The sequence below is a fragment of the Rossellomorea sp. RS05 genome (assembly GCF_039822645.1).
Taxonomy (GTDB): Bacteria; Bacillota; Bacilli; order Bacillales; family Bacillaceae_B; genus Rossellomorea; species Rossellomorea marisflavi_B.
Genome location: NZ_JBDKWY010000002.1, coordinates 281,145 through 338,150, shown reverse-complemented (window position 1 = coordinate 338,150; position 57,006 = coordinate 281,145). Strand labels below are relative to the sequence as shown.

Annotated in this window: 57 protein-coding genes, 2 riboswitches and 1 other annotated feature (2 of these 60 running past the window's edge); of the genes, 26 read left to right on the top strand and 31 right to left on the bottom strand. The window is 48.7% G+C overall.

Annotated elements, in window-relative coordinates; translation table 11 throughout:
* Positions 1–928, top strand: the 3' portion of a protein-coding gene (locus ABJ225_RS09450; RefSeq protein ID WP_347319822.1) for a glycoside hydrolase family 10-like protein. Its footprint begins 608 nt before the window's first position; only the last 928 of its 1,536 coding nucleotides appear in the window; its start codon lies beyond the left edge, outside the window; its stop codon occupies positions 926–928.
* Between the two features lie 63 nt (positions 929–991).
* Here ABJ225_RS09450 and metE read toward each other — a convergent pair whose 3' ends face one another.
* The 6 genes from metE to ABJ225_RS09420 all read right to left on the bottom strand — a co-directional run bounded on the left by metE (position 992) and on the right by ABJ225_RS09420 (position 8,100).
* The gene (metE, locus tag ABJ225_RS09445) at positions 992–3,265 is read right to left on the bottom strand and encodes a 5-methyltetrahydropteroyltriglutamate--homocysteine S-methyltransferase (protein WP_347319820.1); all 2,274 of its coding nucleotides are present in this window, start codon (positions 3,263–3,265) and stop codon (positions 992–994) included.
* 139 nt (positions 3,266–3,404) lie between these two features.
* Positions 3,405–3,589: riboswitch (cobalamin riboswitch) on the bottom strand.
* A 61-nt stretch (positions 3,590–3,650) separates the two neighbouring features.
* Positions 3,651–3,759: riboswitch (SAM riboswitch) on the bottom strand.
* Between the two features lie 153 nt (positions 3,760–3,912).
* Positions 3,913–5,244: a 6-phospho-beta-glucosidase gene (locus ABJ225_RS09440; protein ID WP_347319818.1), complete on the bottom strand. Its 1,332-nt coding sequence runs from the start codon at positions 5,242–5,244 to the stop codon at positions 3,913–3,915.
* 19 nt (positions 5,245–5,263) lie between these two features.
* The gene (locus ABJ225_RS09435; RefSeq protein ID WP_218246921.1) at positions 5,264–5,455 is read right to left on the bottom strand and encodes a hypothetical protein; all 192 of its coding nucleotides are present in this window, start codon (positions 5,453–5,455) and stop codon (positions 5,264–5,266) included.
* 167 nt (positions 5,456–5,622) lie between these two features.
* Positions 5,623–6,903 (bottom strand): PTS sugar transporter subunit IIC, encoded by a 1,281-nt coding sequence (locus ABJ225_RS09430; protein WP_048012549.1) that lies wholly within the window; start codon positions 6,901–6,903, stop codon positions 5,623–5,625.
* A gap of 25 nt (positions 6,904–6,928) precedes the next feature.
* Positions 6,929–7,234, bottom strand: a complete 306-nt coding sequence (locus ABJ225_RS09425; protein ID WP_048005030.1) for a PTS sugar transporter subunit IIB — start codon at positions 7,232–7,234, stop codon at positions 6,929–6,931.
* Positions 7,234–8,100, bottom strand: coding sequence for a MurR/RpiR family transcriptional regulator (locus ABJ225_RS09420; protein ID WP_347319815.1), 867 nt, complete (start codon positions 8,098–8,100; stop codon positions 7,234–7,236). Before ABJ225_RS09420 ends, ABJ225_RS09425 begins: the two co-directional genes overlap by 1 nt.
* 161 nt (positions 8,101–8,261) lie before the next feature.
* Here ABJ225_RS09420 and ABJ225_RS09415 point away from each other — a divergent pair, with 161 nt between their 5' ends.
* Genes ABJ225_RS09415 through ABJ225_RS09390 form a run of 6 tightly spaced genes read left to right on the top strand, consistent with a single transcriptional unit; the run spans position 8,262 to position 14,525 of the window.
* The gene (locus ABJ225_RS09415; RefSeq protein ID WP_048005032.1) at positions 8,262–8,588 is read left to right on the top strand and encodes a PTS lactose/cellobiose transporter subunit IIA; all 327 of its coding nucleotides are present in this window, start codon (positions 8,262–8,264) and stop codon (positions 8,586–8,588) included.
* A gap of 13 nt (positions 8,589–8,601) precedes the next feature.
* Entirely contained in the window at positions 8,602–9,693 is a 1,092-nt protein-coding gene (locus ABJ225_RS09410) for a DUF871 domain-containing protein (RefSeq protein ID WP_347319813.1), read from the top strand.
* Between the two features lie 3 nt (positions 9,694–9,696).
* Positions 9,697–10,587 carry a BadF/BadG/BcrA/BcrD ATPase family protein gene (locus ABJ225_RS09405; RefSeq protein WP_347319811.1) on the top strand — a complete coding sequence of 297 codons (891 nt, stop codon included), beginning with the start codon at positions 9,697–9,699 and terminating at the stop codon, positions 10,585–10,587.
* Positions 10,588–11,757, top strand: coding sequence for an anhydro-N-acetylmuramic acid kinase AnmK (gene anmK / locus ABJ225_RS09400; RefSeq protein ID WP_347319809.1), 1,170 nt, complete (start codon positions 10,588–10,590; stop codon positions 11,755–11,757).
* Between the two features lie 33 nt (positions 11,758–11,790).
* Positions 11,791–13,203 carry an FAD-linked oxidase C-terminal domain-containing protein gene (locus ABJ225_RS09395; RefSeq protein ID WP_347319807.1) on the top strand — a complete coding sequence of 471 codons (1,413 nt, stop codon included), beginning with the start codon at positions 11,791–11,793 and terminating at the stop codon, positions 13,201–13,203.
* Positions 13,200–14,525 (top strand): (Fe-S)-binding protein, encoded by a 1,326-nt coding sequence (locus ABJ225_RS09390; RefSeq protein WP_347319805.1) that lies wholly within the window; start codon positions 13,200–13,202, stop codon positions 14,523–14,525. The genes ABJ225_RS09395 and ABJ225_RS09390 overlap by 4 nt, the downstream gene beginning before the upstream one ends.
* Before the next feature lie 37 nt (positions 14,526–14,562).
* On the opposite strand, the gene ABJ225_RS09385 is transcribed toward ABJ225_RS09390, so the two are convergent.
* Positions 14,563–14,724: a hypothetical protein gene (locus ABJ225_RS09385; protein ID WP_156450607.1), complete on the bottom strand. Its 162-nt coding sequence runs from the start codon at positions 14,722–14,724 to the stop codon at positions 14,563–14,565.
* A 95-nt stretch (positions 14,725–14,819) separates the two neighbouring features.
* Positions 14,820–15,437, bottom strand: coding sequence for a class I SAM-dependent methyltransferase (locus ABJ225_RS09380; protein ID WP_347319803.1), 618 nt, complete (start codon positions 15,435–15,437; stop codon positions 14,820–14,822).
* A 165-nt stretch (positions 15,438–15,602) separates the two neighbouring features.
* Here ABJ225_RS09380 and ABJ225_RS09375 point away from each other — a divergent pair, with 165 nt between their 5' ends.
* On the top strand, positions 15,603–16,277 hold the full coding sequence (locus ABJ225_RS09375) for an NAD(P)H-dependent oxidoreductase (RefSeq protein ID WP_056534503.1): 675 nt from the start codon (positions 15,603–15,605) through the stop codon (positions 16,275–16,277).
* A gap of 36 nt (positions 16,278–16,313) precedes the next feature.
* On the opposite strand, the gene ABJ225_RS09370 is transcribed toward ABJ225_RS09375, so the two are convergent.
* The 7 genes from ABJ225_RS09370 to ABJ225_RS09340 form a co-directional block, all read right to left on the bottom strand.
* Positions 16,314–17,540 (bottom strand): ATP-binding protein, encoded by a 1,227-nt coding sequence (locus tag ABJ225_RS09370; protein ID WP_179125755.1) that lies wholly within the window; start codon positions 17,538–17,540, stop codon positions 16,314–16,316.
* 40 nt (positions 17,541–17,580) lie between these two features.
* Positions 17,581–18,138, bottom strand: coding sequence for a helix-turn-helix transcriptional regulator (locus tag ABJ225_RS09365; protein WP_347319801.1), 558 nt, complete (start codon positions 18,136–18,138; stop codon positions 17,581–17,583).
* 246 nt (positions 18,139–18,384) lie between these two features.
* A complete protein-coding gene (locus ABJ225_RS09360) occupies positions 18,385–19,443 on the bottom strand; it encodes a C45 family autoproteolytic acyltransferase/hydrolase (protein ID WP_347319799.1) in 1,059 nt (352 codons plus the stop codon).
* Positions 19,444–19,555: 112 nt separating this feature from the next.
* The gene (gene clpP, locus ABJ225_RS09355; RefSeq protein ID WP_347319797.1) at positions 19,556–20,134 is read right to left on the bottom strand and encodes an ATP-dependent Clp endopeptidase proteolytic subunit ClpP; all 579 of its coding nucleotides are present in this window, start codon (positions 20,132–20,134) and stop codon (positions 19,556–19,558) included.
* A 16-nt stretch (positions 20,135–20,150) separates the two neighbouring features.
* On the bottom strand, positions 20,151–20,786 hold the full coding sequence (locus tag ABJ225_RS09350) for a sigma factor-like helix-turn-helix DNA-binding protein (RefSeq protein WP_218246931.1): 636 nt from the start codon (positions 20,784–20,786) through the stop codon (positions 20,151–20,153).
* Positions 20,787–20,848: 62 nt separating this feature from the next.
* Positions 20,849–21,838 (bottom strand): hypothetical protein, encoded by a 990-nt coding sequence (locus tag ABJ225_RS09345; protein WP_347319795.1) that lies wholly within the window; start codon positions 21,836–21,838, stop codon positions 20,849–20,851.
* Positions 21,839–21,988: 150 nt separating this feature from the next.
* Positions 21,989–22,837: an effector binding domain-containing protein gene (locus ABJ225_RS09340; protein WP_347319793.1), complete on the bottom strand. Its 849-nt coding sequence runs from the start codon at positions 22,835–22,837 to the stop codon at positions 21,989–21,991.
* A 326-nt stretch (positions 22,838–23,163) separates the two neighbouring features.
* Here ABJ225_RS09340 and ABJ225_RS09335 point away from each other — a divergent pair, with 326 nt between their 5' ends.
* From ABJ225_RS09335 to ABJ225_RS09325, 3 genes are read left to right on the top strand one after another with little or no spacing between them, the layout of a single operon-like run.
* On the top strand, positions 23,164–24,126 hold the full coding sequence (locus ABJ225_RS09335) for a DUF4003 family protein (RefSeq protein WP_347319791.1): 963 nt from the start codon (positions 23,164–23,166) through the stop codon (positions 24,124–24,126).
* Entirely contained in the window at positions 24,126–24,341 is a 216-nt protein-coding gene (locus ABJ225_RS09330; RefSeq protein WP_481900615.1) for a DUF3951 domain-containing protein, read from the top strand. Before ABJ225_RS09335 ends, ABJ225_RS09330 begins: the two co-directional genes overlap by 1 nt.
* Positions 24,338–24,997, top strand: coding sequence for a hypothetical protein (locus ABJ225_RS09325; RefSeq protein ID WP_218246936.1), 660 nt, complete (start codon positions 24,338–24,340; stop codon positions 24,995–24,997). The genes ABJ225_RS09330 and ABJ225_RS09325 overlap by 4 nt, the downstream gene beginning before the upstream one ends.
* Positions 24,998–25,098: 101 nt before the next feature.
* Here the strand turns inward: ABJ225_RS09325 and ABJ225_RS09320 are convergent, their stop codons facing one another.
* Entirely contained in the window at positions 25,099–26,028 is a 930-nt protein-coding gene (locus tag ABJ225_RS09320; RefSeq protein ID WP_347319788.1) for an NADP-dependent oxidoreductase, read from the bottom strand.
* Positions 26,029–26,216: 188 nt separating this feature from the next.
* Between ABJ225_RS09320 and ABJ225_RS09315 the strand changes: the two genes are divergently transcribed.
* The 3 genes from ABJ225_RS09315 to brnQ all read left to right on the top strand — a co-directional run bounded on the left by ABJ225_RS09315 (position 26,217) and on the right by brnQ (position 30,065).
* Entirely contained in the window at positions 26,217–27,635 is a 1,419-nt protein-coding gene (locus tag ABJ225_RS09315; RefSeq protein WP_347319786.1) for an NAD-dependent succinate-semialdehyde dehydrogenase, read from the top strand.
* Between the two features lie 315 nt (positions 27,636–27,950).
* Positions 27,951–28,355, top strand: coding sequence for a VOC family protein (locus ABJ225_RS09310; protein WP_218246939.1), 405 nt, complete (start codon positions 27,951–27,953; stop codon positions 28,353–28,355).
* Positions 28,356–28,451: 96 nt separating this feature from the next.
* Positions 28,452–28,689, top strand: a binding site (T-box leader).
* A gap of 53 nt (positions 28,690–28,742) precedes the next feature.
* Positions 28,743–30,065 carry a branched-chain amino acid transport system II carrier protein gene (gene brnQ / locus ABJ225_RS09305; RefSeq protein ID WP_347319784.1) on the top strand — a complete coding sequence of 441 codons (1,323 nt, stop codon included), beginning with the start codon at positions 28,743–28,745 and terminating at the stop codon, positions 30,063–30,065.
* A 35-nt stretch (positions 30,066–30,100) separates the two neighbouring features.
* Here brnQ and ABJ225_RS09300 read toward each other — a convergent pair whose 3' ends face one another.
* Positions 30,101–31,018 (bottom strand): ABC transporter ATP-binding protein, encoded by a 918-nt coding sequence (locus ABJ225_RS09300; protein WP_347319782.1) that lies wholly within the window; start codon positions 31,016–31,018, stop codon positions 30,101–30,103.
* Positions 31,012–31,701, bottom strand: coding sequence for an ABC transporter permease (locus ABJ225_RS09295; RefSeq protein WP_218246942.1), 690 nt, complete (start codon positions 31,699–31,701; stop codon positions 31,012–31,014). Before ABJ225_RS09295 ends, ABJ225_RS09300 begins: the two co-directional genes overlap by 7 nt.
* 155 nt (positions 31,702–31,856) lie before the next feature.
* Here ABJ225_RS09295 and ABJ225_RS09290 point away from each other — a divergent pair, with 155 nt between their 5' ends.
* The gene (locus ABJ225_RS09290) at positions 31,857–32,564 is read left to right on the top strand and encodes a response regulator transcription factor (protein WP_056534471.1); all 708 of its coding nucleotides are present in this window, start codon (positions 31,857–31,859) and stop codon (positions 32,562–32,564) included.
* A complete protein-coding gene (locus ABJ225_RS09285; RefSeq protein WP_347319779.1) occupies positions 32,561–34,240 on the top strand; it encodes a sensor histidine kinase in 1,680 nt (559 codons plus the stop codon). The genes ABJ225_RS09290 and ABJ225_RS09285 overlap by 4 nt, the downstream gene beginning before the upstream one ends.
* Positions 34,241–34,375: 135 nt before the next feature.
* Here ABJ225_RS09285 and ABJ225_RS09280 read toward each other — a convergent pair whose 3' ends face one another.
* Complete coding sequence (locus ABJ225_RS09280; protein ID WP_056534467.1) at positions 34,376–34,870, bottom strand: lactoylglutathione lyase family protein; 495 nt, start codon at positions 34,868–34,870, stop codon at positions 34,376–34,378.
* A 112-nt stretch (positions 34,871–34,982) separates the two neighbouring features.
* On the opposite strand from ABJ225_RS09280, the gene ABJ225_RS09275 reads away from it, so the two are divergent.
* From ABJ225_RS09275 to ABJ225_RS09260, 4 genes are all read left to right on the top strand, one after another.
* Positions 34,983–35,357, top strand: coding sequence for a winged helix-turn-helix transcriptional regulator (locus tag ABJ225_RS09275; protein ID WP_142130209.1), 375 nt, complete (start codon positions 34,983–34,985; stop codon positions 35,355–35,357).
* 10 nt (positions 35,358–35,367) lie between these two features.
* Positions 35,368–35,685: an ArsR/SmtB family transcription factor gene (locus ABJ225_RS09270; RefSeq protein WP_218246946.1), complete on the top strand. Its 318-nt coding sequence runs from the start codon at positions 35,368–35,370 to the stop codon at positions 35,683–35,685.
* A gap of 64 nt (positions 35,686–35,749) precedes the next feature.
* On the top strand, positions 35,750–36,178 hold the full coding sequence (locus ABJ225_RS09265; RefSeq protein ID WP_053428085.1) for a DMT family transporter: 429 nt from the start codon (positions 35,750–35,752) through the stop codon (positions 36,176–36,178).
* 12 nt (positions 36,179–36,190) lie between these two features.
* Positions 36,191–36,652 (top strand): DMT family transporter, encoded by a 462-nt coding sequence (locus ABJ225_RS09260; protein WP_048005061.1) that lies wholly within the window; start codon positions 36,191–36,193, stop codon positions 36,650–36,652.
* A gap of 82 nt (positions 36,653–36,734) precedes the next feature.
* Here the strand turns inward: ABJ225_RS09260 and ABJ225_RS09255 are convergent, their stop codons facing one another.
* From ABJ225_RS09255 to ABJ225_RS09245, 3 genes are all read right to left on the bottom strand, one after another.
* Positions 36,735–37,991 (bottom strand): DUF4179 domain-containing protein, encoded by a 1,257-nt coding sequence (locus ABJ225_RS09255; protein WP_347319776.1) that lies wholly within the window; start codon positions 37,989–37,991, stop codon positions 36,735–36,737.
* Positions 37,984–38,508 carry an RNA polymerase sigma factor gene (locus tag ABJ225_RS09250; protein WP_347319774.1) on the bottom strand — a complete coding sequence of 175 codons (525 nt, stop codon included), beginning with the start codon at positions 38,506–38,508 and terminating at the stop codon, positions 37,984–37,986. Before ABJ225_RS09250 ends, ABJ225_RS09255 begins: the two co-directional genes overlap by 8 nt.
* Before the next feature lie 130 nt (positions 38,509–38,638).
* The gene (locus ABJ225_RS09245; protein ID WP_347319772.1) at positions 38,639–41,572 is read right to left on the bottom strand and encodes a hypothetical protein; all 2,934 of its coding nucleotides are present in this window, start codon (positions 41,570–41,572) and stop codon (positions 38,639–38,641) included.
* Positions 41,573–41,907: 335 nt separating this feature from the next.
* Between ABJ225_RS09245 and ABJ225_RS09240 the strand changes: the two genes are divergently transcribed.
* From ABJ225_RS09240 to ABJ225_RS09230, 3 genes are all read left to right on the top strand, one after another.
* On the top strand, positions 41,908–42,531 hold the full coding sequence (locus ABJ225_RS09240) for a TVP38/TMEM64 family protein (RefSeq protein ID WP_347319770.1): 624 nt from the start codon (positions 41,908–41,910) through the stop codon (positions 42,529–42,531).
* 103 nt (positions 42,532–42,634) lie between these two features.
* Positions 42,635–43,012, top strand: a complete 378-nt coding sequence (locus tag ABJ225_RS09235) for a GntR family transcriptional regulator (RefSeq protein ID WP_347319768.1) — start codon at positions 42,635–42,637, stop codon at positions 43,010–43,012.
* A gap of 3 nt (positions 43,013–43,015) precedes the next feature.
* On the top strand, positions 43,016–44,119 hold the full coding sequence (locus tag ABJ225_RS09230) for a DUF1648 domain-containing protein (RefSeq protein WP_347319766.1): 1,104 nt from the start codon (positions 43,016–43,018) through the stop codon (positions 44,117–44,119).
* 135 nt (positions 44,120–44,254) lie between these two features.
* Here the strand turns inward: ABJ225_RS09230 and ABJ225_RS09225 are convergent, their stop codons facing one another.
* The 3 genes from ABJ225_RS09225 to ABJ225_RS09215 form a co-directional block, all read right to left on the bottom strand.
* On the bottom strand, positions 44,255–45,067 hold the full coding sequence (locus ABJ225_RS09225) for an SDR family oxidoreductase (RefSeq protein WP_347319764.1): 813 nt from the start codon (positions 45,065–45,067) through the stop codon (positions 44,255–44,257).
* A gap of 229 nt (positions 45,068–45,296) precedes the next feature.
* The gene (ald, locus tag ABJ225_RS09220; protein ID WP_218246953.1) at positions 45,297–46,421 is read right to left on the bottom strand and encodes an alanine dehydrogenase; all 1,125 of its coding nucleotides are present in this window, start codon (positions 46,419–46,421) and stop codon (positions 45,297–45,299) included.
* A gap of 120 nt (positions 46,422–46,541) precedes the next feature.
* Positions 46,542–47,780, bottom strand: a complete 1,239-nt coding sequence (locus tag ABJ225_RS09215) for a PucR family transcriptional regulator (protein WP_179125751.1) — start codon at positions 47,778–47,780, stop codon at positions 46,542–46,544.
* Between the two features lie 280 nt (positions 47,781–48,060).
* Between ABJ225_RS09215 and ABJ225_RS09210 the strand changes: the two genes are divergently transcribed.
* The gene (locus ABJ225_RS09210; protein WP_056534444.1) at positions 48,061–49,464 is read left to right on the top strand and encodes an alanine/glycine:cation symporter family protein; all 1,404 of its coding nucleotides are present in this window, start codon (positions 48,061–48,063) and stop codon (positions 49,462–49,464) included.
* Positions 49,465–49,503: 39 nt separating this feature from the next.
* On the opposite strand, the gene hflX is transcribed toward ABJ225_RS09210, so the two are convergent.
* The 4 genes from hflX to ABJ225_RS09190 all read right to left on the bottom strand — a co-directional run bounded on the left by hflX (position 49,504) and on the right by ABJ225_RS09190 (position 53,244).
* On the bottom strand, positions 49,504–50,769 hold the full coding sequence (gene hflX, locus ABJ225_RS09205) for a GTPase HflX (protein WP_056534442.1): 1,266 nt from the start codon (positions 50,767–50,769) through the stop codon (positions 49,504–49,506).
* A gap of 374 nt (positions 50,770–51,143) precedes the next feature.
* Positions 51,144–51,908, bottom strand: coding sequence for an HAAS domain-containing protein (locus ABJ225_RS09200; protein ID WP_347319761.1), 765 nt, complete (start codon positions 51,906–51,908; stop codon positions 51,144–51,146).
* Entirely contained in the window at positions 51,905–52,234 is a 330-nt protein-coding gene (locus tag ABJ225_RS09195) for a PadR family transcriptional regulator (RefSeq protein ID WP_218246957.1), read from the bottom strand. The genes ABJ225_RS09200 and ABJ225_RS09195 overlap by 4 nt, the downstream gene beginning before the upstream one ends.
* Positions 52,235–52,419: 185 nt before the next feature.
* Entirely contained in the window at positions 52,420–53,244 is an 825-nt protein-coding gene (locus ABJ225_RS09190) for an SDR family oxidoreductase (protein ID WP_347319759.1), read from the bottom strand.
* A 163-nt stretch (positions 53,245–53,407) separates the two neighbouring features.
* On the opposite strand from ABJ225_RS09190, the gene ABJ225_RS09185 reads away from it, so the two are divergent.
* Entirely contained in the window at positions 53,408–53,992 is a 585-nt protein-coding gene (locus ABJ225_RS09185; RefSeq protein WP_347319757.1) for a hypothetical protein, read from the top strand.
* Between the two features lie 258 nt (positions 53,993–54,250).
* Here ABJ225_RS09185 and ABJ225_RS09180 read toward each other — a convergent pair whose 3' ends face one another.
* Positions 54,251–55,408, bottom strand: coding sequence for an ABC transporter permease (locus tag ABJ225_RS09180; protein ID WP_347319755.1), 1,158 nt, complete (start codon positions 55,406–55,408; stop codon positions 54,251–54,253).
* Complete coding sequence (locus ABJ225_RS09175) at positions 55,398–56,150, bottom strand: ABC transporter ATP-binding protein (RefSeq protein WP_347319753.1); 753 nt, start codon at positions 56,148–56,150, stop codon at positions 55,398–55,400. Before ABJ225_RS09175 ends, ABJ225_RS09180 begins: the two co-directional genes overlap by 11 nt.
* Before the next feature lie 161 nt (positions 56,151–56,311).
* Between ABJ225_RS09175 and ABJ225_RS09170 the strand changes: the two genes are divergently transcribed.
* Positions 56,312–57,006 carry the 5' portion of a LytR/AlgR family response regulator transcription factor gene (locus tag ABJ225_RS09170; RefSeq protein WP_347319751.1) on the top strand. It continues 4 nt past the right edge of the window, so 695 of the gene's 699 nt are visible here — the first part of the coding sequence; it begins with the start codon at positions 56,312–56,314; its stop codon lies beyond the right edge, outside the window.

The window sequence follows — 57,006 nt, the reverse complement described above, 5'->3', positions numbered from 1 at the left end:
GTACAAGATTGCCGGACAAGACTTCCCTGACCAAGCTACATACGAGAAATACGGCAAGGACTTTGATTCGATCGAAGACTGGCGCAGGAATAATGTCGATGTCCTCGTCAAAGATATCAATACTTCCATCAAGGATATGAAGGAATGGGTCCAGTTCGGTATCTCTCCATTTGGCGTCTGGAGGAATATTGCCAAGGACCCAACTGGAAGTGATACGACGGCAGGCCAGACGAATTACGATGATCTTTACGCCGATACGCGTCAGTGGATCAAAGACGGCAGCATCGACTACATCACTCCGCAGATCTACTGGTCCCGGGACTTTGCCGCTGCAAACTATTCCATCCTCCTCGATTGGTGGAGCAATGAAGTGACCGAGTACGCCTATGAGCACCCCGTTCATCTCTATATCGGGACGGCTGACTACAAGGTTGGTGACAACTTCGATCAGCAGTGGTACGACCAGTATGAACTACCGGAACAGATACTGGATAACCGTGAAAACGGCACGGCAAAAGGACAGATGCATTTCTCCCTTCAGCAGCTCTATAACAATCGCCTGGGATATGCGGATATCCTGAAGAATGAAATCTATACAGAAACAGCCTTGACGCCGCCTACTCCTTGGAATAACAGGGAACTGCCGAAAAAACCGACCAAAGTAAAAGGGAAATCCAAACATGGCAGTGTCAAACTTGAGATTGAAGATAAGAAACACACTGCAAGAAAGTTTGTCATCTACCGGTTTGACGGTCCTCGTGTAGGCGATTATAATGATCCTGCCAACATCATCGATGTCGTCTACGCAGATGAAGATTCCTACACAGACGTTCTTCCTGGTAAGGGACTCTACACGTATGGAGTTACATCTGTATCCGATACCGGTCTTGAAAGCCGCGACGCCAAAACGGTACGTGTTAAACATTAGGTCAAAGCAAAGTGCGGACAGCCCGGCCCTCAGACGGGTGCTGTCCGCACTTTTTATGTTCGTTCACTGTTGGGCTGCAAGAACGGTTTCCCTCATCTTCTTCGCTGCCTCCACCATCACAACGAGTGCTTCGATGGTTTCGTCGGTTCCGCGTGTTTTCAAACCACAGTCAGGATTGATCCAGAAAAGTTGCGGATCGAGGACGCGAATGGCCCGTTCAATGTTCCGAGTCATCTCCTCGAGCGTCGGAACCCTTGGGCTGTGTATGTCATAGACGCCGAGACCGATACCTTGACTATAGGTGTTTTCCTCAAAGGAATGAATGAGATTCCCATGACTCCTTGACGTTTCGATCGATATGACGTCCGCATCGAGCGCTTTGATACTCTCGATGATTTCCCCAAACTCCGAATAGCACATATGGGTGTGGATTTGCGTACTGCTTTTCACAGATGACGTCGCAAGTTTGAAAGCGTGGACGGCAGCTTTTAGATATCCTGCCCTCTTTTCTTTCTGCAGGGGCATCCCCTCCCTGAGGGCCGGTTCATCGACTTGGATCATGCGGATTCCATTCTCCTCGAGGGCTTCGACTTCTTTTCTCAAGGCCAGGGCAATCTGATTGGCCACATCATAACGCGGAATGTCTGTCCGGACAAATGACCAGTTCACGATTGTGATTGGACCAGTCAGCATGCCCTTTACAGGTTTTTCAGTCAGCGATTGCGCAAAGACCGTTTCATCCACTGTCATCGGTTCTTGGAAGCTGACGTCCCCGTGAATGATCGGAGGCTTTACACAACGCGATCCGTAGGACTGCACCCAGCCATTCTTCGTGAAGGCAAATCCCCCAAGCTTTTCACCGAAGTATTCCACCATATCCGTCCGTTCAAATTCTCCGTGCACCAGTACGTCCAAACCGATTTTTTCCTGGATGTCGATCCACTTCTCAATCTCTTCCTGGATGAACGTCCGGTAGTCCTGATCGCTTACGTCTCCCCTCCTCCACTTAAGCCGTTCTTTCCGCACCTCTTTAGTCTGAGGAAAGCTTCCAATCGTAGTGGTGGGGAAGAGGGGAAGACCGAGCTCTGACTCCTGAACGACCCGCCTCTCAGAGAATGGAGCACGTTGAAGGACTTCATTTCCGACCAGTTGCTCACTGTCTCTGAGTGTTCGGGATGGTTCGATATTGTCGAGACCGTCAGAGCTTTCCTTCAACTCATTTGAGATAGAAGGACGCCCTTCCTTGACCGCCTCCGTAACCGTGACGATTTCCTGCAGCTTTTCATCTGCAAAAGAAAGTGTGCGTTTGAGGTGTTCCCTCAGCCCTTCCTCTACTTTGACCGTGACGGGCACATGGAGCAGGCTCGATGACGGCTGAATGATTAACCGATCCTTTGAAACAATGCCCTCCAATTGCTTAAGCGAGGAGAGAGTCCGATCAAGATCTGCTTTCCAAATATTCCTTCCATCAATGAGTCCAGCAGCCAAGACCTTATCTTCTGGGAATCCATGGGTGTTCAGTGCCTGACGATTCCCTCCACCATCGTGTACAAAATCCAATCCGATCCCATGTACCGGCAGCCTGACCACCCTCTCATAGCGACTGACGCGATCAAAGTAGGTTTGAAGAATGACCTTGATTCCAGGTGCTGCCTTGATCAACGTGTCATAGACCTGCTCAAGCACCGTCCACTCATCCTCTGTCAGGTCGGTACAAAGCACGGGTTCATCGATCTGAACCCATTCGGCACCAGCCTCTTCAAGCTCCTTGAGAATGGAACCATACAACGGTACGAACCCATCGACCACGCTATCAAACTCTTCGAGGTCATATCCTTTGGACAGCTTAACGAACGTAACTGGTCCAAGGAGCACCGGCTTTCCAATGATGCCAAGCTGCTCCTTCGCCTCCTTGAAGTAGCGAAGCGGGGAATTATCGGCCAAAGAAGGCGTAGCTCCTTCCAGTTCGGGAACGATGTAATGGTAATTCGTGTTGAACCACTTCGTCATCGTGGATGCCACCGCATCCCCCGTCCCCCTTGCCATACCGTAATACGTTTGCAGCGAGACCTTCCCTCCCTCATGACCAAACCGCTTCGGGACCACCCCGAACATGGCGGCCGTATCCAATACATGATCATATAGGCTGAAGTCCCCGACGGGAATCAGGTCGATTCCTGCATCCGACTGCTTTTTAAGATGACGAAGGCGGATTTCATCTGTCTTCTCCACAAATTCTTCTTCCTTTAGCTTTCCTTCCCAAAATTGTTCCAGTGCTTTCTTCCACTCTCGTTTCTCACCGATCCTCGGGTAACCGAGATTTGAACTTTTCACCATATTGCTCACTCCTTCTCATTTTCTCTCCAATAAAAAAATCTCCCTTTCAGAGAAAGAGAGATTTTGCGCGCAATGAATAAACGTCGACATTCCTATGATGTCAACACGCGTTCCTCACTCCCCTCTATGACCCGTAGAGCTTAAGTGCACACAACAGGCAGGTCTCCTGACTCAGGTTCATCACGCCTTATCCCTTCCCATTCCCTTTAGAAACAGTGGATGTGATAAGTTGCTTCCCTTTACAGTGGCGGGACCGTACCGGACTTTCACCGGTTTCCCTTTTCAGCCATGCTTCCACACGGCACCTGTCGCATCTTCCTATTCAGTTCTCACCTCAACGAAAAAAGCCTCTCCACGATAGAGAGGCCCGGTAAAGGGATGTCCTCTCTTATTTTCCAAAGCATGACGCTTTGCAGGAATTAGCACCTTTTCAACAAGTGTTGAATGGTTGCCGGGTTTCACAGGGCCAGTCCCTCCACCGCTCTTCATAAGAGTATCGATCATATATTTGTCCGTTGAATAGGGTAATACTAGCATGCCAGCTTTTACTTTGTCAAAATATTTCTAACATTCGTCCGAAGGTCCTATTTGCCGTAGGGGTCACTCCAGCAAAACTCGTTGCCATAAAGAATGCCCCCTCTGGCACTTCAGAGGAGGGTCGACTTTGCATGGAACGCAGGAAGAAATTCGCGGTGGACGTCCAGCAGTTCATCCAATAATGGTTTTGCTCTTGAATCACTCGTAACCAGTGGATTGATTGCCATGGCGAGGAGGGCTTTTTCGTAGGAGCCTGACACGGCTGCTTCTGCCGCGGTCCGCTCAAAGGATTTGATCTGTTGAACAAGTCCGCTGACGGCTACAGGCAGTTCACCTATATGGATCGGTTTAGGCCCTTCTTTGGTCACGACACAGTTCAATTCCACGGCGGACTCATCAGGGATGCCCGTGATACTGCCATCATTTCTGACGTTCAGGGTCTGTACATCCCCTTTATCATTGAAGATTGAAGAAATCACATTGCAGGCGGCATCGCTGTAGTAGGCTCCTCCGCGCTCTTGAAGCTGCGGGGGCTTCACATCAAGGTCTTCGTTTTTATACAGCTCGAACAATTCATCTTCCAATCGTTGGACCACCTCGGCACGGGTTGTCCCCGTTTTGAATTCTTCCAGCTGCTTCTCGAGGATCTCACTGGTTTTGTAAAAATACCGGTGGTACGGACAAGGTATGACTCCGAGAGCCTTCAAGAAGACAGGATCCCATGGCAGTGGGGCGATATTTTTCATGCTGAGCTGCTTATCCTCATCACCCATCAGTTCCAGTACCTCATCAAGAGCGGACACCCCATCGACGGTGACATCCAGTCCGTACACCATATGATTCAAGCCGGCAAAACGGATATCGACGGAAGCGACCTCTACACCAAGGAGCCTGGCAATGGTCATCTTCGTATTGATCGGCAGGTTGCATACGCCCACGACTTTGGAATGCTTGCTGTATCGGAGCAACGCCTCCGTCACCATCCCAGCAGGGTTTGTGAAATTGATCAGCCATGCATCAGGGCAAAGACGCTGCATATCCTCTGCAATCTCAAGAAGAACTGGAATGGTGCGGAGGCCTTTGAATAGTCCACCTGCCCCGTTCGTTTCCTGCCCGATCATCCCGTACTTGATCGGCAGCCTTTCATCCTGAATCCTTGCCTTCAGCTGACCGACCCGCATCTGGGTTGTAACAAAATCCGCATCCTTCAGTGCTTCCTCCCTGTCCAAAGCCAGGTGAATGGTCATGGGGACACCGGCCATAGACACCATCCTCCGCGCAAGACTCCCGACAATTTCGAGCTTTTCTTTTCCAGCAGGGATATCCACTAGCCACAGCTCTCGGACAGGCAGCTCATCATATCGATTGATCAACCCTTCCACAAACTCCGGCGTGTAGCTTGAGCCACCGCCGATGGTCACGATTTTTAAGCCTTTATTCATGAACGCTCCTCCTCCTGTATTACTTTACAACGAATGCCATGACAAAACTGATGGCGAGGCTGACAATGATTCCAACCAATAACCTTTTCTTCCTGATTGACGAATTCGTCACCGGCCCTTCGATTTTCAGAAGGACAAGACTCAGGCCCAATGACGTGGAAATGCCAGTTGCAAGGAAGATACTCCACTCCTTGGGCATTCCGGCACTCATGAAAGGTTTTGATAAGAGTAAGAGACCTATGGATACAGTAAGTATCAGAACCAGTACGCTTTTGAAACCTATTCTTCTTGGTATAACAGTTTCAATCATTTTGTTCACGCTCCTTGTGATACATAGTGAAGAAGCGGGATCATGAGATTCCCGCTTCTCGCCTTCGCTTATGCTGCTTGTTGCTCGTTTTCTTCCACTTTGACCATTTTCTTATCATACATCTTGAAGAACGGGAAGTAGATGGCGAACGAGATCGCGATATTGATGAAGACCATCACCACTGCCCTCCAGTCTCCACCGGTTGCCAAGAACGCGCCGATCGGTGCGGGCAGGGTCCACGGAGGCATGATATAGGTCGGTGAAATCATTCCTGTAGCCGTTGCCACATATGCAATGGTTGCCGTAACGAGCGGTGTGATGACGAACGGGATGATCAGGACAGGATTCAGTACAATCGGTGCCCCGAAAATAATAGGCTCATTAATATTGAACGTGACCGGGACAATACTAGTGCGTCCCAATGCTTTCAAATACTTGGATCTTGAGAAGAATACCATAGCCAGTGCGAGACCGAGTGTGGCACCAGACCCACCGATCCAGATGAACCATTGGTAGAATGTTTCAGGTGCAATATGCGGGATTACCTGACCGTGTGCGACGGCTTCGGCATTGTTCCCAAGGAACATTTCCCAGAGCGGACGGGCGACCGTACCAACGACCGATACCCCATGAATTCCGAATGACCAGAAGAATGTAATTAAGAATACTGGAATCAATACCCCAAAGATGCTGTCCCCTGCCGTTACGAGCGGAGAAACGGCGACACCGATCAAGTGATGGAGGTCAAGACCTGCCCAGACTGTGATGGCGGACATGCCTACGATGACAAATGCAACAGGAATCAGTGCTTCAAAACTCCGTGCCACTGATGGTGGTACTTGTTCAGGCATTTTAATCGTGATATTTCGCTTTTTACAGAACCGAAGGATTTCGACTGCCAGGATCGACACGACCATTGTTACGAATAAACCATGCCCCCCGAGATTGGTCATCGGAAGTACCCATCCCTGACCATCTATCACCTGTGGTGTAACTGTCAATAGAAGGGCCGCTACTGCCATCTGTGCTCCGGATAACGGATCAAGGTCATAGCTTTTTGCAAGATTGTAGCCTATCCCGAAGGCTATATAGAGCGACATGATGAACATGGTCACACGATAAGGAATCAAAATTTCAGTCTGATGATCAAGTGCCCACTGCTTGATATCCCCGAACACCCCTGCATCGGGTAGTGGCGGAAAAGCGAAGATCAAAAAGAATGATCCTACGATAATGAACGGCAGTGCAGAAATGACCCCATCCCGGATTGCCTGCAGATGCCTTTGCTCCGACAGTCTCGCCATCGGACCAGATAAGTTGTTCTCCAAGAAACTCACAAACTTTTGCATGTTCCTACCCCCTTGTTCTTCCCCTTTAGTTCGTCAATTCCTTGACGGTTTTCAATAATGTGGCCCCACCGAGCGGCGAGTAAGCCTGTGGCGGGATCGGCCCGCATGGTACATTTGCCCCGTCAGCCGCTTTCTTCACCTGATCGAAGCGGTGCCTGATCTGCGGTGCGACCATGCAGACATCCCATCCCTTGGATATCTCATCGGCCACTTCCCCCGTCCCGATTGCCAAGACGTCCATTTCTAGACCTTCTTTCGCCCCTTCTTTCTTCAATGCATTGACGACGATGGAACTGGACATCCCACCTGCACATACAAATAATACTTTCATCAATCTTCCTCCTTTTTCATCCGTTGGACTATATTATGGGTCTCGACGATTTGTTCGAAGACGCCATGTCCTTTCTTCATACATAATGCAACAAACAGGGCGTCTATGATGACGAGTTGCGCAATGCGTGCCGTCATCGTACCGATCCTGATATTGTTCTCTTCTTCCGAGATTGTCAGGACGATATCGGCAAGCTTTCTCGCCTGGGACTTCCCGTGCTGGGTAAGGAGGATGATTTTCGCTCCCTTTTCCTGTGCCACGGTCATGAGCCTCAGGATTTCCTTCGTCTGACCTGATGTTGAAACGACGAACAGGACATCGTTCTTCGTCATATTCGCTGCCATCATCATCTGGACGTGGATATCCCCCGCCTGGAAGGCAAGGTAATTGAGCCTGAGGATCTTCTGGGTGAAGTCCTCCGCCACGACAGCAGAACCTCCGACTCCGTATAGATAGACGCGATCGGCGTGGTGGAGTGCTTCCACCGCACGCTCGAGCTCCTCCACAGAGAACAGTTTCTCCGTGTTCTTGATGGCCTGGTACGTATTCATCGTCACTTTACTGAATACTGTTTCCAGGCTGTCCTCAAAGTGTAAAAGTGTGTTCACTTCGGGATCTTCCGGTTCCTCGATCCATGAGGTTTTGGCAAGTTCGATCTTCAACCCGCTGAAGGAGTTGATGCCGATCCGTTTACAAAAACGGATGATCGCCGCCTCGCTGCTCCCGCAGGATGAAGCTAGTTGCTTTGTGGTCATTTCCATCACTTTATCAGGATATTCCACTACATATTCCGCTACTGCGTGCTCAGAAGGAGTGAATGCTTCCATCTGGCTCTTGATGTGTTTTAAAACGTGAAACTCTGTCATGGTCACCTCCAAAAAAATGAGTTGTTTTGTAAAGGCTTTCAATTTACTATGATTATATGCGATAATGAAATTAAATTTCAATATATTTTTGAAATTTCTAAACTTTTATTTTACCAAGTAGTAGAAAACCGTTCTATAAGAGTACTAGGAGGAATAGGAAGATGACCAAAAACGTAGAAGTAGAAATCTTTGAAATCATTTCAAATGGAGGAAATGCAAAAGCCATCGCCTATGAAGGACTTTCCATGGCTCACGAAGGGAAGTTTGATGAAGCCGATCAGCTTTTGAAAGATGCACATGTGGAGCTGAACAAAGCGCATAACACCCAAACATCTCTTATTCAAGCGGAGCTGAACGGGGACAGCTTCGAAAAGTCCCTTCTAATGATCCATGCCCAGGACCATCTCATGACTTCCATCAGTGAGATCACGCTCATCGAGCAGATGATCCCTATGTTGAAACGCATCCACCAATTAGAAACCCGATAAGGAGGAAGAATAGATGAGCAAACGTCTCGGAGTATCGATTTATCCCAATCATTCAAAGGTGGAAGATGACAAAGCGTATCTTGAACTGGCTTCTTCCTATGGATTCAAACGAGTATTCACCTGTCTTCTATCAGTAGATGGGGAAAAGGACACGATCCTGGCAAACTTCAAGGAAACCATTTCATATGCAAAAGAGCTCGGCATGGAAGTCATTGCAGACATCTCACCGCGCATCTTCAAGGAGCTGAACATCTCTTATGATGATCTCTCATTCTTTGCCGACCTCGGAGCCCATGGCATCCGTCTCGATATGGGGTATACCGGTCAGGAAGAATCCATGATGTCTTTCAATCCGTATGACCTGAAGATCGAGCTCAATATGAGTAATACCACAAAATACATCGACAACATCATGACGTATCAGCCTAATAAGTATGCCCTCCTCGGCTGTCATAACTTTTATCCGCACCGCTACTCCGGGCTATCTTATCCGTTCTTCATAGAGTGTAGCCAGAAGTTCAAGGATCTTGGGATGAGGACAGCGGCCTTCGTCTCTTCGGAAGATGCTACATTCGGACCCTGGCCGGTAGTCGAAGGGCTTCCTACCCTTGAAATGCATCGGGACCTTCCAATCGACGTCCAGGCAAAACACCTTTTCGCAACGGGGCTCATCGATGATGTGATCATCAGTAACGCATATGCTTCCGAACGGGAATTGAAGCTCCTGAGTTCTCTTAATTTTCAAAAAATCACGTTCTCTGTGGATGTGGTGGATACTACTACGGAACTTGAAGAAACGATCCTGTTCGAGGAGCCTCACTTCTACCGCGGGGACGTGTCGGATTATATGATCCGCTCCACCCAGAGCCGGGTGAAGTATCGCGGCAGGGAGTTCGCTCCCCATAACACCCGTGATATCAGACGGGGGGATATCATCATTGAGAATGACCTGTACGCCCAATATGCCGGGGAGCTTCAAATCGCCTTGAAAGACATGAAAAATTCCGGTAAGACCAATGTGGTCGCACGGATCCGCGAAGAAGAGATCGTCCTCCTCGATTATCTGCAACCATGGGGCAAATTCGCCTTCGAAAAAAGAGGCTGACAGATGGGAAGAATCATAGGAATAGACGCAGGTGGGACGAAAACACAGGCCCTCGTGATGGATGAGCAACAGAATGTGCTCTTCGAATCGGTTGCCGGTCATGGCAATCCTTCCGTATCATTTCAACAAGCCATGGACCATCTTACGTTGGTTCTCAAAGACTGTCTGCATGACGGAGAGGCGGACGCCATCGTCATCGGGATGGCCGGGCTTCAATCGGGGCCGCTTGAGGAACGGGTGAAGGACGTACTTGCACTCCTTTCTCCCTCTCCCATGTGGATCATCAGCGATGCCGAGCTTGCTTTCGACAGTGCGATCGGGGACGGCGACGGGATCCTTACCATTGCGGGAACGGGCTCCATTTCCCACGGCCGCCACGGTACGATGACAGGTGTGTCCGGTGGATGGGGCCATCTTCTCGGTGATGAGGGAAGTGCCTATTCCATTGCAATCCAGGCCTGCCAGATCATCACTACTGAAATCGATCGAGATGTCCCCCATTCTCCCCTCTCACAGGCAGTGATGAAGGAGATCGGTGCTGTTGACGGGAAGGGGTTGAAAGGATTCATCTACACATCCAATAAGGGGGAAATCGCCTCCTTGTCCAAAGTCGTGGACGCATGTGCGCAGGACGGGGATGCTTCTTCACGGATGATCCTGCAAAAAGCCGGGGCTTCCCTAGGGATGCAGACCGTTCAGCTCGCCCGTAACCTTTCTCTTTCATCGCTGAAGGTGGCCATAAAGGGAAGCGTTTTGGAAGCAAGCAACGCAGTTCAGACATCTTTCAAACAGGTAGTCTCAGAGGCCTACCCAGATGCGACTATCCATTTGAGCCCTATGTCCCCGGCCATGGGTGCCGTCACGACTTTTAAAAGAATGAGGAGGAAACATTAAATGGTCAAACGTCTAGCCGTAGGGCTCATGTCAGGCACATCCGTCGATGCGGTGGATGCCGCCCTCGTATCCTTGGAAGGGACGGGAAGCAGTGCAACCTGCAAGCTGATCCATTACGCCTCCACCCCCTTCCCCCAGTCAGTCAAAAAGAAAATTTTCGAGGTCATCAGTGAAGAACACTCATCCACTCCTGCCCTTTCAAGCCTTCACTTCGAGCTTGGCCGCATCTACGGGGAAGCCGTCATCGGTCTTTGCACGGAAGCCGGTGTTCCGCTGGAGGATCTCGATGTCATCGGGTCCCACGGGCAAACCGTATTTCACCAGCCTTTCCCCACGGCGGATTCTGTCCCTTCCACTCTCCAGATCGGTGAGCCGAGCGTGATCGCATACATGACGAATACCGCCGTTGTCTCAAATTTCAGGTCTATGGACGTCGCTGCGGGAGGCGAGGGTGCCCCCCTCGTTCCCTACACGGAATACATCCTCTACCGGTCACCTGGAGTGGGGCGACTCCTTCAAAACATCGGGGGGATCGGGAATGTCTCCGTCCTATCCAAGGACGGTTCCCTTGAAGACGTGTACGGATTCGATACAGGACCGGGCAATATGATCATCGACGGGCTTTGCGAGAGGCTTTACGGCAAGGCATTCGATGAAGACGGGGCCATCGCTTCCACTGGGAAGGTGCATGAAAAGATGGTGGAAGAATGGATGGAATGGGAAGCCGGTTTCTTCTCAAGGAAGCCACCTAAATCCACTGGGCGGGAACAGTTTGGGGACATTTTCATCGACCGCATCATGGATAAGTTCTCTCACCTTGCGAAAGAAGATCTCATCGCATCGGCGACGTACTTTACGGCCCGCTCTATCGCAGATGCCTATAAAACGTTCATCCTCCCACACTATGAAGTGGATGAAATCATCATCGGAGGCGGAGGGAGCTATAACCACACCCTCATCCGTATCATGAAGGAACTGCTTCCAACCTGTACGCTCCTCACGCAGGAAGAAATCGGCTACTCATCCGATGCCAAAGAGGCCATCGCCTTCGCCCTTCTTGCCCACGAGACGTTGAACGGACAGCCTGGAAATGTACCGGGTGCAACGGGTGCCGTGGATTATGTGATCCTTGGTTCCATCACCCCTGCCCCTCTTCCAGGAAAGAACTGAATCTACAAGAATATCAGAAAGGCGGGATCACCCATGATCACTTCGTCTATCAAGCAATCATTCATCAGCATTGTAGGAGAAGCTTTCTACTATGACAGCCCCGCAGAGAGGCTCGTCTATTCATACGATGCCACCCCTAACTATCAGGCGATGCCTGATGCCATCCTCTCCCCTTCTTCAGCAGAGGAGATTGCAAGCATCGTGAAAGTGTGCGGAGAGCATGGCATCCCAATCGTACCGAGGGGGTCAGGCACCAACCTGTGTGCCGGCACCTGCCCCACAGAGGGCGGGATCGTCCTTCTCTTTACCCGTATGAATAGCATCCTGGAACTCGATGAGGAGAATCTCACCATCACCGTCCAGCCCGGTGTGATCACAGGGGAACTCATAGCCTCCGTTGAAGCCAAGGGCCTCTTTTATCCACCGGATCCAAGCTCCATGAAGATTTCCACCATCGGCGGGAATATCAACGAAAATTCCGGTGGCCTCAGGGGCCTCAAATACGGGGTGACACGTGACTACGTCCTGGCTCTCGAGGCCGTGCTTCCGAACGGAGACATCATCCGGACTGGCGGTAAGCTCGCCAAGGATGTGGCAGGCTACGATTTGACGAGGCTCCTGGTCGGTTCCGAAGGGACGCTCGGGATCATCACTGAAGCGACACTGAAGCTCGTGCCCCTCCCGGAAATGAAAAAGACGATGCTTGCCACTTACGGAGACATGGAAGCTGCGGCCAAAAGTGTTTCCCATATCATCTCGGGCAAGATCATTCCCGCAACACTGGAATTCCTCGATCAGCCCACCCTTGCTGTCGTCGAGGATTTCGCCAAGATAGGTCTCCCTACAGAAGCGAAGGCCGTCCTCCTCATCGAACAGGACGGACCCGCCGAACTCGTCACAAGGGATATGGCGAGAATGAAGGAGATCTGTTTGGAGCACGGCGCCGTATCTGTTGAGCTTGCCGCTACACCTGAAGAAGCAGAAGCCCTCAGGACGGCAAGACGATCCGCCCTCTCTGCCTTAGCCCGGTTGAAGCCGACGACCATTCTCGAGGACGCCACCGTGCCCCGTTCTGAAATTGCCACGATGGTCTCGGCCATCAATCGCATCGCCGAGAAGTACGCGCTCAACATCTGCACGTTCGGTCATGCAGGGGACGGGAACCTCCATCCAACCGTTGCAACCGATGCGAGGGATCACGAAGAGATGGAGCGGGTGGAAGCGGCATTCGCCGACATTTTCTCAGAGGCGATTTGGTTGGGCGGTACGATCACGGGAGAGCATGGTGTCGGGATGATGAAGGCCCCATATCTTGAATGGAAGCTTGGACCTGAGGGGGTGAATGCCATGAAACTTATCAAGCAGGCATTCGATCCAGGTAATATCATGAACCCGAATAAAGTATTTGCCAAAGAATCCAGAAAGCGCGTGGTGATTTCACGATGAGTGAACGAACGAAGATGCAGCAAGAATTCAAGGAACGGATGGATGAGGATGAGCTTCTTAACTGTATGCGATGCGGATTTTGCCTCCCCTCCTGCCCGACCTACATCGAATCGGGATTCAAGGAATCACACTCTCCCCGCGGCAGGATTGCCCTGATGAAAGCCGTCGTCGATGGGGTCATCGAACCGGACGAAGATGTGGAGCGTTCACTCGATCTATGCCTGGGCTGCCGAGCCTGCGAGCCCGTCTGTCCTTCCGGTGTGAAGTACGGGCACCTTCTGGAAGAAGCAAGGGATATCATCAACAAGAACAAAAAGCACTCCATCCGAGAGAAAGTCGTGAGAAAGACGGTATTTTCCGGGCTGTTCCCCCACCCTGACAGGATGCGGACCACCACTTCCCTGCTCGGCTTCTATCAGCGTTCAGGAATCCAGAAAGCCGTTAGGGCATCGGGACTCTTGAACATCCTGCCAAGTCACTTGGCGACGATGGAAAAGGTCCTGCCCAAGGTGCCAAGACGCGGTGATATGACCGATCGTCCGCGTCACTTGGAACCTGCAGGCACCAAAAAGAAAAAAGTCGCCTTCTTCAGCGGTTGTCTCATGGATACGCTGTTTCTCAGCACCAACAACGCAACGACGACCCTCCTCCAACAGGCCGGGTGTGAAATTGTCATTCCACAAGCCCAAACATGCTGCGGGGCCCTTCATGGTCACAGCGGTGAGAAGGACGGAGCGAAAAAGCTTGCCAAAGAAAACATCTTAGCATTTGAAGATTGTGGAGCCGATTACATCATCACAAACGCAGGGGGATGCGGTGCCTTCCTTGTGGACTATGACCACCTATTGAAGGATGACCCGGAATGGAAGGGGCGGGCAGAGCGTTTTACTGCTAAAATCAAGGATGTTTCATCCATCCTTGTCGAACTTGGATTCCACCGCAACGATTTGAAGGTAGCTCCCCAGATCATTACGTACCAGGATTCCTGTCACCTCAGGAACGTACAGAAAACGTTCCTCGAGCCCCGCATGCTCCTTCAGGCTGTATCTGGTGCCGAGTACCGCGAGATGAAGCAGGCCGACCACTGCTGTGGTTCTGCAGGCATTTATAATATTGTCGAGTCGGACATGTCGATGAAAATCCTAGATACAAAAATGAAGCATGCCAAGGACACAGGGGCCGTGACCATCATCACCTCGAATCCAGGCTGCCTGCTTCAGATGAAACTAGGAATCGAACGTGAGGGGCTGTCGAACACCGTACGGGCCGTCCATATCGTCGACTTCCTCCTCGAAGCTCTCTACAATAAAAAAGAAGGATGATCCTCCATGTAGGATCATCCTTCTTCCTTTCTCCAACCTACTGCTTCTTCGACTTCGGGAACATGAAATACACAAGAAAGAAGAAAACAAGACCATATCCCGAGAGAAGCAGAATGGCAGACTCCGCTCCTTTTGTCATCCAAAGACCGATGGTCACCAAGATCACAATCAAAAAGCTCGCCCACACCCATTTGTACATGCCCCATCCTCCTCATGAAAGCGTCTGCTTTCTACTAGACTGTACGCATGGCGCGATTAAAAGTTTCACAAAAATGGAAAATATAGAAATCCCATTCACCTTTCCCCACCATAAAATAGCTCGTACACCCCAAACTTCTCATATGGATTCTCGGCAAATTCCCCGGTCAGGTCCACTTCTGCTTTCAGACGGAAAAGTGGATGCTCTTCCATATAGTGAATATAATCATCGGAGCTGTAATACAGGATGATCTCCACGTCCCTCGGGTACTCTTCTACCGAATGAAGAATGTTATTGATGACGCTCATGAAGATCTGGACTGAAAACGGGTTGAAAAAATAAAAGCGATTATCCCGTGGGTGGATGACATATTCCTCTGCCAGGCACTCCTTGAAATGGACGTTATTCCTCCGGATTCCGGCATGGCGGAGATAATGATCCAAGTTCACCATGGCATCCCGGTAAAATTCCCTGTTCATTTCAATTCCGATGGTCGTGCATTTGAACCTGTGATGAAGATAAAAGTTCAAGCGTCCCTTGCCGCATCCAAAATCCACCACCCGGTCAGATCTGGAGAAAGGATACTGCTCGCAAAACTCATCCAGCGCCTCATATGGTGTCGGTTCATATCGATGATAGTGAAAGGACCGGTGAAAGCCCATTTGTCGTTTACCTGTCTCGATGTGGAGCAGGCGGTCATAATCTGTTTTCATAAGAATCTCCCTAAGGGGCTAGAAGGCCCTCGAATTAGGTCCATTATACATGAATCCCCTTCAAAAGGATGGAATCCCGCACCTCCGCCATACTAAATACATGAACTTCCCGCCCGCATGTGGTAGGGTGAATGTGTTATAAACAAATGGATAGGAGTGATCGCAGTGCAAAACAAAGAACAACGCAAACAAGAAATACTCGCTGCCCATCTGGACAGACATGCGACGAAAGAATTCGATCCTGAGAAGAAAGTTTCCGATGACGATTTCCGATTCATCATGGAAGTCGGTAGGCTTTCTCCCTCTTCATTCGGTTTTGAGCCATGGCGCTTCCTCGTGATCCAAAGCGAAGAGCTCCGTCAAAAGATCAAGGATGCAGCATGGGGAGCATACGGAAAACTTCCTGATGCGAGCCACTTCGTGATCCTGCTCGCCCGGACAAAAAAAGATACCCGCTACGATGCTGACTATCTCCAGCAGCACTTCAAAGAAGTGAAGCATATGCCAGATGAGCATCTTCAAAAGTATCTGAGCCGGATCGAAGAGTTCCAGAAAGAAGACTTCAACCTTCTTGATGGTGATCGCCCGCTTTACGACTGGGCAGGCAAACAAACCTATCTTGCACTTGGCAATATGATGACGGCTGCAGCCGAAATCGGAGTGGATTCCTGTCCGATTGAAGGCTTCCATGTGGAAAAGATGAACAAGCTCCTTGAAGAAGAGGGACTTCTGGAAGATGGCAGCTTCAGCATCTCCGTCATGGTGGCATTCGGATACCGCGTGAAGGATCCGGCAGAAAAAACCCGCCGTCCGTTTGAAGATATCGTCAAATTTGTATAAAGGAAACAATAAAAAGCCGGCATCCGCCGGCTTTCTTCATGCAATTCCATGATTCAATTCGATATAAATGGTCGTTCCTTTGTTCGGTTCGCTTTTAACGGTGATATTCCCTTGCATGGCATGGACGATGATGTGGGCCGCCATGACCCCGAGCCCTGTGGACTCATCCTTGATGGTAAAAAAGGGCTCCCCGAATCGCCTGATTTGATCCTTAGTCATGCCCACTCCCGTGTCGCAGATCGATATAATCACTTTCTCCTTCTTTTCCACCTTCACCGTCAGGGTCCCTCCAGCAGGCATGGAATCAATTGAATTCCGCATCATATTCATCATGCATTGACTGAAACTGCGCGGTTGTCCCCTGACCAGCACGCCTTCCTCCAATACCAGGTTCACCTTTACTTTCTGCTCCAGTGAAAATGCCTCGAGATCTTTTGCAACTTCCATGATCGCTAATCTGACGTCGATCGCTACAGGCTCATCCGGCATGGAATCCGTAAAGGTAAGATAATCCTCAATGACACCTGTTGCCTGTTCGATGCCAACAAGTGACAGTTCAATGAACTGCCGCTGCAATTCTATGTCCTTCTCTTCCCTGATCAATTGAAGAAATCCTTTGGAAGAAGTCAGTGGATTGCGGACTTCATGGGAAATACTTGCTGCGAGCTGCCCAACCATATTCAGCTTATCCAATTGCTGTTCCTTCCGTTTCAACATGATGAGGTTCCGGATCATTTCGGCACATAATATGGCAATGATCGAAGCGGCCAAAGGAACGATTAGAAGAAGCATGTATTCCGCGAATTTAGTCTTCGGGTCATACATCTCGCCAAATGATAGATTGAAAAGCGACATATAGGTACATAGGATAATCATGATCACCAGTTTCCACTTCAACGAATACTGAGCGAATCTTTTACTGATCATGGCAATCACCAGGAACGCAAATAGATAATTGAAGATCACCAGATGGATGAGTTCCGGACCGATGAAAAGGAATCGAAACAGGACGATGACCGCGACCAAAATGATGGATACGAGGGGACCGAAGTAAAGGCTAGCCAGGAAGAAAGGAATCCTTCTTAAATCTGCATAAACACCTTCTGTGATCTCATAGCTGAACAACATGCATAAGAGAATGACAGGTATCGCAACCATTAGGGCACACACCCTGGAAGGGAATTTTTTCTTCATATCATAATACAACGCAAAGAAAAGCAATCCGGTAATGATGAATAGAAAATCCAGTAAAAGTAACGTCAAGGCTTCCGGATACATCGTATCCCCCCATCCTGATCTTCTGTCATGAATGAACCTTTGGTAAGGCACACACCGGTACCCGAATGGCTGCCGTGCTTCCTCCTATCAGGACGCCCCTGGCGTTGAACAGTGGGTGACAGGTTACATCATAGGCTGCGTCGCCGTCGGAAAGGGTAAACACGATCTTCTTGCTCATGGTCTGGCGACGGCTGATTACTTCCTGCTTCATTTGCATGAGCTCCTCGGAACCGCTGCCTTTTTCCATCTCCACATCCGTCCTCCCGACAGCAAGAACAGGATCAAAATCCGCGTGGGGATTAAAGAGCCAGGTATAGCGAAGATTCAGGTCAAAGTGTGCCAATACCACCTTCGAATGCCGCAAAGCAAAAAAGAACGGACTCTTTTCCATACCGAATACAGAATAGTGGAAACCAAGCAGGTCAGCGAGGTCCTCTGCCAGCTTTTCACTAGGAGCTCTCAAGCCATTCTCGATCTTCGAATAGTAAGATCTGTCAATATGTACGAGTTTGGCGACTTCATCCTGGCTTAAGCCCTTAACCTTCCGCATCCTGCCAAGCCAAGTTCTCTTTTTGTGCTCCATCTGCATCCCTCCGAGTTGTTCCTAGTTATATTATACTGAGAAGGGATTTAAAAGCTATGTGCCTATTTTGTCACTCTTGCTAAATTACGTAAATTTGTTAAAAGGAACTAAAGAAAAGGTAATATAAGAAAAGTAAAATAGGTCTTATGAACTTTATTTTTAGAATTTTCATCCTTGTAAGGAGGTTTATTCAAAGGATTATTCCATATAAATAGCCCGCCTAAATACCCAGGCGGGCTTGTCTTTTCATCGTTTAAACCAATCTGCCCCTTCGTCCATATGAAGGAATGGAATCTCGGTGTCTACTTCCCCTTCGATCCTCTCTGCTGAAATCTCTTTTCCTTCGAGCCAAGCCGAAAAATTGAATTCGACCGGCTCTTTATCACCGCCTAGGACAAACCAGGCCTTGCCCTCTTTAGGGAAATAGGCGGACGTATGAATGGTCCCCGCCCAGCTTCCATAAAGATCGGAGAACACCCCTTTATCACGGTCGTTCATTAGCCTGAAGGCTTCACCGGCTTCCAGTCCCGGGTGCTCTTTCAGGATGGAAAGCCTCCTCATGGAATCTCCAAGATGATTTCGATTCTCCCCTACTTGGATGTCGAAGTGATTCGTGCACGCGTGATCTTCCCTTACCTCGATTCCACGTGGAGAGGCCTCCACGATCTTCGTCCTCCCCTCTGCATCATGGAGCACATAGCTGAAGGAATTGCGGTGGGGGATCTCGTTCAACATGTCGACTGCTTCTGGCACATTCCTGCATGACTCAAGCAGCAGACGTCCGATCATGCAGCAGATGAAACCCGGCCCCGGGTTCTTGCGGTGCATGAAATTATAGCCGATGGCCAGCCCGTGTTCATTCATGCCATCCATACGGCCCGTCGTGCGCTGGCTCGGACCGATCATGGCATATCCCCCATCAGCAGGCTGGAAGAGCATATACCGGCCTTCGTAGGTTTTTGGGTGATAGTCATAGTTCCGTATGAGGTAGCCGTTTCCAGTCATGATGGAGCAGCCTGATTTTCCATAGGGGACCCGATACCCGCCGAATTCCCTCAGCACCGATTCCATCGGCCACCCAAGGGCTTCCTGAAGGCCTAGAATTTCTTCCCACACATAGGGGGCGAACAGCTTGATGGCCGTCTCCGCTTCTTCCTGATCAATGTCAAATCTCGGTCTTCTCACTTTCCATTGATTCTCTCTGTTCCGGACCGTCAAGGAACCCTTCAACTTATCTCCCTGCATCTTCCCGAATTCGAAGTGAGTACCCCTGAACTGAATGATGTCACTATGGATTTTCTTCATACTGTAAACCCTCTTTTTCTCTATTTTCCCTCATCATAAAGGATGGAACCAGAGAATGAAAGCAAACCTCCTCCAATTCAAAAACCCTTCTGATACCAGAAGGGTCCCACTCTTATTTTTTGACGATATGATCAATGATCCCGTATTCCAGCGCTTCCTCCGCCGTCATGAAGTAATCCCGGTCGGTATCGACTTCGACTTGTTCCAGGGGCTTTCCCGTCCTTTCCGCGATGATTTCATTGAGATGCTTACGGAGTTTGACGATCCGTTTCGCGGAGATCTCAAGGTCAGCCGCCTGCCCCCGTGCCCCCCCGAGAGGCTGGTGAATCATGATTTCACTATTCGGAAGGGCCATCCGTTTCCCCTTGGTACCGGCAAGGAGGAGCATGGCACCGAAGGACGCGGCCATCCCCGTACAGATCGTCCTCACCTCCGGAGTAATATACTCCATCGTATCGAAAATGGCAAAACCGGCGGAAGTCGAACCACCGGGACTATTGATGTAAAGGGAGATATCTTTGTCAGGCGCATCTGCCGCCAGGAACAGGAGCTGGGCGACGATGCTGTTGGCCATGGCATCGTTGATTTCATCGCTTACCATGATGATCCGGTCCTTCAGCAGTCTTGAATAGATATCGTAGGAGCGCTCCCCGTTACTCGATTGTTCAATCACATACGGTATGGCATTCATTTTGTATCCTCCTCCATTATGCTGCGTTGGAGAGGAAGAAGGAGGAGTGGACATGCAGACGTTCACCGCTGACCGTCGACTGACGGGCTAACAGCGTCGGGATAAACTGAAGAAGAAGGCCAGGATCCTGTGCACGAAGGGTACGGAGCAGGATAGCATCCAGTTGTTTTTGAATGTCGGAAGGTTCCTCCATGCCAGGCTCATCCTGCAGATTTTTCAGTCTGTTCCTTGCACGACTCAATAGCGCCTTGACCCCGGTTTCACTCATGTTCAATATGGAAGCAATCTCTGCAATGCGGAACTGAAAGGCTTCTTTCAGAACGAAGGTGACAATCTGCTTCGGGGTAAGGTGACGGAGAAGGTGGGCGCAATCAAAACCGGACAATTGATACGACTGCTCTTGACGTGGAGCTTCCACCGTTTCCCATCTCCGCTTACGCGTTACATCAATCCACACAGAATAAGCGATACGCTTCAGCAGCGCTTGTGTCCACTCCTCTTGTCGGTAATGTTCCAATGCCCTGGCAAGAGACTCTTGTGCAATCTCCTCGGCATCCCACTGATTTTTCGTCAGAAAGCGGCAGTATCTTAGGAGACTGTCCCTTTGTTCCTTCATGCCGCCTGGGTGAGGCGACTTTTCTACAGGTTGCATATCCTTCACTCCTTTTCATCCTCTCACACTACTAACGGATGGGAAGCCGAAAAAGATACGGGTCACACCAATAATTCTTTCAGGCGGTTTGGATCATCCACCCTGATGGCCACTTCACGCACCATGACCTTCCTACCCATGAATTGTGTGGCTTCTGCTTCTTCCTTCAATGTGATGACAACCTGGGGCTCCACTTCTTCAAAATCTTTATACATGAGGAGAAGACCGTCTTCAGCTGGTTTTCCACCCCACTCCATGTGTTCAATATTTCCAATAGGAAAGACAATCCTCTTTTGAAGTCCCTGGCCGATATAGATCATCCCGTCCTTCACTTCAAGGGGATGCAGGCGGGCGATCTGAATCTCAGCAAGGAACAGGATGACGCCGTATACATTGAGTATGAGGAGCACCATGGACAGGACCGGTTGAATATCATGGAGCCACCAATGCAACCCCACTGATTCCAGGACGATGGCGTGGATCAACATGAGATTCATGGCTGTGTGGCTGGTGGTTTGATGCATGGTCACCACTCCACGATGGACGGGTGCCTTGCGCTTCCAGCTCATTAGACCGTAGTAGATTGTAAGGATTTCAGAGGTGATCAACCTGACGATAAAATGATCCTTTACATTCCGTATGGCTGCGGGGAGAAGTGAAAACAGGGGTCCGTTTCCAGACTCCCTCATATAGCCCTTTATGTCCGGTATCTTTTTCACTAGGAGGAAGACCAGTGCAAGTTCTCCCATGACAACGATCACTTCGACCGCCAGTCCGGCATACAGCAGAATCGTGTACTGAGCAAAGTATGCTTCGGGGAGTATGAATCTTGCGAGGACGAGACCGAATACCACGATACCTGCAAGCTGTTTTTTGGAAAGTCTGAATGCTGCATACATCAAAGCCGGCAGGACGACCACCAGGTCAAGGAGGCTGCCGAACACCACTTCTTTGCTGATATGAATATCTAGGTAGAGTTGTACTGAAGATTGATACAGTAGAATATTGCATAGTAAGATGACGGGCATAAGAATGAGCGCCCATTTTGACATACGGCTTCTTCGGAATACCATCGTGCCACTCCAATCGATACATCCTTTTTCTTACATTATAGCAAGAAGGACCAGATTTGGAAGAAATGACTGTGAATATTCTTGGAATCAAAAAAAGGCAACCTGACGTCGCCTTGTTTCAATATCAGCTCAGCGGTTCTTGATGGGCACCCATACCTCACACCGAAAGTTTTCTGCCCCTGCGTCTTCCATCGGGTACAGCTCGAACTCAGGTCCACCGCTGTGCTCAAACCCTGTGGACGGGAACCATTCGGTGAAGATTCTCTCCCATACGCGCTGTATGGCCAGGGGCATCGGGCCAACCACCTCAAATACCGCCCAAGTAGCAGCAGGCATCGTATGCGTTTCATAGGCTGCCGAAGCAGCTGTATTTTCCGCCCCGATGAAATACATGAATTCATCCTTCGCACGATCTTGGTGCAGGCACACGCCCATAATCGAATCGGCTTGGGTAGCTCTGCAAATCTTTCGGTCAATCCCATCCCTGTTCACTTGCTCCCAGAACTTAGGGATTTCCCTTAGGTTTTCTCCATCCTGCGTGCTCATTCTCCTGCCGATCCCCGCCACTTCGAACGCTTCTTTTTCAACCATGCGATAATTCATCTCGTTCACCCCTGTTATCTGAAGTTTAAAACCCAATCTCGGGTACGCCCTGACAGACGCTGAACGTATTTTCGAAGGCGGCACTCCATGAAGCTTCCGGAACGCTTTCGAGAACGACTCCGGCGTTTCATATCCATACTTCAGGGCAACATCGATCACCTTTGCCTCTGTCACCATGAGTTCCTGGGCCGCTACGGTGAGCCTCCTCTTCCGGATATACTCCGCAAGCGGGCACCCGGAGATGACGGAAAACATCTTCTGGAAATGATGATAGGAATACATGGAGAGCGCAGATAGCTCATCCGGATCAATTACTCCGTCCAGATTCTTCTCAATATAGTCGATGCACTGATTCAACCGCTCCAGCATTTCCATTTGATTTCCCCCTTATGTAGAATACATTGAAACCCGGAAGCCTTCCTGTCTTTTTCGACTTTCTGAGGACAGATGCTGCTTCAACGCCCTCGTAGGATAGCCCCATTCAGATATTGGTGGTTTAACAGAGTATGTATCCTACATCACCATAGCAGACTATTAATTATTTCTCACTCAAATTGTAAAAAAAATTAAAAACGATTCTTGTATGGCAGGTCAATGCAGATGGCTTCTTTCATATAAGAAATTGACATCTGCAGCAAAATGAAACCCCAAACCATTACATCCGTATATAAAGGAATCAATCATTTAAGGACGTGTTCAATATGATCCAAGACCAGATCGATCAGTATGAATTCATCTATACCACCTTGAAGAAGCGTCTCCGCTGGCAGGTTTCCGATCAACGGGCACTCATGCTGACCGCCTCCATTTACTGTACGAATGAACATGCTTTTGATGTGGAGCGCTTCATGGAGATAAGCGAAATGATCAAAAAAGAAACCGGTATGTTTTCTCACTTGAAAACGCAGTTGCGCTTTTCATTCGCTGCCCTTCTCGATGTGAAATCTGAAGACCCACGCCTACAATTTGAACGCCTCCAAGCCCTTTATGACCGCCTCATTGAAGCAGGTTTCAAGAGGGGAATCTTCACCCATCTTGCTGCCCTTGCCGTCCTTGGTGAGGAAGAAACGGATTCAAGCCTGCCTGAACGGGCACTTGCCCTATATAAGCGTATGGCGAAGGAACATTTATTTCTGACCGGCCATAGCGACTATCCTTTTGCCGTACTTCTCGCTACAAAGGAACAGGAGAATATTGTGAGCTATATCGAGTCCTTTTACTACCAGCTGAACCATGAAGGCTTCCGAAAAGGGAATGATCTCCAGACGATGAGCCATATCCTTTCCCTTCAGGAGGAAGAAGGACCGGAAACCCTGATATCAAGGGTTCTAGGGGTATATGATGCCCTCCGCTCGGAAGGAATCCGCATGAAACCGGCTTACTATCCGCAGGTCGCCCTGCTGTCATTCGTCAAAGATGCGGACTGCGGCAGGATCCGTTCTGTATGGGACAACCTGAACAGGATTAAAGCATTCAAATGGCATAAAGATGTGAATTTCATGATGGCCGTGAACTTCTATGTGAGCAATCACTTGGAGGATTCTTCCCTCGCCACGACGAGCTTGTCGACGACGATCGAGACACTCATCCAAGCACAGCAGACTGCCATGATCGCCACCATGTCTGCAAGCGCCATAGCCACAAGCTCGTCCAACGATTCATGATGGAGCTGCTGGCATTCGCCCTGCTCCCCCTCTCTGTGACATTGCTCCTCATCATCGCAGGGATAAAATCATTCAAAAAGAAACGGTCTCCTTCGCTCTTCTATACGCCATTTGACGGGATCACCGGGCAGACAGAAGGGGAATTCCATGAAGAACAGGAAATCCCGGCGGTAGATGAAGACACTGGAGACGAACCGGAAAGGAACCATCCATGATCAGCAAAAAACAGTACATCATCATGTTCAGCTTCGCTATTATTTTTGGTATTACAGGTGGTTTTTTCGATCTTCCTTTTGGTGCAGTCGTAACGGTGATCACAGCCTCTGTCCTTCTCATTGCCATGATTCCCTATATGTATTATATGTACCATGCAACAGATTCACACAAAGTTGAACAGTTTTTATCTGCACGCACGAGGCAGCCGATACTGGGCTTTTATTGGGCGCTCGGCCAAGGTGATCCTCTCCTGGTGAAGGATCAGCTCAACAAGGTCCTGCGAAAGTACAAATCTCCCGCACACCAAGCGATTTTCCTTCTTGCAGAGGCTGCACAGCGAAAGGATGTACGAAGCGCCGCTTCCCATCTTCATCAAGTAAAACAGTCGCAGGTAAGGGAGTATTACAAGGTTCATTTATTGCTAGAGGAAGGAAGGTTTGAAGAAGCCGCAGAAAGGGCCGATTCCATGTCAAAAGAATGGATGAAAGAAAGTATCCTCGGCCGACTCCACTCCCTGAGCGGGGATATAGAAGCAAGCAGGAGGCATTACAGGGGGGCCGCTCAGTGCTGTAAAGGGGTTCAACGATATCTTCTGGAGGGGTTGTTTGAATCAGAGCATACAATAAAAGGCATTCACACCCCCAATAATAGGTAAAAGTACAAAACCATTTTGAGACTCCCATAAAAAATATAAAATCCGGGCGTTGCCCTTCCGACCAGGAAGTGAGCACACCCGGATTTTCACTGGTTCTGTTTCTACTTTACTTTAATGATGATCTTCCCTTTTGCATGATGGGTTTCACTTAGGGCATGGGCATCCTTCAAGCCTTGTTCACTGAGGTCGAAGGTTTCTCCTATGATCGGTTTCAGCTCTCCCTTCTCATAAAGGTCCGCCAGCTTCTTCAGCTGTTCGCCGTTCGGCTCCAACCACAGGAATTTCGTTGTGAAATCGGCAGCATAGTTTTCAGAAGGCTGTTCGGCGATGGAGACGAGCTTGCCACCTTTTTTCAATACCTTGAAGCTATCCTCCTGAACCTTTCCTCCCATCGTATCGACGACAAGATCATAGTCTGATAAGAGCTCGCTGAAATCCTGCTCCCTGTAGTTGATGAATTCATCTGCGCCCAAGGACCGGACAAACTGCTCGTTCTTCCCGCTCGCAGTGGTGGCTACATTGGCCCCGAAGCTCTTAGCAATCTGGATGGCATAACTTCCAACTCCCCCTGATCCTGCATGGATCAATACGTTATCGCCTTTCTTGATTTCACCAAAATCCACCAGGCACTGCCAGGCCGTCAATCCAGCAAGTGGAATCGCCGCTGCTTCATCATAGCTCATGGAATCCGGCATGGGTGCTAGCAGATGGGCATCCACCGGCACATACTCCGCATAGGTTCCCTGATTCGTCGTTTCCGGACGGGCGAATACCCGATCGCCGATGGAATAGCCGCTGACGTTCTTACCGATTTCAGAAATGGTGCCTGCTACATCCCATCCAAGTATGATCGGGAATTCAAAATCAAGCATCTGCTTCAAGTATCCCTCTCTCAGCTTCCAGTCGATCGGATTGATTGACGTTGCATGGTTCTCTACCAGCACCTGATCATCACCGATTGCTGGCTTCTCTACTTGCTTTTCTTCCAAAACATCCTTGCTTCCATATTGATTGATCACAATTGCTTTCACAGTGGATTCCTCCTTGGTAATCTAAGGTCATACGGTATATGTTCCCTCAACCTGAATAAGAATAAACACAGGAACTTCGAGGTTCATTTGTTGGCGTCACTGCAACATTTGAGGTAACGTTTAAGCTACATATAGAGAGGGAAAACTCTCACTATCTCATCAACCAATCAATTCAGGAGGTTCATTTAATGGAAAAGTATGCGCTATTGATCAATGGTCAACAAACCGGTCAGGATCTCGACACGATCGAGGTCGTCAACCCCGCCACATCAGATGTGATCGCCACCGTTCCGAACGGAAGCACGAAGGAAGCAAAGGACGCTGTCGATGCTGCTTCTGAAGCTTTTAAATGCTGGAGTAAACACTCAGCCTACGAGCGGAGCGAACTGGTCCGTAAATGGCATGATCTCATTCATGATAATCGCGAAGACCTCGCCCGTACGATGACATTGGAACAAGGAAAGCCGCTTAAAGAGGCCCTTGGGGAAATCGACTATGCCAACGGCTACATTTCCTGGTTTGCTGAAGAAGGAAAGCGTGTGTATGGAGAGCAGATTCCGGCAACGCAACGCGACAAAAGGATGTTCGTGACGAAGCAGCCAGTCGGTGTCGTCGCCGTCATCACGCCGTGGAACTTCCCCGCTGCGATGATCACACGGAAGGTCGCGCCTGCATTAGCGGCAGGATGCACCGTCGTCATCAAACCGGCTGAGCTCACACCGCTGACAGCCTTCAAACTTGCCCATCTGGCAGAAGAAGCAGGTATACCGAAAGGCGTCATCAATGTTGTGAGCGGAGACTCCAAGACGATCGGGGAAGCGTGGACGGATGATACGCGCGTCCGCAAGCTCACGTTCACAGGCTCAACTCCTGTCGGTAAAATCCTCATGAAGAACTCTGCGGATACGATGAAGAAGATCTCCCTTGAGCTTGGCGGTCACGCTCCTTCCATTGTGACCCAGGATGCGGACATCGATAAGGCCGTCAAAGGAGTGGTAGCTTCCAAATATCGCAATGCCGGTCAAACCTGTGTATGTACCAACCGCATTTATGTTCACGAATCCATCGTTGATGAATTCACCGAAAAATTTGTAGCAGAGGTCAAAAAGCTGAAGGTCGGCAACGGACTGGATGAAGGCATTGACATCGGACCTCTCATCGATGACCGTGCCGTGGATAAAGTGAAAAAACATATCGATGACGCCGTTGAAAAGGGCGCTGAAATTGCAACGGGAGGCAGCGTGAAAGAAGGGCTGTTCTTTGAACCCACCGTACTCACCGGCGTAACAGACGATATGCTCTGCATGAGCGAAGAAACATTCGGCCCCCTTGCCCCGATCACCACGTTCAAAACGGAAGAAGAAGCCGTTGAACGTGCCAATGATTCGATCTATGGACTGGCCGCGTATGTCTTCACAGAAAACATCTCCCGAGGAATTGCCATTTGTGAGCAGTTGGAATACGGGATTGTCGGGTTGAATGACGGAGGGCCATCCGCTCCTCAGGCACCATTTGGAGGATTCAAGCAGAGCGGACTTGGCCGGGAAGGCGGCCATCAGGGAATGGACGAATACCTGGAAGTGAAATATATTTCTGTCGGATTATAATCCTTTTATAGAAGCTGGAACTAACGTGTTTCAGTCATGGTACAACCCGAATTCATTTTGCCTGGGATAAGGTGACTGAATTCGGGTTTTTCATTTGTTCCATGAAATGCGTCCTGTGGTTGATTGCATGGGGAAGGCTCCTTCAGGAATAGTGGCACCCCTCAGGCTTGCATGATATTTACGATCGCTAAATAGAACCTATTCTGATCATGCTCATCATCGGATGATATCCTGTCTCAATTTCTTTATTTTGTTGACCTTTACGTAGCGTCATGGATTACAGTGAAAGCTATCAACAGAAAGGAGAGTGACAGAATGGAAGCCTATCCGATGCCCATGTTTGTGAAAATGGAAGTGAGGGATATCGAGCGTTCAGTGAAATGGTACAAAGATGTCCTGGAATTCAACGAGGTGTATTGTCATAGAGGGGAGGAAAACCAAATCGTAATGGTCCATATCCGCGGTGAAAGATACCAGGACCTCATGCTGATTCCGGCGGGATCCCCTGTTCTTCCAGAAGGATTCACCATCAACCTGCAATGGAAGGACGTTGATCTGACTGCCAAGCGGGCACCGGAGTCCAATATTATGGAAGGGCCAGCCGATCGTCCATGGAATGCGAGGGAATTGGTCCTGATCGACCCGGATGGCTACAAGCTGACACTATCGGAATTGCTTCATATGGGGATGTCGTTCGATGAAGTCAGGAAGGGATTCTAAGCGTTTACAGGTTACCTGTCGATATGTCAGAATAAATACTATATTTAAAAAACGAATTGACGAATGAATTCCTTCTGTGCTAGATTACTACTATAGTAAATGTCAACGACGGGAAAGAGTAGGTCGGGACACTGTTGCAAAGAGAGCCGGTATATGGTGGGAGCAGGCGAACAGTACCCTATTGAAAATCATCCTTGAGACGCAGCGCCGAACGGAGTAAGCACTGCCGGTTTTCCACCGTTAACAGGAAGGCGTATGATGGTACGTTCAAGTGTCGCTTGTTTTTTGGCAGGCGGAATTCGGGTGGTAACGCGGGTATAAGCTCGTCCCTTTCAGTTAGAGGGGCGAGCTTTTTTGTTATCCCAGGATAGAATCAGGAGGTTCATCATGACCAATAAAAAACATATTACCGTAGCAGGATTCATGCTCTTTTCCCTTTTCTTCGGGGCAGGGAATCTGATTTTCCCTCCTACCCTGGGGATGGAGTCAGGTCAAGCGTTCATACCTGCCATCACGGGCTTCATTCTCTCAGCTGTATTCCTTCCCTTCTTCACAATCATCACTGTGTCTCTTTCGAAGAATGGGCTTTTATCCATCGGCGAGCGGGTTCACCCCCTTTTCGGGACGATCTTCGCTATCATCGTCTACTTATCCATCGGTGCTTTCTACGGAATACCGAGGGCTGCCAATGTGGCGTTCGAGCTCGGATTCGAACAGATCCTTCCCGTACAGGGGCATATGCCACTCTTCATCTTCTCGCTAATCTTTTTCGGAGTGACATTCTTAATCTGCCTGAACCCGAAGAAGGCGATCGATCTTGTGGGACAATGGCTGACCCCTGCCCTTCTACTCGTATTGGCTGTTCTTTTCATCAAAGCCTTTTTCACCTATTCGTATGGGGAAGCACAGACTTCAGTCAAATTCCAAGACTCCCCTTTCCTTACGGGATTCATTGAAGGCTACTATACGATGGATGCCATAGCAGCCCTTGCTTTCGGTATCGTCATCATTAACGGCTTCCGCTCAAAAGGGATGAGCAATCGGAGCGAGCTCGTGAAAGGAACGATCGGTGCAGGATCGATTGCCGCTGTGGGACTCATCCTTGTATACGTCTCCCTTGGTTGGATCGGTAGGGTCATCCCGGCCGACCAGGCAGTGGCCAACGGCGCAGAGCTCTTGGTCCTTGCATCCGGACAGCTTTTTGGACCCAGCGGTAATCTGGTATTCGGTGCCATCGTGATCCTTGCCTGCCTGACAACCTGTGTCGGTCTGATCAACGCATGCGCCCAGTTTTTCCAAGAGCGCTTCACCATCCTTTCCTATAAAGCATATGTAGGGGTATTCACCTTGATCGGACTGCTCACTACGAATCTTGGACTGAATATGATCCTCCAGATTGCCGGGCCTCTTCTATCCTTGATCTACCCTGTGGCTATCGTCCTCGTTGTCCTCTCCCTTGCCCAACACTTCCTGGGTAAAAGTCGGAGGATGTTCATCCTTTCAGTGGGGATGACAGGTGCATTTTCACTTTATGAAACGTTCCACAGTTTCCATATGGTGCCGAAAAGTCTCGAACACGCCGTAGACTGGATCCCTCTATCGGCTAATGGGTTGGAGTGGACCCTTCCCGCTCTTCTCTGTGCCGTCATCGGCTTTGTATGGGACCACATTTCCGGTTACCGACGTACGAGCGAACAGTGGCATGGATAAACGAAAGGCAAGGTGTCTTCGCGACACCTTGCCTTTTATTTATCCTCTTCCCTTTCCAGGAAAATCTCTTCCAAGGTAGGTTCATCCACCTCGACCCGGTAGACATCGACCTTGATCCGGTTTAGAACGCGGATAATGTCAGCAATCCTTTTCTCATCCTCCACCACCACATGAAAATGGGTTTCATCCATTTCAAGGTCGCGACCGTTGATGGTAAGCCATTGCTCCAGATCTTCTCGATCACGGACAGGGATTGGTGAATGTTTGACTTTCACTTCAATGTTCGAGCGGTAAAATGCCCGCAATTCTTCCATAGTACCGCTTTTAATAATCCTCCCCTCTTTCATGATAGCAAGACGGTTACAGATCTTTTCCACTTCGTCAAGATTATGAGACGTCATGAAGATCGTCTTCCCCTGTTTCTGCAGGGAAAGGATCAGATGCTGGATCTGCAGGACCGATTCTGCGTCCATTCCGGACGTCGGTTCATCAAGGAAGATCAATTCAGGGTCGTGGATGATAGCCTGTGCCACTCCAAGCTTCTTCTTCATACCGAAGGAAAACTTGGAGGTTTTCTTATGCTCATGCCCTTCTAGACCGACAGCGGCCAGTACCGACATGCACGTTTCCTTGGATACCTTTTTCCCCGAAACACCGGCAAGGAACTGCAGATGTTTCAATGCGGTCATGGATTGATAGAATGTTGAATAATCAGGCATGACGCCGATCTTGTGCTTGATTGCATTGTGATTCTCCTCTTGTCCAAGCAGAGAATAGCTGCCGGAAGACGGAATCACGATGCCTGTCAGCATGTTGATGAACGTAGATTTCCCTGCTCCGTTCCTCCCGAGGAACCCAAAGATCTCCCCCTTCTCCACCGTGAGATCGATTCCTTTGACTACCTGATTTTTCCCGAACGACTTTGTCAGCCCTTTCGTTGTAATCATCAACATCCCCTCCTTCGGAAGAATACATATGTTAGTAAAAGTAAAATGAAAGCATCAAGATACATGAGCAAGAATGTATAATCTTCCCTGACAAGATAATAGTTCGGATCAACATACTTCATCCAGCTGAACCATGGATTCGAGGTGTATGCCAACCAGTACCCCAGGATCGGAAGGAGAATCCCGGCGATGATACTCATGAACATCGTCAACGCAGGCACCGGGACAACCGTCGACAGGAAAACCGTGAAAGCGACCTGACAGGCGATGAGACCCATGAGCTGAAAGAATGTGAAAGCATCAAACCGGTGAGAGAAGATTGCGATGATCACGTGGGAAGCTGTGATGCAAGCAAACCAGAATGCCAGGATCCCGAGGAACTTGCCTGCCACGATGGACCGCCTTGACGTCCGGGTCAACAGGAACCTCATGGTCCGTTCATGCATCTCCCGGTTCATCGTGTCATGGGACAGTCCCATGACGAACAGTTGACCGAATACAATCATGACCACCAGCAAGCCTGCCGAATGGGCCATATCTGCCTCATCCGGCGTTAACTCCAATGCACTCTCGAACATAGAGGAGAATTTCGCAAAATAATACGTTGGTACAAGGAGCATAAGGATGATGGCGATGGACTTGAACCCCTTGAACAATTGAAAGAATTCCCTTTTGGCGATGGCAAACATATGAACACTTCCTTTTCTTATTTGTCTATACCAAAAGGATAATCGACTACATTTAACGCAGGTGAAATCCCACCTTAACTTTTCCTTAATTCTCTAATTCTACTAAAACTTTGATGATATGATAGGGGTAACACCATTACGATAGGAGATTAATGATGAATGAAGCACGATTATTGATTGTTGATGATGAAATGGCACTAATGAATATGCTTGAGACCCTGCTCCTCAGAGAGGGAATCTCAAAGATTGATAAAGCCGAGACTGCCTCACAGGCACTTGCCCTATGTAAGAGTCATACCTATGACTTGATACTCTTGGATGTGATGCTTCCTGATCAAACAGGTTTTGAGATTTGCCCATCGATCCGCGAGCAATCCGATGCCACGATCTTCTTTCTGACCGCCAAGGCAGGCGACCTCGATAAATTATCCGGATTTGCCGTCGGGGCTGATGATTACATTACCAAGCCCTTCAACCCCCTTGAAGTCGTAGCGAGGATCAAAGCTCATCTATCCAGGAGGTTGAAAGTCGTCACGAAACAGGATCAGACCGTGCACAGCTGCGGTCCCATCGAAATGAACACAGCGACAGGGGAAGTGTTCATACGGGGGGAATCTGTTCGACTTCCTGCTCAAGTATACCAATTATTACTATTCTTTTGTAAGCATCCGAATCAGCTCTTCAGCAAGGGACAGCTCTATGAGCAGGTGTGGGGAGATGCTTTCATGGGGGAAGATAACACCGTCATGGTGCACATCCGGAAGCTACGGGAGAAAATTGAGGAAGACCCCGGCGATCCCTCCCTCATCCTTACCGTCCGGGGGCTCGGGTATAAACTGGACGTGCCAAGAGGCGGCAGATGAATATCCATACTCGATTCATCCTCCACCTTCTCGGCAGACTGATCCTGACCGGCTTCCTTTTATTACTGTCGATCTTAATCATTTTCATTTTTATCGCGTTCCTTACCATGAATTCTGCCATTGAAAAAGACCTCACCACCGCAGAAGGACTCTATTTTTCCGATAGGTTTGAAATCAAGGATGGCAACGCAACCATCGATCAACATCTTCAAGAACTTCTTCAAAAACAACACAGTTGGTTGATCATCATGGACTCCAAGGGAGACATTGCCGGATCCTACGGTGCGCCTGATTCCGTTCTCTCTTCAAAACATCTTCTGTCGGCTGCAAATGAAGTCCCTTTCACCGATATCCATACGTGGGAGATCATGAATATGGACGATGAACCTTCCTACGCGATGCTTGGGAAACAGCATCCTGAGGAGCAATGGTTGAGCAAGGTGAAAGATGAGGTCGATTGGCGTAAAGGAGAATGGTTGCTCTCGACAAAAGATCAGAGGCAACTGAAAAAAGAAGGAGTTTGGATTCAGCTGACCGACCCTGATGGCAAGGTTCTTCAAGCTTATGGAGACCGGCCACCTTCAGAGGACTACATGTACCAGGACCTCCTTCAGCTGGATGATCCGAATCAGACCGTGCACCAAGATCTTATATCAGGAAACATCCTGATTTCAGGGGTCCATCCTCCTGCTGAAGCACCCATTTCGGTGCCGATCCATAACGGGTGGTTCATCGCGCTTGTCGTCATTGCCCTTCTGATTCTGTTCAGCACCTTTTGGTATGCCCGGAACCTCGGCACCCCTCTCTTGATCATGGTTAAATGGATTAAACAGCTCTCAGATGGCCAATACTCCCAACCGGTCAACCAAGTCGGGGAATCCACGATTTATAAAAGAAATGGGAAGCTTAAACGGAATTATCGCCTGTACAAAGAGCTTTTCAGCCAGCTATCCAAGCTGACGGACACACTGAAGAGCAACGAAAGGCACGAAAAGAAGGTGGTCAGCTCACGGGAAGAGTGGATCAGTGGATTATCCCATGATCTGAAGACCCCTTTGTCATCCATTACCGGATATGCTCAGATGCTTCAGTCCGATCAATATGAATGGACACCTGAAGAAATAAGGGACTTTGCTGGTACAATCGTTGATAAATCGGCATTCATGAAGGATCTCCTTGATGATCTCACCCTCGTTTACCAGCTCAACAGCCAAGCCTTGCCCATCAGGAAAGAAAGGACAGATATTAACGAAGCCATCCGGAGGAGCGTCATTTATTTCATCAATACGGCACAAGCCGATATCCGCTTCCTTCCTACAGAAAATCCTCTGCTTGGGATGGTGGACCGTAAATGGTTTCAGCGAATCCTAGACAATCTGTTATCAAATGCCATCAAACACAACAGGGATGGTACAGCGATCACCATCTCTGCAGATGCGATAGAAAACCAGCTCATGGTCATCAAAATCGAAGATGATGGAGAAGGGATGGATGCCGAGACCCTCTCCCACTTGTTCCAACGCTTTTACCGCGGAACCAACACCAGTGACTCCGGTAGCGGTACCGGACTCGGGATGGCCATTACGAAACAACTGATTGAATTGCACAACGGTTCCATCAATGTACAGAGTGCGCCTGACGAAGGAACAAGGGTAAGGCTCATCCTTCCCCTATAGAACCTGAGTTTGGGAAAACACTATAAAGAGCCCATTAAAAAACCCGGATTAATCAACCTTATCTTAGGCGAATGAATCCGGGTATTTCTATGACTGAAACACGCTTGTCCCAGCCCCTGCTACTTTTTCTAGATGTCAGTACGCACCTTCTGAATACGTCAGCTCATAACCATGGGAGTAGATTTCAAAGATATTACCGAACGGATCTTCTACATACACCATACGGTAAGGCTTTTCACCAGGGTAGTATTCCCGGATCGGCATGCGCTGCTTCCCGCCGTGCGCTTTGATTTTCTCTACGAGGCCTTCGATATCTGGATCCTGGATTGCAAAATGGAACAAGCCCGTTTTCCAGTATTCGAAGTTGTTCTCAGGGGCTTCATTCTGCGGGAATTCGAATAGTTCGATCCCGATCCGATCGCCTGTGGCCATGTGAGCAATCCTGAAGGTTTCCCAATCGTTTCCGAATACGTCACGGCACATTTGTCCGATGGCACTATCATCGTTCTCAACATCGGACGGCTCCATGATGATATACCAGCCGAATACCTCCTGGTAAAACTTCACTGCTTCATCCAGACTTGGCACGCTTAGGCCGATATGTGAAAATGATCTTGGATATGGTTTCATATTAGTGTCCTCCTTGAGTTGAATTGCCCTCATTATAATGGGCGATTCGTCCGAATGTAAGTATGCACTTTTTTGTGAGATACTAACCTGGAGGTAAGAAAGGGTGAACTGAATGGCAGTCGAGATTGGCGAAAACGGAAAGCTGAAATGCTCCATTGAATATACACTGAAAAAAATCGGCGGCAAATGGAAAACCGTCATTCTGTGGCATCTTGGAACGGATGGGGTCCATCGCTACAATGAACTGAGGAGGCTCATGCCTGGTGTCGCCCATAAAGTACTCAGCCAGCAACTGAAGGAGCTTGAAGAGGATGGGTTTATCAACAGGACTTCCTATGATACCGTCCCACCCAAAGTGGAATATAGCCTGTCTGTTTTCGGGAGCACGTTGATGCCGGTCCTTCAGGCAATGCATCAATGGGGCAGGCAGCATGGACCATTCTCAGCCGAAGAGTCTCCGGTTGACATATCGAGGAATATCGATTAGTCTAATCCACATGGAAAACTACGTAGATATTTTCAAAGCGTTGGCTAACAGCACTCGATTGGAAATGTTGAAATGGTTGAAGTATCCCTATGATCATTTCGACAAACCTTCTGCACATCTTTCGAAGAATATGAGTGAAAAAGGAGGCGTGTGCGTTGGTGATATTTCGGAAAGGGCCGGGATGTCCCAATCCACTGTTTCGCACTATTTATCTATGATGCAGAAGGCCGGATTACTGGAGTCGGAACGTCACGGAAAGTGGACGTACTACCGAAGGAACGAAGAGAATTTAGAGAAACTGGCGAAGTGGATCAAAGAGGAGCTTTAAGCCTCTTTTTTTGAGTTATCATATCGATATTATTCGAAATATAGATTTAAGGAGCCATCATACTATGAAGCTATGGGTTTATATCGTCGCCCTCATTGCAGGGGCATCATTAAGTACAGAGGGAGCCATCTACGGCGAGCTCGGGAAAACGATCGGGAAATTGGAAAGTAGCTTTTATAACTTTTTTGTCGGAACGATCATTCTCGGTATTGTCCTCCTTTTCCTCGGAAAAGGCTCGTTGTCCCATTCCCTCAAAGCACCAAAATGGCAGCTCACCGGTGGTTTCTTCGGGACCATCTATCTTACCATCCTGGTGATCAGTGTTCCACTGGTAGGTGTTGGACTGTCGATGATCAGCGTCATTGTCGGACAAATGATCATGAGTATGATCATCGAGCACAAAGGGTGGCTCGGAAGTGAAAAAATTAGCATCAACAAAGAGAAGGTCATAGCTATCATCCTGATGGCTGCGTCCCTCATACTCATCTATTAAGGAGGTCCAAACATGTCTGCATTCATCCTGATCGCCGCCATGCTCGGCGGCTTCACACTTAGCGCACAGTCCTCCGTGAACGGGGCACTCAGTCGAAAAACCGGTACCTATGAGACAGCGTTCATGACATTTGCTACGGGTGCCATGATCTTATTCCTTATCATTCTCTTCTTCGGGGACGGAAATATCTTCGCTATATTCGATGTTCCTAAATGGCAGCTGGCTGCTGTTTGGTTCGGCGTAGGATACCTGTTCCTTACCGTTCTCGCCGTTCCGAAGATCGGGGTTATCGCCACAAATGTATCCACTGTTATCGGACAGTTGACCATGGGGATGATCATCGACCATTTCGGATGGTTCGGCGGGATTGAGATCCACTTGGACTGGAAACGGATCCTTGCCATCGTTCTTATGCTCCTTGCTTTACGATTTATTTATGTGGGGAATAAGAAAGGCCAGGAACAATCTGCATAAGGGGCGTCAATTCCAGGCACTCAACGACGAAAAGGCAAGAATCCATTCATCGGATTCTTGCCTTTTTTCTGATCCAATCCACCTACTCGATCACAATATGTTTGTCATATGTTTTCATGTACGAGATGCCTTTCACAAGGAGGGATTGTGGTTCATCGTTTGTGTCAAAGATGAGGGTACGTTCATGAAAAGCCTGCCCGCCCCTTTTCGTATACTCGTCATCCGTTGTGTGATCGAGTTTGACAGTCCCGCTCTCGGTCTTGATGCTCACTCCGTCAAGACGTAGACCTTCCCCGCTCTCGATTGTTACTGTAGCCTGCCCGTCTTTTACCCCGCTTTTCTTCACCACCACATTCTGATCATTCACTTTGAACGTTTCAGATGCCGAGAGAGGTACGGTGATGTCCGCTTTCTCCTTTACAGGAAATGCTTTCACAACAAGTTCCAGATTGTTCAAATCGTGTGGCAGAGCGTCGAATTCTAGTTCAATATCATCGGAAAGACCCCAGTTGGATGAGCTGCCTGATCCCTGCCACTCAAGAGCTTTGCCGTCTGCCACAAGCTCAATTTCGCCAAGTGGATCGTTGATCTCTTCATCCAGCTTCATCTTGCCCTTGATGACCGTGATGGTGGGGGTTGCCGTTATACTCTTGAACGTGATGGAACCATTATCGAATGTCACAGTCTTATTGATCCCCTGCTTGAATTTGGTTTGCAGTGCTTGATCCGGACGGTAGTTGAAGGTAAGTTTTTTTCCTTTCACCCATTCATCGTTTTTGTAGTGGTCAAGATGAATGGTAAGCTCTTTGGCAAAGGCATTCGGTGGATCATATCGGATTTCACCCTTAAGTTCTGTCCGGTCTTCACTGACGACCGTCTTTGCACTGATCATATATTCCCTGGTTAAAAACCCAGTCAGGTCACCCGGCTCCCAAGTATCCCCTTCTTCTACTCCTTTGGCATCATGCAGGGTGTAATACATAATGAATTGGTTCTCATCCACAATGACGCCATCGATCGTGATCTTTTTCCCTTCTCCTAGAGAGTATGTCTGGTCGATGACCTGGCCCATCCCTGCTTCGTTAAGATCTTGAAGTGTACCATTCATGACATCCTCTGCTCCTATTATTTTCTTTCCGTAGTAGGCAAGGGCAGGATATTGAAACGAACCGAGGATCAAGAAGACTGCGGCTGCGGCCAGTGCTACCTTCCACCCATTCTGCTTCTTTCGCGGCCTATCGTTGAGGGCTGAACGCAGGCGCGCTTCGAGGTCATGTGGCGACTGGATACTCTGCATTCTTTCTGCTTCTTCCCTTAGTTTCTTATCCACTTCATTCATGTGCTGTCCCTCCAAACGTTTCCCTTAATTTCTTCAAACCTTGGAATACCCTGGATTTTGCCGTTCCCACCGACACGCCCATCACCTTAGCAGCGGTTGAATAATCAAGATCCAGTATATATTTCAGCCTGATGGCCTCTGCTTGGTGCTCATTTAACTGGAGAAGCATGTCTTGGATCTCCATGTCGCGGTCACTGTTCTCCAATGGATTTGAGGATTCCCCCTCATCTGACCACTCCTCTTTCAACACGAGACGATTCTGTTTACGAAGCATCGTTTTACAAAGATTCACGAGTATCGTTTTGCTCCAGCTGTAAAAGGCATCCGGATCGTTAAGCTGGTGAATTTTTTCATAAACGGTGACGATCATATCTTCCATGGCATCCATGGCATCATGTTCGTTTCCGACGTATACATAGGCCAATCGATAATAGTTTTCCTTTTCTTCCATGATTAGTTGAAGGAGCGCGTCTTTGCTGCCTTTTTTCGCCTTCTTCACTGCGCTTCTGAGATTCATTTCTCCACCTCTCTTTCCTGTAAGAGTATTTGGATGCGTGAAAAGTTCATTGGTTTTCAATTTTTTATGTAAGAGCCTGTCCAGCACCCTGTCAGAGAAAAACCGTCACGGATGACGGCTTTCCCCCTTTCTATTCTTTACCTTCATGCGGAGGGCACGCGCATTTGACAACGACCAGGAATGGGCCTTTTTTCAATTGTTCATCCCCTACTTCTGCCGTTGCGGTTATGGTGATGATATCTACCTCTCCTTTTGCAGGCACGATACGGGCAGTATAGGTGCCATCCGCCTTCGTGACTGCTGGATTCGGAAGGATATATTCCTCTCCATGCGACGATACCACTTTGAAATAGACCTTTACGCCTTCGACCGGACGATGATCACATAAGACCTCCCCGGTGATCTCTTCCCCTTCACAGCCAACGAATAATGGAGTGCAAAGAGTCAAACGGGGATGTTTGCACCGCTCACAGCCCGCAACGGTTTTACAGGTTTGGGAAATGGTCCTTGATCCGATTTCGACCCTTGCCGTGTAGGTGGTCAGTTCATACCGCCTTTCTCCGGGTACGACAGCAGATGTTCTGAAATACCCATCCTGATCAGTAAACACCTCTGCAGGTTCAAAGTCGAGAAGTGGACTCGTCAACTTTACCTTTACCCCGGCAAGCGGCTCACCCTTACAGAGGAATCTTCCCTTTATTTCGGCACGGCAGCGGATTTTCTTTACACATTCCAGTTCCAATTCAGGATCTTCACATTGACAATCCACCTTGATCTGTTGGGATTCTGAAGACACTACTTCTCTTGAAACGATGGCTTCTGCCCTGATGGTGATGACCTCTGTGACCCCGACACCTGCACGGATGCTTGCCGTGTATTCGCCCATTTCATTCGTAAACGCCGGATTCGGATCCACGGTGACGGCTCCAGGGGTATCCGAGGTAACGACAAAGGTAATGGCCGCATCCCTTACCGGTACCCCATCACAGGTGAGGCGGCCAGAAATCCGCTCTGCAGGACATCCGATGTATTTTGGTGTATTCAAGGTAAGCTTCGGATTGCGACACTTCAAGCAGATCACTTTCAGCTTGATGGTTTCGGTAATGGTCTTGCCAGCCACTGTCACCCTTGCCGTGATGACCGTCTCTGTGAGCGGTGTATTGGATGGGACGGTCACTTCCGAAGAGAATGATCCCGTTTCATCCGTCAGCACCGGATTGGGATCAAAGTCAAGGATTGGACTGGAAAGCATCACTTCGACACCGGCAAGGGGCAGTCCCTCGCATGTCACCTTCCCTCTGATTTCACCTTCACAGTTGATTTTATATGGCTCTTCAAGAATGATCTCTGGATGTTTGCACACACATTTCACTTTGATCTTCTCATTCTCGGAAACTATCACTTTACCGTCGACAACGGATGAAGCCTGGATCGTCACCACTTCCTCCACACCGAGCGTAGTGGTCAAGACAGCTGTGAACCTTCCGTCTTCGTCCGTGGTGACAGGGTTCGGCGATACTGCAATCGCCCCTGCCGGTGAGGTGGTGAATGTAACGAGATTCCCCTTGAGCGGAACTCCGTCGCATGTCAACCTGCCCGTGACCTTCCCGCCGTCACATCCGATGAACTTCGGTGCTTTCAGGGTCAACAGTGGATTCCGGCACTTCTTACAGAATACTTTGACCGTGATTGTCTCAGTAGCTCCAGCACCTGTTACCGTGATGGTCGTCTCCTGTGGCTCTGTACCGAATGGGACGGTTGCCGTGGTAGTGAACTCTCCATTCTCATCCGTGACAACTGGGTTGGGGTCGAATTCAAGGAGTGGACTCGAGAATGTGACCTCGACCCCTACGAGCGGAAAGCCTTCACACGTCAATAGACCCGTAATCGGGGATTCACAATTGATCTTTCCAGGGTCATCGATGGTGATGACCGGATTCTTGCACTCGCAATCGACTCGGATCGTTTTGACTTCTGAGGAAATCAGCACCCCTGCAATCACGGTCCTCGCCTCGATGGTAAACGTACCCACTGTCCCAAGCTCCGGTACGATTCTTGCAGTATAGGATCCATCCTCCCCGGTGATGGCGGGATTGGGAACAATCGTGACCCCTTCTTGCGGCGTCAAGATGAAGGCTATACTTGCCCCCGGGAACGGAATACCGCCGCAGGTCAGCTTACCGATAAGCTCCGCTCCTTCACAGCCTATGATCTTTTTCGGAGTATTCAGGGTCAGTTCAGGGTTCCGGCAGAACAGGCATCCTACGGTGATGATACGGCTTGCGGAGACCTCGATGCCGCTCACCACCGCTGAAGCCGTTATTTCTGCTTCCTGGAACGGTGTCCCACTTGCGACGGTCACTGTGGAAGTGAAAACACCATTCGCATCGGTGATGGGAGTGTCCGGTTCAAACTGTAGGAAAGACGGTCCCGAGAGTGATACAGGGACATTGGATAGTGGAACCCCGTCACAAAGCAGCGTACCTGAAATGATTCCTTCACAGTTGATCGTGGATACCTTTTTAATAAAAATGACCGGATTGACGCACTTCACACAGCGCACGGTGAGTTGACGTGCCTCGGATACCACTTCGATTCCGCCGATCCTCGTTGATGCCACGATCGTGATTGTTTCATTGATTCCAATGAACGGAACGACAGTTGCTGTATAAGTACCGTCATTTTGGGTGATGGCAGGGTTCGGGTTTATGACGACCCGCTTTGACTGGGATGTGATTGTGAAAGTGATGGGTGCTCGTGCAATGGCGCTGCCGTCACAGATGAGTCGCCCGCTGAGAGGTGCACCCTCGCAGCCGACAGGTCCTTCAATCGGATTCAAGGTCAGGATTGGATTGGTACATACGATGCAGTCAACCGTCACACTGATGCTGTCACTTACACTCTGACCTGATACCACGGCAGCGGCCGTCACCACAACACCCGATGTGATCGGTGTTCCCCGCGGAACCGATACGACCGTTGAAAAACGCCCGGTTTCATCCGTGATTGGGGTGGAATCGGCAAAGTTCACTATTGGAGGAGTTGCAGATAATGTTACTGCCACACCTGCAACAGGCCTAAAGTCACAAAGGACTCTTCCACTGATAACCCCATCACAACTGATGGAGCCGATCCGATCAAGCTGAATGATCGGTTCTTTGCACTCGTTTCCTGGATTCGGAAATAATCCTTGGCAGCTCTTTGGGGGCGGGATGATCTTGCAGGACAACCCTGAGGTTTCTCTCCCTCTTTTCAACATCTCAATCAGTCCTTTTCAATACACTTTCATGCATCATATGCAAAAACCAGTAGGCTGTTCTCCCGAGTTCATGACATCTGCCCGCCCTCACAGCTCATACTGAAGCGACATAGGATACATCAAAAAGCGGTGCATCAAGTATGAGCAGAAACGTTTTTGTTTTTTTCTTCCTTACCCTGTTGGCCACTGTCGGCTTTCTTCAGAGAGACACCATCGGTTTGATCCTCTCAGGGGATGAATCCTCCCTTTCTTCCTTGAAGGAGTCTAACGGATTCAGCCTTTACGGACTTACCCTGCTCGTCATGATTATCCAGAATTCGTTTACCGTCATCCCTCTTATTCTCGTCATTTCAATAAATGTAACGATTTTTGGTTTCTGGCAAGGATTCCTTTGGAGCTGGATTTCGAGTATCATCGGAGCCGGGATCGTCTTTCTTTCCGTCAGACAGCTCTTCCTTCCAAGCCTTTCTTCCCGAATCGCTCCTTCCCCCCACCTGAAGGAACGTGGATTCACGTATGTATTCCAAGGTCGGATCATCCCGATGATTCCTACGAGCCTCGTCAATATCGTGGCTGGTGTCAGCGGGATTTCATTCCGGCATTTGATCACCGGGACCATCACAGGCAACTTTCTCTACTTTTTCTGTCTATCACTGATCCCCCTAGGAGTCCTGTCCCTGTCCTGGATCGAGACCGGCGTCGTCACTCTTGTTCTTATCACGATCATGATTTTCTATTACACAAAGGTCCGTGGCAGACGATGATTGGCTGCCTTTCATCAAAAAGGACAAGCCTATTTTCACTTTGTTATACATATAATAGAACAGATCTGTTATAATAAACATATAACAAACAGGAGGTGATCTTTTGCTGATCCAAATTGAACCACATTCTCCCATTCCGATCTATGCCCAAGTACGGAATGGGATTGTCGAGGGCATCGTGCGGGGTGAGTTGAAGCCTAGGGATGTGCTGCCATCGGTCCGGTCCTTTGCCGCTGACCTGGGCGTCAACATGCACACGGTCAATAAAAGCTACCATGAATTAGAGGACAAAGGGATCATTCAGATCGTACCCAAGTCCGGTGCCGTCATCCTCGCGCCCGACGAACCGACAAAGGAACGGATCGACATGATCGCCTCCTCCATCCGGCCGCTCCTTGCCGAAGCACTGGCCGTCGGAATGACGGAAGAACAGCTGCAGGATATGATCAGATCCATTCAATCAAGTATCAAGGGGGAATAAACCATGCAATCCATTTTATTGATCGGTATGATCGGCATCATACTCCTTATACAAGTGATGCTGCCATTCATCGTGAAACGCACCGTTGTATTCGGGGTCACGATTCCCGTAGAGCACATACGAGACGCTCAATTGCTCCGCTTCAAAAAAATCTATGCGGCGGTCACCGCCATGCTTTCTGTAGCCGGTATTGTCCTGTTCTTTATGGTAACCGGCTCAGGCGACCTACCTGAGGACCGGCTCATTGCTTCAGGGATCCTGCTTCCGTTCATCATCATCTTCATCTCCATGTCCCTCTATGCCTACTTCCACATGCGAGTGGTTCAGTACAAACATGAAAGCCATTGGTTCAAAGGACGAAGACAGGTCCGCGTATCGGAGCTTACCTCTAGGTCCAATGATGAAATGCTCCCCTGGTACCTCTTCCTGTTCCCGATCGTGCTCGGGGCAGGTCTCATCGTCTTCACCCTAATGAATTATCAGCTCTTCCCAGATCAACTGCCGACCCATTGGGGACCAAGTGGAGAACCGGATGCCTTCACAACCAAAACCAGGGTAAGCGTGCTGACGATGCCATTTGTTTTACTGCTCATGAGCGCCATGTTCCTTGCCATCCACGAATTGACGCGGAACTCCGGAATCAAACTGAGCGCAGGGAACATTCCAGCATCCAAGATCCGACAGTTCAAGCTTAGGAAGTACTCCAGCTGGTTCTTGTTCTTCATTTCCATGGCAACAGCCATGCTATTCAGCATACTTCATATTCAAACGGCTTACAAAAATCTATTAAGCGGGTCCCTCATGCTCTTTGCACCGCTGGCCTTCTCTGTACTCGTTTTCTTCGGTGCTGTCTTGATGGCCATAAAAGTAGGAAAATCCGATTCGGATCTGGACCGTACCACCATCATCGATGAGGGTGGGGACACCGTCAATGAAGACGAGGATTCCCACTGGATCGGCGGCATTTTTTACTTCAACCGTGAGGATCCTTCCTTCTTGGTGGAAAAACGATTCGGTGTCGGCTGGACGATAAACTTCGCCAGACCTACCGGCTACCTTCTCATCCTTGCACCGGTTGTCGCCATTTTGTTGCTTACCCTGCTATAGAATTAGAGATACGGTTTCAAGCACCAAAAAGCCCTGTCCGCTGCGATTCTTTTCTAAAGCGCACAGTAATAGACGATATATTATCACCCAAAATAAAGGAAAACTCGCCCCGTAATGGCGAGTTTTCCTTTATTCCTATTTTCCAGTCATATTTTTTCTTAAAAAGTCCTCAAATGTAACGCTCCCCACATTCTGCGTTGGATTCGTGTTTTTACCTTCCAATAAAGATTTGTACAGTTTTCCTGGGAAGGCTACATTATATACCATACTTGGTTTGTTACCCATCCCTATTTTCAAATCGGCCATTTCTCTTAGTGTCATGACTTTGGGACCTGCAAAATCGCCCGTTCTCCCTTGGGGTCCCTTTTCCGTTAAATCAATTAAATGATTGGCAAATTCACCTACATCCACGGTCTGGAACTTGATGTTTCCAGGAATAAAATACCCCTTTAAAAAAGGCTTTGACAAAAACAAAGAATCTACAAAACTATGGAACTGAGTTGCACGAACGATTGTGTAAGGAATATTACTATGTTTCAGCACTTCTTCTGCTTCGTGTTTATGTTTGTAATAGTTATATGGTATATCTTCGATCCCAACAATCGATGGATAGATAAAATGTTTTATGTGTGTGAGTTTACTCAAAAAGTTCGTGAAACCCGAAACTTCAATTTCCTTGGTTTTCTTCATTGGGCTGGTTGCTGTGTGAATGACCACATCTATATCTCTTGCGGCCTCTTCTAATCCTTCACCTGATAGCATATCACTATAAACCCAGTCAAAACGATCACTGTATTCAGGTTTTCGTCTTGAAGTCATGAGGACACTACACTCACGCTCTTTAAGTTGATTAAGTACCGCTGAACCTAGGCGCCCTGTTGAACCAGTCACTAGTATCCTCAAAAACAGCCCTCCCCAATTAGGATAAACCAAACCGATCAGCTCCATTAGTTATAAAAGGCAGCCGGCTCGATCATAACGCTATGTTTCAATCCCACAATACGTATGGTCCATTATATAATACACTGTTTGCTTGTATGCCAAGAAAGAGATATGAAGATTTTTTATACAAGAAAAAAGACGTGTACTACTTCACACGTCTTTTCAAATGGCTCTTATCAGTAGAGCACCCTGCCTGAAACATTCAGACTCCAGACAAGGCCATTCTACATATTTATCAAACTACGGTTGTAAGGATCGCGTCATGCGCTGTAACGTATTTGTACCCAAGATCTCTCGCCACTGCTTCATACGTGATGAACCCGTTCGCTACATTGACCCCTTTCGCAAGGGCCATATTATCTTGGATCGCTTTCGCCACTCCTTTGTTGGCAATCTGGAGAGCGTATGGAACGGTTACGTTCGTCAAAGCAATCGTGGAGGTACGTGGAACCGCACCCGGCATATTTGCTACGGCATAATGAACCACTCCGTGTTTTTCGTACGTAGGATCATCATGCGTGGAGATATGATCGCATGTTTCGATGATTCCGCCCTGATCGATGGCTACATCCACAAGGACAGACCCCGGTTGCATGGACTTGACCATGTCTTCTGTCACAAGCTTTGGTGCTTTGGCTCCAGGGATCAAGACGGCACCGATGACAAGATCGGAATCCTTAACTGCATCTTCAATGTTCAAGCGGTTCGACATTAACGTTTGAATATCATTGCCGAAGATATCGTCGAGCTGGCGCAGGCGTTCGGCGCTCAGATCGATCAAGGTAACGTCCGCTCCAAGGCCGACAGCCATCTTCGCTGCGTTCGTCCCGACGACTCCGCCTCCGATGATGGTCACCTTGCCACGTTTCACACCCGGTACTCCGCTCAGCAGGATTCCTTTTCCGCCCTTCGGTTTCTCGAGGAATTGTGCACCGATCTGTGTAGCCATGCGTCCTGCTACCTCACTCATTGGAGTCAGAAGAGGCAGGGTGCGGTTGACTTCCACCGTTTCATAGGCAATGGCCGTTACTTCCTTTTCAACCAGTGCTTGGGCAAGTTCCGGTTCTGCTGCAAGATGCAGGTAAGTGAACAAGATCAGACCTTTGTGGAAATACACATATTCAGACGGAAGTGGTTCTTTCACTTTCATGACCATGGCTTTATTCCACACATCAGCTGCCGAGGCTTCGATTTTCGCTCCCGCTTCTTGATAGGACTCATCAGTGAAACCGCTTCCAATTCCAGCTCCAGATTCGATATATACGGAATGACCTGCCTTCACCAGGTTCAGGACACCAGCAGGTGTGATGGCTACACGGTTCTCATTGTTTTTGATTTCTTTAGGAATTCCAATCTGCATCGCTACATCTCTCCTATAATCATTATTTGGTTAATTCTGATTATATGGATTCTTCACAGTAATTGCATCGTGGAAAATAGAGAAAAAAAGAAGACCGGTTTGGAGAATTCCACAAACCAGTCATTTTTTCATCTGTTCGATTTTAAGATCCAAGTATAAGGTCATTTTCTGATTCGGGTCCTTCAGATCCATCTCAGTGATCTCCCCAATCCTCTTCAGGCGGTAATTCAGTGTATTGGCATGAACATGAAGGGCCTTTGAAGCCTCATTGACGTTGCAGTCGTATCTCAGGTACATATCGATCGTCTCAAGAAGCTGGGAATGGTGCTTCCGGTCATACTCCATCAATTTCTCCAAATGATAATTCTGATAGCCGTCCCGGACTCGCTTTTCATACAGCTCATCGATGAACTGGAAGATCCCAAGCTCCTGATACGTATAGATCCCACTTGCCTCATATTTAAATCGATCCTTGATCGATAGCACATATAGTGCTTCTTTATAGCTGTCACGGATGCTTACAGGTGAGCGGTAGAGGGTACCGGCGGCTCCTTTGAGCTCCGGGACTCCGAGTCTGCTGCTGATCTCTTCCACGAAATCTCGGACAAAATCCTTGATCTGCCTTGCTGGCCCTTCATCCTGGAACGGCCTTACGAGAAGGATCAGCTGGTTTTCATCCGTCGTGCTTGTGATAAGTTTTATATAAGAAGAAGCCTGGATATAGTAGTTTACGTGACGCTCCAAGGATTGCTGTATTTCTTCGGGGAACTCAAAAACCACAATACCCGTGGACCCGTTCATGGTAAGATGATATTTTTCAGAAAGGGAATCAATCTTGCCGCGATCTCTCAAATGACCGGTCAACAGCTGCCAGAAGAAATCTTTGTGCCCCTCTTCCCCCGCCTTCTTCCGTATTTTCAACGATAACATCTGATTCTTGACGACCTTCCCCGCTTTACGGAAGAAATCCAATTCTTCGTCTGTGATATCCCATGTCACCTGTCCCCATATGAAGCCGAGGATTTCATCGTTCTTCCATACTGATATCGCCACCCGTTTCCCGAGACCGACTTCTGAGATGGCAGGGATGATGACAGGCTCGTCACTGTCGAATAGTTTCGGGATGACTCCGTTTTTCCACAGACTCTTGATAACATTATCGGGAACCTTCCTGCGCATGATCGTCGCCATGCGGGCAGGATCCACGTCATCATCATGGGTGCTGTATGCGAGAATGCGGTGATTGGCATCTTCTATCGTAATCGGGCATCCGATTGTCTCACTGATGGCGTCAGCCAGTTCTTCTAACGATTGGAATGGTCCCTTGAAAGGGTCGAGTTGCTCTGAGGATTTGTCCATTCGTACCACTCCTTTTGCGTTCATTTCATTGATCCGTTTTTATCATAGTAGATGTACGGTTTCCGAAGCAACGGTTTCCCGACATTTCGGATATGTTTTTCAAAATGAACCACCAGTCCATTTCCATCCCTACAAACATTATCCACCCATTTGTGTAAACGCACAAATGTAAACGCTTCAACTTTCATTTTTCGACAAAACCCTATCCACATTCTTGATGATACTATATATAATAAGAGTTGGAAACTCACATATTCACAGACAGCTAGAGGAGGATTCGATGTTAGACGTACTAGACAAGATCAATTCATTCTTGTGGGGAACACCAAGTTTAGTACTGTTATTCGGAACGGGCCTATTTTTGACACTGGTATTGAGAGGCATTCAGTTCCGCAGGCTATTCTATGCATTTAAACTCGCATTCACGAAAGAAAAACCGTCCGCTTCGACAGATTCATCCGAAGGGGATATCTCCAACTTCAAAACACTGATGACCGCATTGTCGGCCACTATTGGGAACGGGAATATCGCAGGGGTGGCAACAGCCATCACGATTGGCGGTCCCGGAGCCATCTTCTGGATGTGGGTCGTCGGTCTCGTGGGGATGGCGACAAAGTACGCCGAAGCACTGCTCGCCATGAAATACCGGGTTAAAAACAAAAACGGCGAATACTCCGGTGGACCGATGTACTACGTGGAAAAAGGGCTCGGGCGGAAATGGAAATTCCTCGGTGTCGCCTTTGCCCTGTTCGGTGCATTTGCAGCTCTCGGAATCGGCAACAGCGTCCAATCCAATACGATTGCCGATGTCATGACATCAAGCTTCTCCATTAATCCATGGATTACCGGAATCACCTTGGCTGTACTGACAGCACTCATCATCTTCGGAGGCATACAGAGGATCTCGACCGTTGCATCCTTCTTCGTCCCGATCATGGCCTTTCTCTATATAGGAGGATCTCTTTTAATCATCTTCATCAATTACGATATGATCATCCCCTCCTTCTCCCTGATCTTTGAATATGCTTTCAATCCTGTTGCAGCAGCAGGAGGATTTGGTGGAGTCGTAGTCGCAGAGGCAGTGAGGAGTGGGTTCTCGAAAGGGATCTTCTCCAATGAATCCGGACTCGGGACGGCAGCCCTCATTGCGGGGAATGCCAAGACCGACCATCCGGTTAAACAGGCACTTGTCGCCATGACCGGTACGTTCATCGTGACCATCATCGTCTGTACGATGACAGGACTCGTTTTGCTCATCACAGGTTTTTGGGATCCGTCCGGCGGATTGATCTCAGGTGTGGCCCATGATCCTTCCTTGGATGGCGGGGCCCTGACCAGCGCCGCTTTCGGACATGCCCTCGGCACGGCTGGGGAATACATCGTATCGTTTTCCGTCGTGTTCTTCGGATTTTCCACGATTGTGGGTTGGTATATGTACGGGGAGAAATGCTTTGAGTACTTGACCAACTACCGCTTCATCGTACCGTATCGCCTCGTGTATGTGATCGCAACGTTCGCCGGCGCCATTGCCAACCTGAATGTCGTATGGAAGTTCGCCGACATGGCCAATGCGCTCATGATGATCCCGAACTTGATTGCACTCATACTCCTGTACAAGGTGATATCAAGTGAAACGAAGCACTACTTCAACGAATACCTGCCTTCAACAACCAATAAGAAGTAATCAAAAAGCCCCGTCCTTCACCCAGGACGGGGCTTTTGTTCATGCGATGATATAGTCTCGGTACCGTTCGGCATCACTTTCCCTACATTCCACCTTCAGGATCGTGCCTTTCTCGTCATATTCGGTCTCAAGGACGGTTGCCTGTTGGTTAAAATACGAAATCAGCTGTCCCTGGTCATACGGGATGAGCATCGTGCATGTCTTATAATCGCCAAAGATCTGTTTTTTCACTTCACCCAGTAGTTCTTCGATTCCGATCCTCTGCTTGGCTGAGTAAAAGACACCGCCTTGTTCGACACGAGGGATATCCCCGCCAACAAGATCTGCTTTATTGAATGCATACAGGACCGGTGTATCACCGACTCCGATGTCTTCAAGCGTTTTGTCCGTCACATCCATCATCGTATCGTGATGAGGGTCGGCCAGATCCACCACATGGATGATCAGGTCTGCTTCCACCACTTCCTCAAGGGTTGAGCGGAATGCTTTGACAAGCTGATGGGGCAGCTTGTTGACGAAACCTACCGTATCGGTCAGAAGGAAAGACTTTTGATCCGGCAGCGTGATGTTACGCACGGATGTCTCCAAAGTGGCAAACAGCATATCCTTCTCGAACACCTGCTTGTCGTTGTTGTGGTGGAAGCGCTCTATGAAGGCATTCATCGTTGTCGATTTGCCGGCATTTGTATAGCCCACAAGGGAAACGACGGGAATCCCGCTCTTTTTCCGTTGCTTTCGCTGCGTACTCCTCAGTTCCACGAGGGAGTCAAGTTCCTTGCGCAGAGCCGTAATCCGGTCCTCTATGCGACGGCGGTCGAGCTCAAGCTTCGTTTCACCGGCACCACGGTTGGCAAGTCCTGAGCCTCCCCCCTGTCTACCGAGGGACTCCCTACGTCCAATCAGACGGGGCAGCATATACTGTAGCTGTGCAACTTCCACCTGAAGCTGTGCTTCCCTTGTCTTCGCGCGTTCAGCGAAGATGTCAAGAATGAGCATGGTCCGGTCCATCACACGGAGTTCAAGCTTCTTCTCTAGCACCCTGATCTGAGAAGGCGACAGTTCATCATTCGAGATGATCACATCCGCTTCCCACTCTTCTATGAGGGGGATCAGTTCATCGATCTTCCCTTTCCCTAAATAATGCACATGATTGGGACGTTGCATATTCTGGGTGAATTCACCCACCACGTCCATATGTCGTGCTTCAGCAAGTCCTTTGAGCTCAAGCATCCCATATTCAAAGTCATTATCACGATCTTTCGTATTCACGCCGATGGCGATTGCTTTTAATTTTTGTTCTTCCATTCATTTCTCACTCCTTCATCGATCTTCCCTTAGGTAATGATCTGGATCGGTCCTATAGACGAAAAAAAGCCCAGACCTCTGCCTGTGCTTTTCGTAAACGGAAAAAGGCATGGGGAAATCCGCACTTCCCCATCATGCGCCAACCGGTCGGTATTCAATTTCAATGATAAGGCTCCACGTTCGAGGCTTCCCTTATAATCGATCAGACCAATCCCATTTACCCTGCACACAGGCAGAGCATTGAACGTATTCAATTATGCGTTCCATTCGCGGATTCGTAGTCTGATCAAGATCATTTGGAAAACCTCCATTCCTATAAGTACAGTCATCTTACCATAGAAACCGGGGGAATGAAAGGGATTCCTCCCGACAGATTATGCAACCTGCCTGCGTTCCTTTCGCCACATCTGCAAGATAGAAATGCCCAGGGAAATCATGAACCCTATCGGGAATACCATCGCGATCATCATAAGCTGTGTTTCTTCCGACCATGAAGATCTTTCGATAAAATATTGGGGTACATATACGACAATCGGAAGGATGATCATAATCAGCGTCTTAGACCAAACCGATATCCCAATCAGGATGAGGGAGCACAAAACGAATGCAACCATTCTTCCTGTTGTGCCAAACGATATATTTCTAACTTCTAAGAATTGATCTAAAAACACAACTGCTCCCATACCAACAAGCGGTACTACCCCCATCATTATATAGAGCGTGAATTCCTTCTTCTTTGAAAATACTTTTCCTGCTGTATATTTGAACAATTTTGCTATCATCCCACCATAAAGCAGGACCATGACAGGTAAACCAATGAGGATGATCCATGAGTAATCCATTGTGCCGTTAATGGCGTCCCCCATCACATAGAAAGCGATGGCCCCAAAGATCAAAACCAGCGCATATTTGAAAACCCCCATCTTATCAAACGGCATCTCTTTCGCAATTTGATCCATGTACTGTTTTGCCGTCAGCCCGGTGATATCCTCGACGCTTTTCCCCTTCTTTTCGGCTTCATGAAGATGGTCTTCCAGTTCACCCGTGATCTCCCTGATCTCTTTTTCCTTCTTCCCGCTTGCAAACAAGTAAACACTCAGGCGGTCCAGGAAGTCCCTGCTTTCCTTTGAAACATTCATTCCGCTTCCTCCTCTATCAATCGATTTACGCTTGTCGCCATCTCGTTCCATCTCATTTTAAATTGGTTCAGCTCTTCCTGCCCCGCCTCCGTCAAGCGATAGTATTTCCGCTTCGGCCCACCCGAAGGCTGTTCTTTCTGGATCGTATTGACCAACCCATCCTTTTTCATACGCAGGAGCAATGGATAAATGCTTCCTTCCTTCACCATCGTGAACCCATGCTGTGCCAGTTTCTCGATCATTTCATAACCATACGTTTCCCCTTTTGAAATGATCGAAAGGAGGCAGCCCTCCAGTACACCCTTCAATAGTTGGCTCGATGACATATCGTCCTCCTTTCTCCCTCAACTACTTTGTTTTACAATATAGTTAAGGAAAAAGAATGCAATGCAAACTAGGTTGCATTACAAAGTAGTTTTAGTTTATCAAATGTTTCCATTTTTAGCAATGCAGTTTTTATTTAATCACAAAAAAGCCCAAGAACCAGCTCTTGGGCTTTTCATGATGGATCTTATTCAGTACCCTTTTTCCATTCATCCTGGTCGATCAGCATCTTCCCAGGCCAGGTGTACGCCATGATGCCTCCGTCTGCCTTGATGTCTTCTCCCGTGACATATGAGCTGTCATCGGATGCAAGGAACAGGGCTACCGTCGCCATTTCGGTAGGGCGCCCGAGACGACCCATCGGGGTAATCCATTTATTGGCTTCGCGGAACTTCGCACCCATGTCATCCTCTTTCCCACCGACAAGGATATCGATGAGAGGGGTTTCGATCGTACCCGGAGAAACCGAATTCACACGGATTCCGTGGCGCGCATAGTCGATGGCCATTGCTTTGGTAAAGTTGATGATGCCTCCCTTGGCGGCATTATATCCTGAGCGATCAAGGTCCGCTGCGTGTCCAGACATGGATCCGTTATTGATGATGGATCCGCCTTTCTCGAGCATGAGGGGGATCAGGTATTTGCTGACAAGGAATGTACCCCGTAGATCAACGGCAATGATCTTATCGAATAGTTCCACAGGATATTCGTGGACCTTCCCGCCCTGCTCATCCACTCCGGCGTTATTGAAGAGCACGTCTATCGTGCCATACGATTCCTCAAGATGACGGGCAAATGCTTTGACGCCTTCTTCACTGGAGACATCAAGGTGGTATGCCTCTGCATGGCCCCCTTCTTTCCGGATGTTTTCTGCCGTTTTATTGACCTGCTTTTCATCAACGTCGGCAAGGATGACCTTGGCGCCCTCTGCTGCAAATACGTTCGCTGCAGCTTCACCGATCCCGGTTGCGGCTCCTGTGATGATGGATACTTTGTTGTCTAATCTTCCCATGATACTGAATCCTCCTGTTTGATTGGTTATCTAATGGGAGTTTTCCCGACTTGTGAAGAACTAAACATAAGGATGTTTCCACCATCCCATCCAATGATACGCTACAACCTGTTCATCTTCTCTACTACATCCGGTTACTCCACCCCAGAAAAACGAAAACCAGATGAAGCAGGTCGATCATCACATCTACACAGATTTTCATGAGCATAAGCTCCTCATCCTTTCCATTCATTTCCTACCATCTGTAGCCATCTCTTGCTCCCCCTGCTATAATCAGTGCATATTGAGTAAAGGCGTGATGAGATTGAAAGAAGCCATCATTTCCATTGTAGAAGTGATCAATAACTTCCACGACGTAGTCATTGAAGTCACAGATGGCCTGGGGTTGAACCTCACCGACAAAGATTTGCATTTCTGGGTGATGGGCATCATCGGGATGCTCGTGTTCTTTTTTGTCTATGCCGTATCCAAGGTAGCGGCCAAGATGCCGTTTGGAATCGCAGGTCTCTCTTTTATGTACACTCTCACTTTCATGTTCGTTCTAGTTTTCGCCATTGAGATCCAGCAGGCGATCACCCAGCGGGGGAACATGGAATTCGCCGATGCCATCATCGGCCTCTGGGGATTCCTAGCATTCTTCCTGATCTATGCGGCCATTATAGGTATCTTCCTTGTTGTCCGGTCCTTTTTCAAAAAGCCGCCTAAAAAGAAAAGAAGCCCTGGCCGAACGACCAGGTCCTCTCACTAGCATCCTATGACACAGCACAGTCTGTTCTTCAGCGTATTACGCAAAATGGAGCAAGGTGTCCATGATGTAATGTACCAAAGGATCAACAGGACCATGGCAAGTGCAAAGTCTGCGCAGCCTTGTATCAAATGAATCTCCCCCTTTCTTACTCCTATCATATGCACGGAATACTAGAGGGTATAAGCTAGATTACTAGATTCAAGAAAATAGGCTGTACAAAAGTGAACACCGTTCCTTCGTGGAGCGGTGTTCATTTGTTTAATTCATCACCCATTTATCCTTTAGGAACATGATGCGCCCGATGAAGAAGATGACTACGACGACGATCAGATTCGTGCCGATCATCATGGATAAGTGGACGGGATCGACAACACCGTAGATCAGTTCCTTCAGGATGCTAAACATATTCAGGATCGGGATGAGGAAGTGATGGGCAGCAAGTTCGTTGACGCTGACTCCTGAAATGAACAAACTTGGGAATACGGCCAGCATCATCACTGGAGTACTATAGCTCTGAGCCTCTTTGATTGTTTTCCCCGCGATACTCGTCAGCATCAAGATCGATGCATTAAACATGGCGTACACGACAGCCACCAACAACGCAAGACCTACGATAAGGGGGAGCTGATCCCCAAAGGAAATGCCTTTTCTCAAGTTTTCAGTAAAGAATGCAATTTCCACAATCACCACGAGTAATGTGATCATCCCGGTAATGAGCCCCAGTGATGAGATGGTCAACCATTTCGCCCATAGAAGAGTAGAACGCTTCACCGGCGTGATCAGGAGGGCTTCCATTGTTTTCTTTTCCTTTTCACCGGCAAACAGATCAGCTGATACAGGTCCCGCCCCTATTCCAATGGCAAGGGCCATCATCATCGGGATGATCAGGGCAATGAGGAAGAGCCCGGTATCTTCTTCAGACAACTCCTGCTGGGTCATGATGAATGGCTGTATCGTTGACTCATCCAAGCCTTCACTTTTCAACCTCTCAGCTGTAACTGATTTTTCAAAGGCCGTTAAATACGCACTGACCTTACTCATCAAGAGACTCGAGTTCTCACTCATGGAATCACCGACAATCGTGACCGAGGCTTCTTCCCCTCTCTGAACGCTTCCCATGAAGTCATCACTGAATATTACAGCTGCCAAAGCGTCTCCGTTTTCAACGCTGTCTTCAGGATTTTCCACTTTCGTTACATCGATGCTTTTATCACCTTCAAATAAGGCCAACTGCTCTTCCGTTAGATCCTTATTCACTGCCAGCGTGTAGGAGTCTCCCTCACTGTCAGACATCATCCCCTCATAAAAGAACGTCAATGCTGTCATCATCAAGATCGGTAGAAGAACCGTCAGAATCAACGTCCGCTTATCCCTGAACGCATCTTTCATTTCCTTTTTAAAAATATTAAGAAGCATGGTACTCATCCCCCCTCACGAGTTTGCTCATAAAGATGAAGTTCAGATCGCGACTGTTTTCTTGTGCGTAGAGATCTTCCAGCTGTCCATGATAGACGAGTTCACCTTTATGGACCATCGCCACCTTGTCGCACAGCATCGTGACTTCTTCCATGATGTGACTCGAGAAGATGATCGTCTTTCCGTCCCGTTTAAGCTGATGGACCAATTGACGGAACACATTGGAAGACGTAATATCAAGCCCTGTCGTCGGTTCATCGAAAAGGATGATATCTGGATCATGGATCAAGGTACGGGCGATCGCCACCTTCTGGCGCATCCCCTTTGAGAACCCTCCGACTTTCCGTCCGAGATAGTCCCTCATGCCGAACATCCTGGCAAGCTCATCGATCCTGACTTTCGTATCATGCTTGCTCATCCCGTACAGGCTCGCGAAGTACTCAAGATTTTCTTTTGCCGTGAGACGATCATACAAGCCGGTCTCCCCGCCAAAGAGAACGCCGATTTTCCGCTTGATTTGATCCGGGCTTTTGACTGTATCGTAGCCCCCTACCGTCACTGTGCCATTAGTCGGCTCCAGAAGGGTGGCAATCGTACGCAGAAGGGTCGTCTTGCCGGCCCCGTTCTCTCCGAGTAATCCAACCGTATCTCCCTTCCCGATGGTAAAGCTCACATGCTTCAGTGCCGTGATGGACTTTTTCTTATCTTGGAATTTCTTTGTGACCTCATTGATTTCAATCATCTTCACCGCTCCTTGTTTGGTTTCTTGTGTTTATCTTACTAAGGAAATCGCACATCGTCTCCGGAGTGGTCGTGAATGTTCCATTTTATGTCGCGAAAATGCCAAAACCTCTCTTTAAAATGGTAAAATGGACAAAGAAATCCATATGAAAGGCGATCGCTATGAAAATTGGTCTTGTTGACGATCGGGTCATCGATCTTGATAAGCTTCAGGTCATCGTATCAGGTGTGGAAGGAGCGGACATCGTATTCTCCACCACTTCGGCCGAAGAAGCCTATGAACAAATAAAAAAAGAAACAGTTGATCTACTGATCTGCGATATTGAAATGCCTCATCTATCAGGCTATGAACTGGCGGATATCATCCACTCCCATGCCCTGAGCATTGCCGTCATCTTTGTAACGGCGAACAGCGGATTTGCGGTTCACGCCTTCGAACTGAACGTGCACGATTACATTATGAAGCCGTACTCTAAGGAGCGTCTCCAGCAATCGGTGAAGCGGCTCATGGAGAAGTCCAAATCCGCCGAGATGACAGGTAGGCTGTACCTGAAACAAAAGAACAACATCCATATTGTCCAGAAGAAGGACATCATCTTCATCGAACGTTCCGGACGTTCCACCACTATCTACACGAGGAACGAACAGATCAAAACGTATCTCACCCTCAATGAACTAGAAGGAGAACTGAGGGAGCGCGACTTTATCCGGTCTCACCGGTCTTTCATTATCAACATCCATTACGTGAAGAACTTTTCGTTGTATGCGAAGAATTCGTACGTCATCACATTCGAAGGAATCGGTGTACAGGCCATGATCACAAAGGAAAAGGTCGATTTCCTGCAAGAGCATTACTT

Bases quoted from the DNA above. Each gene is read 5' to 3' on its own strand.
- ABJ225_RS09250 (WP_347319774.1), bottom strand. From the start codon at position 38,508: ATGAATCTCAGAAGCGCAGTGAAGAAGGCGAAAAAAGGCAGCAAAGAC.
- ABJ225_RS09290 (WP_056534471.1), top strand. From the start codon at position 31,857: ATGAATGAAGCACGATTATTGATTGTTGATGATGAAATGGCACTAATG.
- ABJ225_RS09430 (WP_048012549.1), bottom strand. From the start codon at position 6,903: ATGCAAAAGTTTGTGAGTTTCTTGGAGAACAACTTATCTGGTCCGATG.
- ABJ225_RS09310 (WP_218246939.1), top strand. From the start codon at position 27,951: ATGGAAGCCTATCCGATGCCCATGTTTGTGAAAATGGAAGTGAGGGAT.
- ABJ225_RS09300 (WP_347319782.1), bottom strand. From the start codon at position 31,018: ATGTTGATGATTACAACGAAAGGGCTGACAAAGTCGTTCGGGAAAAAT.
- ABJ225_RS09420 (WP_347319815.1), bottom strand. From the start codon at position 8,100: ATGACAGAGTTTCACGTTTTAAAACACATCAAGAGCCAGATGGAAGCA.
- anmK (WP_347319809.1), top strand. From the start codon at position 10,588: ATGGTCAAACGTCTAGCCGTAGGGCTCATGTCAGGCACATCCGTCGAT.
- metE (WP_347319820.1), bottom strand. From the start codon at position 3,265: ATGGTGAAAAGTTCAAATCTCGGTTACCCGAGGATCGGTGAGAAACGA.
- ABJ225_RS09390 (WP_347319805.1), top strand. From the start codon at position 13,200: ATGAGTGAACGAACGAAGATGCAGCAAGAATTCAAGGAACGGATGGAT.
- ABJ225_RS09335 (WP_347319791.1), top strand. From the start codon at position 23,164: ATGATCCAAGACCAGATCGATCAGTATGAATTCATCTATACCACCTTG.
- ABJ225_RS09345 (WP_347319795.1), bottom strand. From the start codon at position 21,838: ATGTCAAAATGGGCGCTCATTCTTATGCCCGTCATCTTACTATGCAAT.
- ABJ225_RS09260 (WP_048005061.1), top strand. From the start codon at position 36,191: ATGTCTGCATTCATCCTGATCGCCGCCATGCTCGGCGGCTTCACACTT.
- ABJ225_RS09435 (WP_218246921.1), bottom strand. From the start codon at position 5,455: ATGAGTGCCGGAATGCCCAAGGAGTGGAGTATCTTCCTTGCAACTGGC.
- hflX (WP_056534442.1), bottom strand. From the start codon at position 50,769: ATGGAAGAACAAAAATTAAAAGCAATCGCCATCGGCGTGAATACGAAA.
- ABJ225_RS09210 (WP_056534444.1), top strand. From the start codon at position 48,061: ATGTTAGACGTACTAGACAAGATCAATTCATTCTTGTGGGGAACACCA.
- ABJ225_RS09285 (WP_347319779.1), top strand. From the start codon at position 32,561: ATGAATATCCATACTCGATTCATCCTCCACCTTCTCGGCAGACTGATC.
- ABJ225_RS09185 (WP_347319757.1), top strand. From the start codon at position 53,408: ATGAAGCAGGTCGATCATCACATCTACACAGATTTTCATGAGCATAAG.
- clpP (WP_347319797.1), bottom strand. From the start codon at position 20,134: ATGAATGCCATACCGTATGTGATTGAACAATCGAGTAACGGGGAGCGC.
- ABJ225_RS09350 (WP_218246931.1), bottom strand. From the start codon at position 20,786: ATGCAACCTGTAGAAAAGTCGCCTCACCCAGGCGGCATGAAGGAACAA.
- ABJ225_RS09195 (WP_218246957.1), bottom strand. From the start codon at position 52,234: ATGTCATCGAGCCAACTATTGAAGGGTGTACTGGAGGGCTGCCTCCTT.
- ABJ225_RS09380 (WP_347319803.1), bottom strand. From the start codon at position 15,437: ATGAAAACAGATTATGACCGCCTGCTCCACATCGAGACAGGTAAACGA.
- ABJ225_RS09395 (WP_347319807.1), top strand. From the start codon at position 11,791: ATGATCACTTCGTCTATCAAGCAATCATTCATCAGCATTGTAGGAGAA.
- ABJ225_RS09295 (WP_218246942.1), bottom strand. From the start codon at position 31,701: ATGTTTGCCATCGCCAAAAGGGAATTCTTTCAATTGTTCAAGGGGTTC.
- ABJ225_RS09275 (WP_142130209.1), top strand. From the start codon at position 34,983: ATGGCAGTCGAGATTGGCGAAAACGGAAAGCTGAAATGCTCCATTGAA.
- ABJ225_RS09225 (WP_347319764.1), bottom strand. From the start codon at position 45,067: ATGGAGCTGATCGGTTTGGTTTATCCTAATTGGGGAGGGCTGTTTTTG.
- ABJ225_RS09440 (WP_347319818.1), bottom strand. From the start codon at position 5,244: ATGAATAAAGGCTTAAAAATCGTGACCATCGGCGGTGGCTCAAGCTAC.
- ABJ225_RS09385 (WP_156450607.1), bottom strand. From the start codon at position 14,724: ATGTACAAATGGGTGTGGGCGAGCTTTTTGATTGTGATCTTGGTGACC.
- ABJ225_RS09265 (WP_053428085.1), top strand. From the start codon at position 35,750: ATGAAGCTATGGGTTTATATCGTCGCCCTCATTGCAGGGGCATCATTA.
- ABJ225_RS09175 (WP_347319753.1), bottom strand. From the start codon at position 56,150: ATGATTGAAATCAATGAGGTCACAAAGAAATTCCAAGATAAGAAAAAG.
- ABJ225_RS09240 (WP_347319770.1), top strand. From the start codon at position 41,908: ATGAGCAGAAACGTTTTTGTTTTTTTCTTCCTTACCCTGTTGGCCACT.
- ABJ225_RS09330 (WP_481900615.1), top strand. From the start codon at position 24,126: ATGGAGCTGCTGGCATTCGCCCTGCTCCCCCTCTCTGTGACATTGCTC.
- ABJ225_RS09425 (WP_048005030.1), bottom strand. From the start codon at position 7,234: ATGAAAGTATTATTTGTATGTGCAGGTGGGATGTCCAGTTCCATCGTC.
- ABJ225_RS09190 (WP_347319759.1), bottom strand. From the start codon at position 53,244: ATGGGAAGATTAGACAACAAAGTATCCATCATCACAGGAGCCGCAACC.
- ABJ225_RS09360 (WP_347319799.1), bottom strand. From the start codon at position 19,443: ATGAAGAAAATCCATAGTGACATCATTCAGTTCAGGGGTACTCACTTC.
- ABJ225_RS09215 (WP_179125751.1), bottom strand. From the start codon at position 47,780: ATGGACAAATCCTCAGAGCAACTCGACCCTTTCAAGGGACCATTCCAA.
- ABJ225_RS09410 (WP_347319813.1), top strand. From the start codon at position 8,602: ATGAGCAAACGTCTCGGAGTATCGATTTATCCCAATCATTCAAAGGTG.
- ABJ225_RS09255 (WP_347319776.1), bottom strand. From the start codon at position 37,991: ATGAATGAAGTGGATAAGAAACTAAGGGAAGAAGCAGAAAGAATGCAG.
- brnQ (WP_347319784.1), top strand. From the start codon at position 28,743: ATGACCAATAAAAAACATATTACCGTAGCAGGATTCATGCTCTTTTCC.
- ABJ225_RS09365 (WP_347319801.1), bottom strand. From the start codon at position 18,138: ATGGAGCACAAAAAGAGAACTTGGCTTGGCAGGATGCGGAAGGTTAAG.
- ABJ225_RS09180 (WP_347319755.1), bottom strand. From the start codon at position 55,408: ATGCTTCTTAATATTTTTAAAAAGGAAATGAAAGATGCGTTCAGGGAT.
- ABJ225_RS09230 (WP_347319766.1), top strand. From the start codon at position 43,016: ATGCAATCCATTTTATTGATCGGTATGATCGGCATCATACTCCTTATA.
- ABJ225_RS09415 (WP_048005032.1), top strand. From the start codon at position 8,262: ATGACCAAAAACGTAGAAGTAGAAATCTTTGAAATCATTTCAAATGGA.
- ald (WP_218246953.1), bottom strand. From the start codon at position 46,421: ATGCAGATTGGAATTCCTAAAGAAATCAAAAACAATGAGAACCGTGTA.
- ABJ225_RS09270 (WP_218246946.1), top strand. From the start codon at position 35,368: ATGGAAAACTACGTAGATATTTTCAAAGCGTTGGCTAACAGCACTCGA.
- ABJ225_RS09340 (WP_347319793.1), bottom strand. From the start codon at position 22,837: ATGGAAATGCTGGAGCGGTTGAATCAGTGCATCGACTATATTGAGAAG.
- ABJ225_RS09200 (WP_347319761.1), bottom strand. From the start codon at position 51,908: ATGAATGTTTCAAAGGAAAGCAGGGACTTCCTGGACCGCCTGAGTGTT.
- ABJ225_RS09325 (WP_218246936.1), top strand. From the start codon at position 24,338: ATGATCAGCAAAAAACAGTACATCATCATGTTCAGCTTCGCTATTATT.
- ABJ225_RS09315 (WP_347319786.1), top strand. From the start codon at position 26,217: ATGGAAAAGTATGCGCTATTGATCAATGGTCAACAAACCGGTCAGGAT.
- ABJ225_RS09280 (WP_056534467.1), bottom strand. From the start codon at position 34,870: ATGAAACCATATCCAAGATCATTTTCACATATCGGCCTAAGCGTGCCA.
- ABJ225_RS09405 (WP_347319811.1), top strand. From the start codon at position 9,697: ATGGGAAGAATCATAGGAATAGACGCAGGTGGGACGAAAACACAGGCC.